The sequence below is a fragment of the Streptomyces griseoluteus genome (assembly GCF_004784465.1).
In the GTDB taxonomy this organism is placed as follows: Bacteria; Actinomycetota; Actinomycetes; order Streptomycetales; family Streptomycetaceae; genus Streptomyces; species Streptomyces griseoluteus.
In genome coordinates this window covers 115,344-167,610 of record NZ_SRRU01000012.1, presented here as the reverse complement: position 1 = coordinate 167,610, position 52,267 = coordinate 115,344, and the positions used below count along the sequence as shown (strand labels likewise).

The window sequence follows — 52,267 nt, the reverse complement described above, 5'->3', positions numbered from 1 at the left end:
TCGTCGGCCGGGGGTACCGGGTCCGCGACGAAGGTGCCCCGGCCGTGCACCGTCACGATGAGACCGCGCTCCCGGAGCACCTGAGCCGCACGCCGGACAGTGAGGTAGGCGACGCCGTACTCCTGGGCGAGGTCGCGCTCTGCGGGCAGGCGTGCGCCGGGCTGAAGCTCCCCAGTCCTGATCCGCGCCTCGATGTGGTCGGCGACGGCGACATAGACGAGCTGCGGCCCCTGGGGGTTGAACTCGGGCACATGGCTGCGATCACTCACACGGGCAACGTAAAGCGCTGCTGAGCTGCACGTATCTTTGGAGAGCTATACATAGCTCCACATGGCTTAGTACGTTGGGCCACGCAAGACCCCGGCGGCCTGGCAGGGCCCCGGGGCACGGCCGACGCTTCGAGGGAGCGACGACATGGCGAACTTAACCCCACCCCCGGCCAGGGCGGAACTGGAACCCCGGCTCACACTGCGGGTGTACCGGGTGATCGGCAACGGCCGGATCACCGACGACACCGGCACCCGACAGGTGCCGCCCTGTGACGAGCCCCTGGCGACCGGCACCTGGCCGCCGTGCCAGTGCCCCCGCCACCGGGAGGCGTCATGACCGCCCGGACGCACGTGTGCCGCTACTGCGACGAGCCGATCACCGAGCCGGGTGACGCGGTCCGGGTGGCCTACGAGGAGACCAACACCGGACCCGGCCGGGAGGTGTGGGCGCACCGTGACCACGCCGACCTCGTCCAGCCGGACCCCGTGGCAATGCGCATCCTGGCCCGGGTGCTGATCCACCGGGCCCTGAACACCCCCGACGAGTAACCCGAACAGCACTGAGCCCCCGCCGACCGGCGGGGGCTCAGTCGCGCCTGGAGGCCCGGTCAAGTTTTGTAACCCTGGGAATGCCTCTGAACAGGCAGGATGCGCCTCGGAGCCTTACAAAACTGTCGGCTTGCGTTCCCAGTTCCGGGCCGGTCTACTGCACCTCGGCACACCCCCAGACGGCGACCCCGAATGGGCGTGTGAGCGACGTCACTCGGGCGCTCGGCAGCCTGAGCAACACCCGAGCAACGCCGAGTCTCGCCGAGCAACGCCGAGAAACGCCCCAGTCAGCAAGCACCCCACTTGCAGTCGGCCGAATCGCGTTGCCGAACGGGATCCCTAGACTGCTCATCACATGCAAAGGAGTCCGGTCACCGCCCAGTTGGCCTAGGAAACCGAGGGCGGAAGCGGACTCCCTGCGTGTGCCCCTACCACCGGAAGAGGAAGGACACACATGCACCATAACCAGTCGAGGGCTGACCTGCACGGCTGGGCGGGGGCTCGTCGTGCAGCCGGGTGGCTGAAGCGCTACCGGCGGACCCTCGTCCTGCGTGCCCTGTACGGCGCGGCGTACGGCGCGAGCACCACGGGCGCCAGCCTGCTGGTGGTCTGGCTCAGCTCCCGTTTCTGAGCGGAGCATCCAGCCGGGGGCCCGTCACCTACTGGTGGGGGGCCCGCCGTGTCCGAGACCTCCGGACTGCCGGCCTCACGCTGCGCCGGGGTCATTTGAGCACCGCCCATTGTCGGTGGTGGGTGCGACAATCCGATCCATGAGTGATGAGCTGCCATCGCCTGACGTGTCCCGCACCCTCGACACCCCGGAGAACGCTCCCCTGGTGAGTGAGTGGCTGCTCGGCACGAGCGCCGTACTGGCGTATCACCTCGGGAAAACCGACACGGCACGGATGATCGCCGACGTGTCGTCGGCGGAGGTTCGGCTCTGGAACACCGAGTATGACCACGAGGGCTACCGGATCGTGCTGGTGGTGGAGCCGAGCCTGTACCCCACGTACACCGAGCCCGAGCTGGAGAGCATCGCTGATGTGATGCGAGACGTGATGTGGGGGTCGAGCAAATCCGTTGATGAGCTTGTCGCCCGGCCGTCGATCCCTCGCCTCGGCCCGGACTGGCGCAGGCAGGTCAAGAACGCCGACGGCCCCAAGCCCAGCAACCAGGGCCGCAAGGTGCAGCTCGAACCCGGTCACCCGGTCGAAGACCAGCTCCGCTTCACCAACGAGTGGGAGCTGGACGTGTACCGAGTGCTCAGGGAGCGGCAGAACACCCTGCCGGACAGCGAGACGATCGGCATCGTGCCCCTCGGGGGGATGCGGGTGCGCGGCTGGACCTTCGAGCCCGACCTGCTGATCACCTATCGCGGATACGCCGGGGTGATCGAGATCGACGGCCCGCATCACAAGGGCCGAGCCGCCGCCGACCGGAGCCGCGACCGGCTGTTCCTGAACGCCGGGGTGAGGTACGTCGACCGCCTGAACGTCGAGGAGGTCAGCAGCCGGGCCGAGGTCGAGAAGTTCGTGGACAACTTCCTGACCCGGCTCACGCGGTAGGCAGCAGCGAGCCCCCGCCAGCGTGACGGAGGCTCAGTCGTGCGCTCAGGGACCGGGAGCGGGGACCTGAGGGCGTTGGCCAGCCGGGCGCTGCGCGGCCGGGAGACGGCCGCTCAGCGGCTCAGGCGGCCTCGTCGGCGCGCACCCACCTCAGCCGCTCGGTGACCGGTGCTGCGTTGCGCTTGTTCGGCGAGGGCCTGACCCGCACCTGTCCGAGTACATCGGGCGCCAGCAGCAGGGCGGCGACGGCACGCCGCCGCTGCACGTCGGCTGTCCGCCACCACGTGATCAAGTCGGTCTCACCTCGGTCGGGGAGGAACTCGGCCAGAGGATCGGGCGTCACCATCGTGGACAACCTGACCTCCAGCAACGCGATCTCGTTCTCGACCTCCTCCATATCGGCGGTGCGCTGGATGCGGGCCCTAGCTGTCTTGGGGGACGGGGCGTCCTCCAACTCCTTCAGCTCGGCCCGCAGGTGGTTCAGCTCGGCGGTGACTGCGTTCGTGTCGGCGTCCGAGGACGGCTGCTGTCGCAGGGCGCTGACCCGGTGAGGCGCGGACAGGTACGCCAGGATCACCCCCAGTTCGGGCGCGGGTTCGCCGGTCTCCGGGTCGGTGGCGTCCAGGTCTCCGATCAGGACCCGGTCGGTCTCCTCCTTCGGGATCCACACGTGCCCCTTGGGCCCGCACTGGTAACCCACGGCGTCGGCCGTGCCCTTCTTCCGGCGGGTCATGACGACCATGCCCCCGCCGCAGACGTCGCACTTCAGCGTCATGGTCAGGACGTGCTTGATCGATTCGCCGGTGTAGGTCCGTCGTGTGGGGTCGGCCAACAGTCTCTGAGCCTGGTCGAACAGCTCGCGGGAGACGATCGGTGTCCACCCCTCCCAGGTCTCCGGCGTCAGGACCCCATTGTGCTCACGCAGTCCGGCGTTGCACGGGCGGAGGAGCATCGCACGGAGGCTCTGCGGGCTGAACGTCTTCCCGTTCTTGCCGACGACGCCTCGGGCCTCCCAGTCCTTGGCGATGGCGTACATCGGCTCCGGCAGGTCGCCGCCGACGCCCACCACGCGCTCGTACAGCTCCTTGACGAGGGGTCCGGTCTCCGGGTCCGGGACCTGTGCGACCGGCCGGGGACGGCCGTCAACGACCTCGTACTCGCGGACGTAGCCGAACGGCACCTGCCCCTGCGGACGGCCCTCACGGGCGGCCGAGTTGAGCCCTCGCAGAGTGCGGGCCGACAGGCGCCGGGCCTCCTTCTCGGCGTCCGCGATGCCCGTCACGAGGCTGTGCCGGTCGGCGTAGTTGCGCGGGTCGTACGTCCGCCCGGTCTCGCCTTCCGAGGTGACGTGGATCAGGTAACCGCGTTGCTCGCACGCGTCGATCAGCGAGACGCCCCGGCCGGTCTCACGGGCGAGACGGCTGATCTCCCACAGCACGAGCACCGTGCCGGGCTCCCCGAACGCCCCGGACCGCAAGTCCGTCAGCAGCCGCTCGAAGTCCTCCCGGGTCTTCTTCGCGTACTTGGACGCTGAACCGGTGTCCGTGTATGCCTCGCCCCACGTCCACGGCCCGTGCACGGCCTCGGAGGCCAGGTTGTCGGCGTGCTGGTCGGTGATGCTGCGGGCCGTCTTGCCCTTGCCCTTGGACACGCGCAGGTACTCACGCGCCGCCCGTGCCGCTGCCTCGCCGCTGGTCTGCTGGAGCGTCATGTCCGGTCCTTCTCCTAGCCGTTCACTTCCCTTTCATCACGCTACAATGAGTGAGGCCAAACCATGGTGGGCGACCCTAAGGACGTCCAGGTGATGCTGGCGTCGTTCGGGCCGTCGGGGGGCGCCAACGCATCCGCCTGCGGCCAGAGGACACGCCAGGTCAGGGGGCCGACTCGGCGCTCCTCGCCCGCTGCTGCCGTGGTGAGGGGGATGTGGTGGGTGGCGGCCTCTCGGCGTACGGACTCGGCCTGGTCGGGGGGTTCGGCGAAAGCCGTGGTCTCGATCGCGGCTACCGAGCGGCCTCGCAGTACTCCGGAGAGCCCTCCCACGTGGTCGGCGTGGAAGTGGGTCAGGACGACCAGGGGGATGCGGGTGATGCCCAGCTCGCGCAGGCAGCGGTCGACCGGTGCCGGGGCGGGTCCGGTGTCCACGACGACAGCGGTGCCGGGGCCGGCGGAGAGTACGGTGGCGTCGCCCTGGCCGACGTCTTCTCTGTCAAGTTCAGCGCGTTGAAGCTGGAGGCCGGGCGGGACCCTATGGGGATCACTGCTGGTCCCGTTCACTGATCTTGAGGATGCCAACGGTTGGCGCTGAAGCGCCAACCGTTGGACAGGTCGTCCTCCACCAGACCGGCTAGCGCCGGCAGCGTCACTCATCGTCGTGCACCGAGGTGACCGACAACGGCATGATGACAACGGGAGACCGGCAGCGACCGCGGCCGGCGGGAGAGGGGACTCGAAGAACATGCCTCTGGATCTGAGCAGGTTGGGCAAGGGCGACCGTGCACCTCTCATCCGACCACGCGACATCTTCAACGGACTGCCGAACCGGCCCTTCCCATACCTTCGTCAGGAGCAGGGCGAGGTACTCGAATCATGGTTCGATATCAGGGATAACCATGACGTCGTGATCAAGCAGAACACGGGGGGCGGCAAGACGGTCGTCGGCCTGCTGATTGCGCAGAGCACTTTGAACGAGGGCATTGGCAAGGCCGTCTATCTCACGCCCGACAACTACCTGGCGTCCCAGGCCCGAGCCGAGGCCCACCGGCTGGGACTAGCGACGGCCAGCGACCCGGACGACATGGAGTTCCGTGGCGAGCGGGCAATCCTGGTCACCACTTTCCACACCCTCATCAACGGCCTGTCCCGCTTCGGAGTGATCGGCGGATCACACCCTCCCATGGATCTGGGCGCCGTGATCGTCGACGACGCCCATGCCGCGCTGGCGGCCACCGAGGCTCAGTTCACGCTCAACATCGCCCGCGGGCACGACGCCTATCAGCCGCTCCTGGACATGTTCGAGGGCGACTTGCGCCGACAGTCTGCGAAGGCATGGGCAGACATCAGTACAGCGGAGTACACGGCGGCCATCCGTGTTCCGTTCTGGGCCTGGGCGGACCGGGCCCAGGACGTCATGGAGTTGTTGCACCCACACCGGGACAAGAGCGATAAGTTCCGGTTCGCGTGGCCCCTGATCGCGGACGTCCTCCCGCTGTGTTCCGCGACCGCGACCAGTCAAGGCTTCGAGATCCGTCCGCCATGCCCACCGATCCACATGATCCCGTCGTTCGCGAAGGCCCGCCGCCGCGTCTACCTCACTGCCACTCTCGCAGACGACAGTGTGCTCGTAACCTCGCTCGATGCCGACCCGGAACTCCTGGTCAAACCCGTCACTCCAGGAAGTGCGGCGGACCTCGGTGACCGGCTGATCCTTTCTCCGCTGGCGCTCAACCCGAACCTCGACGCCGGGGCCATCAGATGGCTTGCCCGGCAATTCGCCAACGGCGACCGGAACGGCGACGGTGCCCCCGACTCAGAGCCGATCAACGTCGTCGTCATCGTGCCCAGTGGGCCGGCAGCGGAGCCGTGGAAGCCATTCGCAGACGCCGTACTCAGAGTCAATGATCTTGCAGCCGGAGTGGAATCCCTCAAGTCCACACGCGGTCGGCTCGTGGTCTTGATCAACAAATACGACGGTGTCGACCTACCCGGCGACGCCTGTCGCCTCCTGATCCTCGACGGTGTCCCCACCCCGATGAGCGGCGCCGACCGCCGCGAAGCGGATGCCCTGACCGGCAGCCCGACCGTCACCGCACGTGAGATCCAGAGGATCGAGCAGGGCATGGGTCGAGGCGTGCGTGATCGGGATGACCACTGCGCAGTTCTCCTTCTCGGAGCCAACCTCGCCCGAGCCACGACGGAGCCTAACCGCCTATCGATGTTCTCCAATGCGACCCAGGCCCAGCTTGGGCTCAGCCAGGAACTGGCTCTCCAGATCAAAGGCGAGGGAATCAACTCGATTCGGGAGGCTCTCTCCGTCTTCCTCAGCCGGGAGCCGGCCTGGGTTGAGGAGAGCCGGCGTCGCACGGCCACGGTCCGCTATGCCGAGTACACGAGAATCCGCCCCGAGGCCATCGCGAGTCGGAAGGCATTCGACCTGGCCGTCGTCGGCCAGACCAGCAACGCGGCTGAACGTTTTGTGCAGGTGATCAACCAGACGGATGACGCAGCCTTGCGGGGATGGCTGATGGAGCAGCGGGCTGGATACGTTCACTTCACCAACTCGCACCAGGCTCAGCAGGTGCTCGTGAACGCTACGGGACTCAACCACGCGGTGTTGCGACCGACTTCCGGCATCGCCCCCGCCAAGGCCAAGGCCGGGGCCGTTCAAGCCCGAGAAGCAGCCGCATTCCTGGCCGCAACATACGACAATCCAACCCAGCTCGTCCTCGGGGTCAAGGCCATGCTGGAGGATGTCACCTGGGACGAGGAGCGCACGAACCAGGCCGAAGCCGCCTGGCAACAGCTGGGACGACACCTCGGGTTCGCCAGCAGCCGCCCCGACAAGGAGAGCGGCGGCGAAGGTCCAGACAACCTCTGGATTCTCAGTCCGATTCGACATGCCGTCACAGAACTCAAAACGGGCTGCACCACGAACACCATCTCGAAACACGATCTCAACCAGCTCGGCGGCAGCGTCCGATGGGATCGCAGCGAGTATCCGGAAGCCACTCCCTTGCCGGTCATGCTCCACCCCAGCAACGTTTGCGACTCGCTGGGCACCCCGGAGCCAGGCATGGTCGTCATCACGCCAGACAAGCTCGACGCCCTCAAAGCCGCCGTAACCAAGTACACGGTTGCCCTGGCCGACGGACTGGGTCTGTGGCGGGACGAGGGCAGCGTTGCCACCCATCTCGTGGCAAACCGCCTGAACGGAGATCAACTTTTCAATACCTACGCCATCCCGGCGCGCAAGCTCTGAGCCGATGTCGACTTGGGGCCACCGACCTCGGCCGGCGGCCCCAAGTTTCGAACTCTCTAGGCCACCCCATCCAGCAACAGTGCCACGCCCGCCTTCCTTACAATCTCAAAAAAGAAGAATTAACCGAGTTGTTCCCTTCTTGGGATATTGGTACGGGAAACCGAACCTGCGAATGAGGGTGGTTGCGCTTAACGCCCTCTGTAGATGCCTTCATCCGCTGCCGGTTCGTCTTCGATGTAGTCATGAGGGCGGGCATCCAAGAAGATGCCCCGGGGTAGGTCACTCAAGTGCAAGAGAAGCTTCGTGCCCACTTCAAGTTCGCACGCTGCGCAGTGAAACCCTTGGGGGCTGAGGAGAACCTCCTCCGGATCGACCGTCACCTGGCCGTCGACGTAGACGTGGATGGCCTCCACTTCACCAGCCATCCACCCCTGAGAGCCGCAGGCCGGGCACTCCACTGGTGCTTCTCGACCCATGGTGATCATGGGCTTACTGGTGATTGCAGCCAGAACCACGTCACGCTCTTTGGGTGACATGTGACCGAAGCGCTGCTCGAACAACGAACGTGCCTTCACCAACAGAGCTTCCGCCGCGACGCGCTCCTGTCGCACCTGTTCGTCGACGAGTTTGTCGTGCAGGACCAGGTATGGGCCCCAGTAGCTGTTCGGATCAACTTCCAGTTCCTCGAGAACCGGGTCAACCAAGCGCAGACAGGCGGTGAACATTACTTCAGATTGCGCCGAGTCGTGTATCGCGCTGTGCGCAACTCCGTTGCGGGCGTCTGCCAGGGGTTGGAGATCCCCTTTGCTGATCGGGATCTTCCCGGGCAGAAGCTTCACCACCCTCACGTAGGCCTCAACAAGGCCGATGGTCTTGACCTTGGTCAGCGGGCCTGCGTGGGAGCCCAGACCCGTGGCATGAAGCAACGAGTCGAAGTGTTGACCGTCGACGATCAGAGCTGGATGAATCCCGGCGAGGTACGCCTTGAGCAGGTGCTCCGTAGCGATTCCAGCATGGTGAACGGCGAAGTCATGACTCTCGGGACCCTCGACAAAGGCCGCCAGTGCGGCATTCATCCATCTGTGGGATGAACCCTTCAACTGCTCTGCATCCATGGCCGAAACGATATGACCGCTTGACGTCAAGCGCTCGGAGTTTCTCCAGTGTCCGCTGTGCGGCTCAGCTTGGGGGTGGGCGGGTCGTGGAGTTGTGCGGCGTATCGCGCACAGTTGCCTCCGGACTGGGGCCAGGCGGTGGCCGGTTCCGGACTGATTCCCAAGAGTTCTGCGAGAACCGCCGCCGGCAGCTGGAGGAGAGAGAGCTCCATCAGACCCGGAGCGGTTCAACCACCGCTCCAGTCCTAGCCGTCGAAGACTGCGAGGAGCGTGGATGGCTCGGTCTGCAAGCCGCGGGCAAGCTTGATCAAGGTGGTCAAGCTTGGGTTGCGACGTCTGTGCTCGATGTGACCAGTCCCCGGAAGCTCATACCACTTCTGCTGGCGAGCTCCTCAAGAGTGCGTCCACGAGCCTCACGCAACCGACGCACATGCATGCCGAAGGTGTGGAGTTGAGGGTCTGGCGGATCAAGGCGAGGCACGAACTTGACTTGACATCTGCGCTCATTTGACTGCATGAACAGTTGTGCATAATCAGCGCTGGGCGCTGTGCTTCGACCTTGTCGAGTCGAGAAGCGACCGCCGACGAAGCCAGGTTTCTTGGAGAGGACGTCGCTACGCCGGCCCCGAGGAAGTACCCGCCAGAATTGATTGAGCGGGCAGTCCGGATGGTCATTGAGATGAGGCCGACCAACCCCGGACGCTCCGGCCTCGTGCGACAGGTCGGGGAACTGCTGGAGGAACACCCAGAGGTTCTACGACACTGGGTTAAAAAAGCCGATGCGGAAGCTGGTCGAAATGCTGAAACTACCGCGGGCGCCACTGCCCCGAGTTCGTCAGCTTGAGAAAGATAACGCTGACCTGCGCCGCCTTAACGGAATCCTTAAGGCGGCTGCCGTCCTGTTCGCGGCGGATCTGGAACCAAGGCAATGAACGGCTGTGCCGCTGGCTCTTAACGCTGCACACGAGCCCCGATACACCGTCGGTTACCTGTCTCGCGTGTCAGAAGCCTAATAGCTGAGCCGCTAAAGAGACCTGACAACCCTGGAAAAATATCCTTACCGTATCCCGATGACCGTCAACCCATCTTTCAAATGGGCGCACCGTGAAAGGCCAGCCAGCCGGCTCGCACGCGACCTATCACTTGTGCCCGCATACGTTTGAGTTCTATTAGGGCACCAGATGCCTCGCTGCTGCAGCGCAGGCCCTGCAGAACACCGAATCGACGGCGTTCACGGGAGGAAGCCAGGGCGTCCGTCGGCGGCGGTGAAATTGTAGGTGGTGGCCTCGGAGAGGACGCCGAGGGGCGGATCGCCATTCTCGATGATCACAGCCTGGCCGGGGAAGGCGAGCATGTCTTCGTAGAAGCGGTCCACGACGGTGGATGTGATGCGCACGTCGGGCAGGTCGGGGTCCTGTGGGGTGTTCTTCACTGGCTGGCGGTAGGTGACCACCGGGGAGTCCAGGACGACGAAGCCGAGATGGGGGAGGTCTCGTTCGATGCAGAAGCGGGCCAGGGAGGTAGTGAAGGCTGAATGCAGCACGGATCGCACACCCTTGCCTCGACCGGCGCGCGGGCGGCCTCCGGCCCGGATCTCGGCATTGTACTGGTCGTACCCGGAGTTGTCGACTGCCGGTATTTCCCACCTGCTCAAGGTGCGTTGGAGGACCGAGTCGAAGTCGTTGACGATTCGGGCGGCGATGTACTGCGAAGGCCGGGCAGCGGGCACCGCTCCCTCCCCGTCGAGGCGAGAGCGCTTGTCCTCAAGTTCCGCGATCCGCGCATGCAGCTCCAGCTGCCGCTCCACCACAGATCGTGTGTCCAGCAGCTCTTGAAGGCCCTCCCGGAGCGGTGCGAGCTGGCCCTCGGCTTCGGCGATGAGTTCAGCCAGCGCCTCCAGGTCGGCCTTGACGGACTGCCAGGTCCGGGCGAGCTCTTCCTGTTCGCGGGCGAGGTCGGCGATGGTCGGCAGGAGGTCGGTGAGCAGTGCGGTCGTCTTCGCGGCCTCCGCCTGCACTGCAATGTGGAGTTGAGTGGCCTCCTGCTGACTGTGGCCAGGGTGCTGGTGCTCAGGATCCGCTCCGCAAAAGACGCAGGTTCCGACGCGGAAATAGCCGAGGATGCTGCCAGCCTCGTTGACCATGGCCAAACGCTCCAGATCGGAGCGGTACTGGTCCTCCAGCAGGCTAAACCGTCCAAGCAGATCGCTGACCTCGGCCAGCCGCTCGTCTAGCCCAGCAAGACGGCGGGCGTGCATCATGCGCTCGCGTACCGCTTCGCGGTGACCTTCGTCGGCCGCGCGCAGGGCGATGTTTTGCGCGTCGATCGCGGTTTTGACCCGCGCCAGGCGGTCCCTGAGGTCGCGCTCAGACTCGTCCGACTCAAGCTTCGCGTACAAGTCGATCACGAGCTGGTCCAAAAGGTTGATCTGTCCCCTGTTGACACGCCGCTGTCCCGCGTTGGGTCCGGTGTCGACGGAAGGGTCTCCCTCCCCGGTTAGGAGGAACCGCATGACCGATGTCTCCGCGGTGCGGGTGGTGGCGGTGCCGGTGCGTAGGACCGGGGAGGGCATGGCGATCATGCGGTCCTCTGTAACCACGGACAGGTGCACCAGATCGGTCAGGGTCACGGGGCGGGTGCCACCGGCTTCGTTCTTGCGGATGAGGACCTCGTCCAGACCCATAGCGCGCATCAGGTGAATCGAGAGGCTGTTCTTGCTGCGGGCGTTGTGCACTGAGTTCACGATGGCGTCCGCCGGCCGGTGAACCAGGTCACGGAGGTCCTCGCGATGCAGATGCGTGGAGTTGGTGCCGGGGCGCCGGACGAGAGTCAGCGGGCTGCCATCGGGCAGCAGCAGCCCAAGGAGGATCTGGGTGTATCCCTCGGCTTCGTCGACCATGTCCAGCTGGGCACCGCCGAGCATGTACTCGACAGACCTGACGATGAAGGTCTTCCCGGTGTCGGAGGCACCATAGATGGTGGTCAGCTCGGGGCCGAAAACGATTTGCGCTGATGGCCTGCCCGAGCCAGCGTAAGTGAGGTGGACCAGCTGGAGACTACCCACGGTGGCCCTCGAACGGGCGAGAGGTCACGGGGCCGGGGGGAGTCGTTAGCAGGGACTGGGTGGTGGCGCGTACATCGATGTCCGGGGCCCATTGGTGGACGGCCCACTCGGCGCGCTCGCGGAGCCGCAGAACGTATGGGGCTTCGAGAACGTCTACGAAGGCCGGGCCGCGTTCCGTGGCCCGGTAAACCAGGCCGGTCCCGTCAGCTTCGAGTTCGGCCAGGCCGGCGCGGATGAGAACCAGAAGTGCCTGTTCGAGGACCGTGCGTTTCAGGCCGAGCTCTCCCGAGCGAGCTGGCAGATCCGGGTGCAGGCTGGGCGGTCCGTCGAATTCGGCGCTGTGCAGCACGGCATGGTCTAAGAGGGCGAGCTGGGCCAGGTCCAGAGCATCGGGATGGCTCTCCGAGAGCAACACCAGTGCCCGCACGCCGATCTCCAGCGGGCTGTTCAGCGGTTTCATGTCCCTTCTCCCTCACACCACGTGAGCTCGTTCTCGTTCGCCAGGTGATGACATACCCCGGTACGGTCCAGAGGTCTCACGTGCTGAGCGAAAACCGTCTGCGTCAGCCCGGCACTGATCGCCTGCGAGGTGACGGCATGTAGGCGCTTCCACCCCGTGGGGTGGTCATCCCTCGCCACGTCGACCACTGCGTCGTATATGTCCTTGACAATGGCCTCGAAATGACCTTCAGGGTATGCCTCCTCGCCGAAGCGGCGCAGAGACTCGGCACTGAAGAACGCCTCACGCTGGTGGCGCAAGTGCGGGCCGGCCGTCGGGTGCTGTGCAATCTGGGTAACGGTGCTGGCCTCACTGGGCCAGCGCTCGGCGTAGACCTGGACGAGCTGCTGTACGTAGCGGGCCTCACGCGGCTCCGGCTTCTCGGGCGGTGCCATGACGGCCGGGCGGGGCGGCGACTCCGGCGGGAATCGTTTCACCCAGAAGTCAGTAGTCTTGTGCTGTTGGAGCATCTTCTTCATGTTGACGGTCTGAAAGATCTCGAACGGCGTATCTGCTGCCAACTCCTCGGCCTCGCGCCTCATCCGCGGGCCCAGGTCCGTGATGACCTTGTCCGTGGTTTCGCGCAGCGCCTCCACGAAGTCCTTGCGGGTACTGATCGGGCGTTGCAGGGCCTGCTGCAGGCTGGGGCCGATGGACGGGGCGACGAACGTGTACTGCTCCGGCACGATGAACTGACCGGTGACCACGCCCGCAAACATCTTCCGAATCTCACCCGCGGCGGTGCTCCAGGCCAGCGTTCCCTTGTAGCGCTTGCACTGGTAGTTGTGCCAGGGACCTTCCAGGCCCCGGCGGGTGAGGAATGCGGCCACGTCGATGCCGTGGTCGCCAGCCCCTCCCTGGCGCTCGACCCGCACGTACAGGCTGTCCAGCGCGGGCACCCACTCCTCGACGAACTTTTCGAACTCGTCGGGAGGGTAGGTGAAGACGATCTGCTCGGGCGACGGCATGGCCGGAAACTGCATGGCCGTTGGATAGTTGAGGATGAGCGACGCACCACTTGCCCGGCGTTCCGCCTCTGACGGGCCCTGAATCGGATCCAACATCTCCCCCTGAATGCCGCCGCCGCATCCCGCCGACGCATCCACTAGAGGTATCACTGGCAGGTCGTTGGCGAAAAGACCACAACCGAGCAAATAGGAGCCAGGGGCCGGTGTGCCCGGCGGGCAAACGCACGTGTCGGGTGTGAGCAGGTGATTCCTCGGCGGGCCGCTGCCGCGCCGGACGGTAACCCGTCGGGCAGTGATGTCGACGTCGTTGCGCGGGATGGTGGTCCCGACAAGTACGTGGTCGGCGAGCAGGATGACGATGAACCGCTCGAAGGAGTTGCTGGCGCCTGAGCCTGAAGGCCCCCCAGACGGCAGCGGGGGCCTTCCCTAACTCCTCTAGTCCTATTACCGAGCGGTCCTGCGGGCGGCAGGCCATCGGGGTCTGCCGAGAGTGGGGAGTCGCTTGGTGTCGAGCGGCCGCAGGACCGCTCCGATCCGACCTTCGATCGTGCGCACGAGGTCCTCCTCGGTGTCCGCTACCAGTGGGACCACCATCAGGCGCGTCCACTGTGCGGCGCGTCCAGACAGTACGTGTTCCTGGACGCGGTCACCGACCGATCCGTCGCGGATCGCGCTTCCGGTGTAGCGGATGACGTTCTCGAAGTCGGCGGCGATGTAGACGCCTGTCGAGAATTCGTTCCAAGCCCGGTCCTCTGTGATCTGCAGGATCGTCGAGGCGACGGGGAGGCGTCGCAGCAGCGCGGATCCGGCAAGGTCGCACGCGGTGTTGTAGTTCTCTGGGGTGAGCGTGCACGTGAAGGGGTTCATCGGGCGGTACCGCTCTCGTCCAGGTCGGCCCGCATCCGGTCGGCTCGGCGGCGTGCGCCTCGCCATTCCGAGACGAGGTCAGTGATCTCGACAAGCGTGTTCCGCACGTTGGAGTTGTCGTACCCCAACGTGTCCACCAGCGCCACGCCGTCCGTACCGGTCACGTCGCCGACCTCCTGGGCGGCGGCGTGCAGGTCGTCAAGGCGTCCCTGGAACTCCTTGAGCGCCGCCGCGAAACGGTCCTCGGGGCTGTCGTGCGTGATGCCTTCCTCGTCGGACAGGTCGATGAGCTCACGGAGCCGCGCGGGGGTGAGGGGTTCGGCGCCCGCGATTCGCTTGTCCTCCGGCATGGTGCCCTTGGCCAGCTCCTGCGGGTCCCGTCCAGCCCTGCCGTCAAGAACGATCTGACACAGCTGCCGCAGGCCGACGTCTGTCTTGGCCAGTTGCCGCATGATCTGCTGAGGCTCGGTGTTGCTGCCGCGGCCGCCGAACTCGGAACGGGTCAGCAGTTGAGTGCGGCCCCCGACCAAGTGGTAGCTAGCCAGCGCCGCGAGCTCGGCGGTGGCCGGGCCGGCGGTGTCTCCGGCTTGTACGAGTTCGCGGAGCGCTTCGGGCAGCAGGTCGAGCGGGTCGGTGCAGGTCAGCTCGACGCCGCGCAGGGCCGACCAGCGCCAGGCCCGGTCGAGCGATGAGCGCAGGGCAGTGAGTCGCTTATCCGCAGGAAAGCCCCGCAGGGCGACCTCAGCGGCCAGCTGAGTGCGCTCCTCCAGCTTGGGCTTGGCGCCGGTGAGGTCGACGATTGCCTCGTTAACCGCGCGGGCCTGGCGCTTGTTCGGATGAGGATTGAGTGCACCGCAGGCCAGGACGGCGACCTGGTCGGCGAGAAGGCCGTGCTCGCGGTCCGAGCCATCGAGAATGTCGCGCACCATTTCCGCGGTCATCCCACTGGGGACGGGGAGTAGACCTCGTTCGTAGAGGTTGTCCACCGCGGCGTTTGCCTTGGCGTTGAGCGTCGTAGCGGTGGAGAAGTTCATGGGGGGCGCCATGTGCAAGTGCGCCACGAAGCGCCGACGTGCCCGGTCGAACCCTCGCGGGGCCGAGAAGCCGATGATCACCCGGGCGTTGGGCATGATCGAGCAGCGGACCTTGCGAGCCTGCTCGTCGGTGACCATGTCGCTTCCAGCCCACTCAACAAGGTCTTTGAGCAAGTTGGTCGCTCGACGGCTGCGGGGACGCAGATTCCACGCAACGTCCTTGAACGTGATGCCGAGGCCTTTGTGGCTGGCCACGATACGGCCGAAGCCATCCGTGGACTCAAGCCTCGTAACGGCGCCTACGTCCGTAGTAACCCGGAGGGCGCTCAACCATCCCGGTGTTTCGATACCGCGGTCGAGGATGGAGCCGACGTGCGGGTTGTTGTCCACCATGTCGGTGATCCGGGGGGCCATCGCGTCGATCAGCTTCTCGGCCGAGTCCATCTCGAAGGTAAGCAACGCCTCACCCTCGACGGCCCCGAACCGAGGCATGCCGATCGTGCCACGAGCGTGCTCGTCCTCGAACCGGATGTTGTCCGGTGACGGCAGGACGCGCCAAGTCACGACATCGAACTCGATGTATGTGAACTCCTCGGAGCCGAAACGCTGCACCTTTGGCGCGCGCAGGGCGCGGCGAAGCTGCTGCTGGTCGGCAGCGGCGGCAGTCAGCGTCTCAGCTAGCTCAAGGCTCAACCCGGCCGAGATACACGCCGCGACGCTTTTGTCGATCACTGCCTGGGAGGCAGGTGGCCGCAGATGTGCGCCAATGCGTCGGTGATCAACGATGTCCGACTCGGTGAAGAGGGGGGCCTGCGGCTCGGCGGCCGACGCGGGTACGTGGGACACAGCGGTCTTCCTAGACTCTCGACCTGCTCACCGATTTGGTCAGCAGAGAGCGAGGGCTTGGACTTGACTCGACACCGTGCCCCCACCTGCCCTCCCGGCCGGGTGGCCGTCCAGGGTTGCGGCGCACACCGCCCAACTCACAGTTCCTTCAGGACACTCGCCGATCAATGACGGTGGAGCCTTGGTGCGACCGGGCACTTCGAGTGCAACGGCCGTACTGGATAAGTGGACTGACGGTAATGCAGCTAGCCGATAAGGTTAGCACACCGGTGCGTCAGGCCGAGCGGTACCGCCTCCTGCGGCAGATACACCGCCGCGCGGGCTCTGTGCTTCCCGTCCGGTTGCGGTCGCCCCCGGCGGCGTCATGGGCGGGCAGGCGACCGGGGTTGGTGCAGTGCACGAACGCGTGGGTCCGGTTCGGCGATCAGTTGGCGAAGCTGCCGGTTCTCCATCTGCTGCTGATGGAGTGCACGGACAAGGGCCTCGTTGGCAATCTTGAGTTCTTTGATCTCTTCCAAGTCAGCGGCATGCTGCTCTTTGAGCTTGACGATCCGTGCGCGGAGTCGTTTCTCACTGTCAGGAGTTTCTCCGCGGGCGCGAACCCGTTCGTAGAACTCGTGCTTGAGATCAAAGTGCCGCTGAGTCAGAGCATTGCGGGGAGCAGCGGCTTCGGTCGCCCCGGTTGTGGATAACTCCGTCACCCAGACGAGCCACGCCTGCCCCAGCCGAATGCCCCCCGCCGACCGCCCACGCCCCGCAGGCACCCCTCACCGAGGCGAAACCACAACCCCCAGCAACCCGGGCCCCGTATGCGCCCCGATCACCGCCCCCACCTCACTGACGTGCAACTCCGCCAGCCCGGACACCCGTTCACGCAGCCGGTCCGCCAAGACACCGGCCCGCTCGGGCGCGGACAGATGATGCACGGCGATGTCCACCTCCGCGCCAGCCGCCCGCTCCACCACGATCTCCTCCAGCCGGGCGATCGCCTTCGACGCCGTACGCACCTTCTCCAGCAGCTCGATCCGCCCGTTCTCCAGCCGGAGCAGCGGCTTCACGGCGAGGGCGGAGCCGAGGAGTGCCTGGGCGGTGCCGATGCGGCCGCCCCTGCGGAGGTAGTCGAGGGTGTCGACGTAGAAGTGGGCGGAGGTGTCCGCGGCGCGTTTCTCGGCGGCCGTGACCGCCTCGTCGACCGTGCCGTCGCCCTCCGCGGCCTCGGCGGCGGACAGGGCGCAGAAGCCGAGGGCCATGGCGACCATGCCGGTGTCGACGACCCGGACGGGTACCGGTGCCTCGCGGGCGGCCAGTACGGCGGCGTCGTAGGTGCCGGACAGCTCGGCGGACAGGTGCAGGGAGACGATGCCGTCGGCGCCCGTCTCCGCGACCTCGCGATAAGTGCGGGCGAACTCCTCGGGGCTGGGGCGGGAGGTGGTGACCGGGCGCCGCTTCTGGAGGGCCTGGGCCAGGGAGCGGGTGGAGATCTCGGTGCCCTCTTCGAGCGCCTGGTCGCCGAGGACGACGGTCAGCGGCACCGAGGTGATGCCGTGGCGCTCCATCAGCCCCGGCGGCAGGTAGGCCGTTGAATCGGTGACGATAGCGACATGGCGGGACATGAGCTGGAGGTTACCTGCCATGGCTCCGGCACGGCAGTCCAGCCCCGGAGGAGGGCGCCGGGGCGCCGGGGGTCAGGCGGTGCTCTCCGGGCGGGGCTTCTTCTGCCAGGGGTATGCGGGCCGGGCGGCGGGCGGGGTGATGGCCTGGGGTTCCTGCTCCCCGGGCCAGGTCTGGCGGCGGGCGGCGGCCTCGTCGGTGCCGGCTGGGGCCTCGGGCCAGGGGGCGGTGGCCGGGGCCGTCGCGTTGGTCCAGTGCCGCAGGGCGCCCGCCTCGATGTCGATCTGGGAGCTGAGGGCGTCCAGGTCGTCCTCGGCGAAGCGGCTCGCGCGGTCGCGGGCGGCCCAGCGCAGGGAGTCGGCGGACGCGGTGATGCGCTCGGTGCGGGTGCGCAGCTCGGGGAGGCGGGCCGTGAGGGTGGCCCGGTCGGGCTCCGACTCCAGGTGCTTGAGCACGACGTCCAGCTCGCGGCCGTGCACGCTGAGGCGTTCGAAGAGGCCGAGGGACTCCTTCAGCGAGGCGTCCTCGGCCGGGCCCGCGTGCAGGGCGTCCTGGGTGGCGCGCATGGAGGTGCGCAGGGTGAGCCGGAGCTGGGCGATCTCCCCGGCGGGGCCGGGGCGGGTGAGGGACTTGGCGCGCAGGGTGTGGTCCTCGACCGTGCGGCGGCCCTGGGCGATGGTGCGGTCCACGCTGCGCTTGGCGGCGGTGACCGCCTTCACCGTGGCGTAGGTGCCGAGGACGACGAGCAGCACGAAGAGCACGGCGAACACGGTGATCACTGCTTCCATGACGCGTTCCTCCTCAGGACGCGGCCGCGAGCCGCCTCGCTCCGCGCCGCCTCTTTCTCCACCGTCTCCACGGTAAACGCAGCGGGCAGGCCCCGGGTTCCACCGGAACCCGGAACCTGCCCGTAGGGGATCACCCCGACACTCACGCCGGCACCCGGAGCACCGGGCGCTCAGCGAGGCACGACCCCTCAGCCGGTGACGATGTTCACCAGCTTCGGCGCCCGCACGATCACCTTCCGGATCGGCGCGCCGCCCAGCGCGGCGACGACCTTCTCGTCACCCAGCGCGGCCTTCTCCAGCTCCTCGTCGGAGATGTTCGGCGGCACCTCCAGGCGGGCCTTGACCTTGCCCTTGATCTGCACGACGCAGGTCACGGTGTCGTCGACCAGGTAGCGCGGGTCCGCGACCGGGAAGTCCTGGTGGACGACGGAGTCGGTGTGGCCCAGCGTGTGCCACAGCTCCTCGGCGATGTGCGGGGCCAGCGGGGCGATCATCAGCACCAGCGGCTCGGCGACCGTGCGGGGCAGGGCGCCGCCGCTGCCGTACGCCTTGGTGAGGTGGTTGTTCAGCTCGGTGACCTTGGCGATGGCCGTGTTGAAGCGCAGCCCCTCCAGGTCCTGGCCGACGCCGTCGATCGCCTTGTTGAGGGCGCGCAGGGTGTCCTCGTCGGGCTCGGCGTCGGTGACGGTCGGGGCGCCGGTGTTCTCGTCGACGATGTTGCGCCACAGCCGCTGGAGCAGCCGGAACTGGCCGACGACCGCGCGGGTGTCCCAGGGGCGGGAGACGTCCAGCGGGCCCATCGCCATCTCGTACAGGCGCAGGGTGTCGGCGCCGTACTCGGCGGCGATCTCGTCCGGGGTGACGGCGTTCTTCAGGGACTTGCCCATCTTGCCGAGCAGCCGGGAGACCTTCTCGCCCTGGTACCAGAAGGCGCCGTCGCGCTCCTCGACCTCGGCGGCGGGGACGGCGATGCCGCGGCTGTCGCGGTAGACGTACGCCTGGATCATGCCCTGGTTGTAGAGCTTGTGGAACGGCTCGGCGGACGAGACGTGCCCCAGGTCGAAGAGGACCTTGGACCAGAAGCGGGCGTACAGCAGGTGCAGTACGGCGTGCTCGGCGCCGCCGACGTACAGGTCGACACCGCCGTGCGGCATGCCCTCGCGCGGGCCCATCCAGTACTGCTCGATGGCGGGGTCGACCAGCTCGCGGTCGTTGTGCGGGTCCAGGTAGCGGAACTCGTACCAGCAGGAACCGGCCCAGTTGGGCATGGTGTTGGTCTCGCGGCGGTACTTCTTGGGGCCGTCGCCCAGGTCCAGGGTGACGTGGACCCACTCGTCGTTGCGCGAGAGGGGGGTCTCGGGCTGGGTGTCGGCGTCGTCGGGCTCGAAGGTGCGCGGGCTGTAGTCCTCGACCTCGGGCAGCTCCAGCGGGAGCATCGACTCGGGCAGCGCGTGGGCGATGCCGTCCTCGTCGTAGACGATCGGGAAGGGCTCGCCCCAGTAGCGCTGGCGGCTGAACAGCCAGTCACGCAGCCGGAAGTTGACGGTGCCCTCGCCGAGGCCGGTCTCAGTCAGCCACTCGGTGATGCGGGCCTTGGCCTCGGGGACGGCCAGGCCGTCCAGGGTGACGGACTCGCCGGCGGAGTTGACCAGCTTGGCGTCGTAGGAGGCGAAGGCGTCGTCCCAGGTGGCGGTGTCGGTACCGCGGCCGTCGGTGGGCTCGACCACGCAGCGGATCGGCAGCTCGAAGGCGCGGGCGAACGCGAAGTCACGCGTGTCGTGGGCGGGGACGGCCATGATCGCGCCGGTGCCGTAGCCCATCAGGACGTAGTCGGCGATGAAGACCGGGACCTGCTCGCCGTTGACGGGGTTGACCGCGAACACACCGGTGAAGACGCCGGTCTTGTCCTTGGCCTCGGCCTGGCGCTCCACGTCGGACTTGGCGGCGGCCTGCGCGCGGTAGGCGGCGACGGCCTCGGCCGGGGTCGCGTGCCCGCCGGTCCACGCCTCGTGGGTGCCCTCGGGCCACGCCTCGGGGGTGAACTTCTCCACCAGCGGGTGCTCGGGGGCCAGCACCATGTAGGTGGCGCCGAACAGGGTGTCGGGGCGGGTGGTGAAGACGGTGATGCGCTCGCCGTCGACGGGGAAGTCGACGCGGGCGCCCTCGCTGCGGCCGATCCAGTTGCGCTGCTGGAGCTTGATGGCCTCGGGCCAGTCCAGCCCGTCCAGGTCCTCCAGCAGGCGGTCGGCGTAGGCGGTGATGCGCATGTTCCACTGGCGCAGCTTGGCCTTGAAGACCGGGAAGTTGCCGCGCTCGGAGCGGCCGTCGGCGGTGACCTCCTCGTTGGCCAGGACGGTGCCCAGGCCCGGGCACCAGTTGACCGGCGCGTCGGAGGCGTAGGCCAGCCGGAACTCGCCCAGGACGTCGGCGCGCTCGGCGGCGGTCAGCTCGCTCCACGCGCGCGTGTGGCCCGGTACGGGGCGCTCACCGGACTCGAAGAGGACGACCAGCTCGGAGATCGGGCGGGCCTTGCCGGCCTCGTCGTCGTACCAGGAGTTGAAGATCTGGACGAAGATCCACTGGGTCCACTTGTAGTACTCCGGGTCGATCGTGGCGAACGACCGGCGCTTGTCGTGGCCCAGGCCCAGCCGGCGGAGCTGGGCCTTCATGTTCTCCATGTTGGCCTCGGTGGACACGCGGGGGTGCGTGCCGGTCTGCACCGCGTACTGCTCGGCGGGCAGGCCGAAGGCGTCGAAGCCCAGGGTGTGCAGGACGTTGTGCCCGGTCATGCGCTGGAAGCGGGCGTAGACGTCGGTGGCGATGTACCCCAGCGGGTGGCCGACGTGCAGGCCCGCACCGGAGGGGTAGGGGAACATGTCCATGATGAACTTCTTGGGCTTCGCCGCCAGCTCGGCGTCGTCCGCCAGGTCGCCGGTGGGGTTCGGCGCGGCGTAGGTGCCGTCGACGTCCCAGAAGTCCTGCCAGCGTGCCTCGATCTCGGCCGCCAGGGCGGCCGTGTAGCGGTGCGGCGCGGCCTCCGCCGACGCGGCAGCGGTGGCGGCGGGGTTCGTCTCGCTCATGATCCTCAAAGCTCCATCGATCGTCTCTGCCCGCGGAAACGAAAAAGCCCCTCACACAGGAGGGGACGCCGCGCCGATGCCGACCGTCCGGTGCGACCGGTGGTCGGTACTGATCAGCGCGGCTCGCTAAGCAGAAGGCGTACAGCACGCATGGCGCTAGGGTACCGCAGCCCTTGAGCAAGCCGCGACGCGCGTGCGTATGCAGGTGAGACATGTCCGTACGGCCGCCAGATCTGAACCCGGGTCAAGGATTACTTCGCGTAACAGTCACTAAGGGACGACGCCGCAGGTGGTTCGTCCTTTGATAACAACGCAATAACTCAAACCTCGTACTGATCGGTATGGCTCCACCTAGAGTTCGGCAGCGGGACCGCCTTCCCGAAACTGCTCGGAGTTGCCCCCATGAACCCTCGTCGTAGTAACAGCTCGCTCCCCAAGCCCGGCCGGTCGGCCTATGGGGTGGCGTCCGCTGTCGTCCTGCTGCTCATACCGGTGGTCGTGCTGGTGGGAGGGAGTCAGTTCCAAGAGTTCCTGAACTTCGGCGCGGGCGTACTGTCCCTCGTCTCGCTGAGCTGCTCGGTCATCTGGGGCCTGGTCGCCCAGGACCGGGTGCTGCTCAACACCCGCCAGCGGATCATCGGCCAGGCGGTGCACCGGACGACGGCGGTCGGCTCGATCGCGTTCCTGCTGCTGCACATCACCACCAAGATCGCGCTGGACCACACCCAGCTGATCGCGGCCCTCATCCCCTTCTCCCTCGGCGTCACCGGCAGCGGCGGTCTGATCGGCCTCGGCTCCCTGGCCGGCCTGCTGATGGTCTTCGTCGGCGTCACCGGGGCCCTGCGCAGCAACTTCGCCACCCCCGCCCCCGTGGCCGCCCGCTGGCGCGCGATGCACATGCTCGCCTACCCGGCGTGGTGCGCGGCCCTGGTGCACGGTCTGTACGCGGGCCGCCAGGCCAAGCCGATCTTCGTGATCCTCTACGGCCTCTCCCTGCTCGGCGTGATGGCCGGCCTGGCGCTGCGCGCCGCCCCCCGCCCGGTCAAGCGACGGCTCGCCGACCGCCTGGTCGGCCTCTTCGGGGGCGCCGAAGCCTTTGACCTGGACCGTCTGGAGGCGAGCCGGAGCCGCCGGAACGAGCCGGGCTTCGACAACCGCCGCGAGCCCCGCCGCGCCCCCGAGACCCCCTCCGGCCCGCTGTACCAGTCCCCCGCGGCCCCCGCCCCTGACCCCGGCTTCGCCGCCGCCTACCGCACCGCCGACGGACCGGGTACCGGCCGGCAGGCGACGACCACCACCGGCCCCGCCTCCAGCTGGCCGGTGCCGTCCCCGCCCCCGGTCGGCGAGGCCCCGCCCTCCTCCTACGACCCGCTCCAGGACACCGGATACAACATCCCCGCCTATGGCAATCCGGGCACCCCCGGATACGGCGGAAGTGATGTGTACAACACCGGTGAGACGAACGCCCGCTACGGGACGTACAACTCCTCCGAAACGTTCAACAGCGGTCCCGCCTCTGAAGCGACCCCCGGCGCCGGATACGACGCGCCGGGTTCGGGCGAGCCCTGGAACACGCCTTCCGGAGGCCATAGGTGAACGAGGCCCTTCCCGACGTCCCCGAGGTCCGCGTGGTCGGACTTCCCCAGCTCACGTCGGGTTTCGACCTTGTGGAGCGGCTCGACCTGCCCATGCACCTCAAGGTGCACGGGCCGCTCGAGCCGCTCGGCGGTGAGCAGCTCGCGCAGCTCGCCGAGAAGATCCATCTCAAGGGGCGCGGCGGTGCGGGCTTCCCCTTCCACAAGAAACTCCGCTCGGTCGCCGAGTCGGCGATCAAGAAGGGCGTACGGCCCGTCGTCGTCGTCAACGGCAGCGAGGACGAGCCGGCCTGCCGCAAGGACACGGTGCTGATCAACCGTGCCCCGCACCTCATCCTGGACGGCGCGCTGCTGTGCGCCGAGGCGATGGGCGCGCGCACGCTGGTGATCGGCGTGACCCGCGAGTCCACCCAGCGCTCGATGGAGGCGGCCCTCGCCGAGCGCGGCCTGAGCAACTCGCGCCGCTCGGCCCTGCGCGCCTGGGTGCAGCGCAACCCGGTCCGCATGGTCACCGGTGCCGCCGCCTCCCTGATCCGCTCGGTGGACGGCGGCCCGGCGATCCCGCCCGGCCGCAAGATCAGCGCCTCGCAGAGCGGCGTCGGCGGGGTCCCCACCCTGCTCTCCAACGCGGAGACCTTCGCCCAGTTGGCCATCGCCGCCCGCATCGGCCCCGAGCGCTACGGCAACACCGGTCTGTACGACGAGCCGGGCACGGTGATGCTGACGGTTTCCGGCGCGGTCGCCCGCCCGATGGTGATCGAGGCGCCCACGGGTGTGCCGCTGCGCTACATCCTCCAGTTGGCCGGTGCCCCGCCGGTGCCGCAGGGCGTGCTGACCGGCGGCTACCACGGCAAGTGGATCGACGCGGCGACGGTGAACGAGGCGGTCGTCTCCCGCAACTCGCTGGACGCGGTGGGCGGCGCGCTCGGCGCGGGCGCGATCCTGCCGATCAGTCAGGAGACGTGCCCGCTGGGCGAGTCGCTGCGGGTGGCGCAGTGGCTGGCCGACGAGAGCGCCGGGCAGTGCGGCCCCTGCTACCTCGGACTGCCCGCCGCCGCGCGGGGCATGGAGGACATCATCAACGGCGGCGGCCCGGCCGCGCTGGAGGCGCTGAAGCAGGTCGCCAAGAACGTGAAGCGGCGCGGGGCGTGTTCGCACCCGGACGGCTCGGCGATGTTCCTGGAGTCGACCATCAAGGCGTTCACGGACGACCTGGCCGCCCATGTCCTCGGCAACGGCTGCGGACGCCCCGTGGAGGGCGTGCTGCCGCTGTTCGAGGACGGCAGGCTCCCCGCCGGCATCACGGGCGGCGCGGCGCCGGAGGAGTCCGGGGGCAGCCGCCAGAAGATCTACGTCGACTGGACGCTGTGCCGGGGCCACGGGCTCTGCGCGGACATCCTGCCCGAGGTGTTCGAGCTGGGCGCGGACGGCTTCCCGACGGTCGCCCAGGCCCAGGTCCCGCGCTACGCGGAGGCGAAGGCGCTGCGCGCGGTACGCCGCTGCCCGGCGCTCGCCCTGCGGATCGAGGAGGACACCCGCGGCCAGGCGCCCGCCCGGAACCTCCCGGTGGTCTCCCAGGGCCGGGGACGGCGCGCACTGGGCCGCTGACGCAGCTGGGCGGGCCGCCCGAGGAGGGACGGCCCGCCCGGCCACGGACAGCCAACTGCCAACACGACGAAGGCGGACCGTCTTTAAGACGGTCCGCCTTCGTTTTCTGTGGAGCTAAGGAGAATTGAACTCCTGACCTCCTGCATGCCATGCAGGCGCTCTACCAACTGAGCTATAGCCCCTTGTTGCTGTCCGCCCGGTTTCCCCGGCGGCGATGCCAACATTACACGGACCCCGGGGTGGAACACCAAATCGGTTCCGTAATGTCCGTTATGCCGTGACGAAGGAGTAGAACCGCTTGAGCGTGCAGTGCTCCTCCAGCAGCCGGCCGTAGATCGGCTCCCCCTCGAGTTCGCGGTACGTCTCGATGGGGTCGCCTTTTATGATCAGCGCCCGGGCGCATTCCTCGCACCAGTACTGGTAGTCGGGGTTGATCGGCTCCATGTCGCGGACGATCGGGGTGCCGCTTCCGCACCAGTCGCACTTCCGCCTGTGTGCACCCATCGCTCAGCTCCAGCTGTGGCCGCAGGCCACGTGCGCGGAACCTCCAAGGATGCTCGCAGGCATCGCCACTCCCTCCCGTCGGGCCGAGCCCCCTTCCGGCCGTCTGATTCTGCCACGGCCGGGCCTGCACGGTCAGCGACGCCTCAGTACCGGTCCGGACACGGTCGCCCCCGTGCGAAGACCGTTCGCCGAGGTATACGACCATGGAACGCGAACGACTCAAGTGAACGGCCCGAGCGGGGGACAAGCAGAAGATCCCGCCCCTCGAAGGGACGGGATCTTCATCACCGATCTCTGATCACTCACCAGGAGTGTCGATCTGTGGAGCTAAGGAGAATTGAACTCCTGACCTCCTGCATGCCATGCAGGCGCTCTACCAACTGAGCTATAGCCCCTCGTGTTCTTCCCGCTCCGCGGGCCGAACAAGAAGAACTTTAGCCTGTGCCCTGCCGGAAAGTGAAATCCGGGTCCCGAGGCCCCGACCAGGGGCTTCGGCGCGGTTCAGTCGTCGTCGCCGAGGACCGGCTCGGGCAGGGTGCCGGCGTTGTGCTCCAGCAGCCGCCAGCCGCGGGCGCCTTCGCCGAGCACCGACCAGCAGCAGTTGGTCAGGCCGCCGAGGCTCTCCCAGTGGTGCGACTCCAGGCCGAGCAGCCGGCCGATGGTCGTACGGATGGTGCCGCCGTGGCTGACCACCACGAGGGTGCCGTCCTCGGGCAGCTTCTCCGTGTGCCGCAGCACGACCGGGGCGGCCCGGTCGGCGACCTCGGTCTCCAGCTCGCCACCGCCGCGCCGCACCGGCTCGCCGCGCTTCCAGGCGGCGTAGTCGTCACCGAACCTGGCGATGATCTCCTCGTGCGTCAGGCCCTGCCAGACGCCCGCGTAGGTCTCCCGCAGGGCCTCGTCGCGGACGACGTCGAGGCCGGTCAGCGCGGCCAGCTCGTCGGCCGTGTCGGAGGCGCGCCTGAGGTCCGAGGCGATGATCGCGTCCGGGCGCAGCGAGGCGAGCTGCCGGGCGGCCCGGCGGGCCTGGGCGATGCCGGTCGCGGTCAGCTCGACGTCCGTGGTGCCCTGGAAGCGGCGTTCGACGTTCCACGCGGTCTGGCCGTGCCGCCACAGGATGATGCGGCGGCCCCGTCCCGTGCGGTCGGTCACCTCACCGGTGGCGCTCATCAGCGCTCCTGGCCGAGCTCGTCACCGGCCTCGTCCGCGTGCAGCTTGGCGTGCTCCTCGGCCTTGCCGCGGGTGGCGCGGGCCTCCTCGGGCAGCTCCAGCTCGGGGCAGTCCTTCCACAGGCGCTCCAGCGCGTAGAAGACGCGCTCCTCGCTGTGCTGGACGTGGACGACGATGTCGACGTAGTCGAGCAGGATCCAGCGGGACTCGCGGTCGCCCTCGCGGCGGACGGGCTTGGCGCCGCGCTCCTTCAGCAGGCGCTCCTCGATCTCGTCGACGATCGCCCGGACCTGGCGGTCGTTCGGCGCGGAGGCCAGCAGGAACGCGTCCGTGATCGACAGCACGTCGCTGACGTCGTAGGCGATGACGTCGTGGGCGAGCTTGTCGGCGGCCGCCTGGGCGGCGGTGTTGATGAGGTCGAGAGAACGGTCGGTGGCGGTCACTGTGCGGCTTTCGTTCGAGGACGGGGTGCGGTTTGCGAAGACTCGGGGCGGGCCGACCGGGCGCGGGGCGCTGTCCGGAGGCACCAGGACTCCAAGGGTCTCACGCGCGGCCGGGCCCACCCCACGTGTTCCGGTGCTCACGTGGGGTGTGCCACGCCGGTCAGGAGGCGGCGGGCCGGTAGTCCTGGCCGAGGACGACGAGGACGTCGGCGCCGGAGGAGACCGCGCCCTTGGTCACCGAGCCGGCGGGCAGCCCCAGGGTCTTGGCGACCTCGGCGGCGTTCTGCTTGTCGGCGGGGGCGGAGTAGACCACCTTTGAGGCGGACTGGGCGCCGGAGGCGGTGCCGCCCTCGATGAACCCGAAGCCGCCGCCCAGCAGGGTCACGCGGGCCTTCTCGGTGTCGTCCTTGGAGCCGGTGGCGTTCTGCACGGCGACCCGGACCGCGGAGCCGGCGTCGGGGCTCTTGGCGGTGCCGCCCAGGATGTTCTTGACCACGCTGTCGCTGGTCCCGGCGGTCAGCGTGCCGTCGCTCTGCACCGGCAGGGGAACCGTCCGGTACTTCCCGTCCTTGGCGAGGTCGGCCAGCTTGGCGAGGAAGGTGCCCAGGTCCTTGTCGGTCAGCGGCGGGTCGAGGATCTGCGCCAGGGTCTGCACGGTGGTCGTCGCGGCCGACGGGTCGGACGACAGCTTGCGCAGCGCGCCCTGCATGACCTCCCCGAACCGCTTGAGCTGGGCGTTCTCGGTCTCACCGGGGCCCCGGTAGGTGGCGTAGGCGACGGCCATCTTGCCGCTGAGGGTCTGCGCCTGGCCCCGGTGCACCAGCGGGGCGGCGCCCTTCTTCTTGGTGTCCGGGTCGGGCACGTCGGTGTCGGTGTCGATCTCGATGTTGCCGACCAGCTCGACGAGGTTCTGGAGGTAGGGCGTGTCCAGCCGCCAGGTGCCCTGGATGTCGGTGCCGAGGACGGTGTCGAGCTGGTCGCGGGTGCCGGAGGAGCCGTCGTCGTCCACCGACTTGGCGAGCGTGGTGGTGGTGCCCGAATCGTCGGTCAGCGCCAGGGAGTTGGGCAGCAGGACGGTGGTGCCGCGCTTGGTGGTGGTGTTGTCGACCAGCAGCACGGTGGAGGTGTCGCGCTTGCCGGTGTTGTGCAGGTGGACCACGATCACGTCGCGCTTCTGGGCGCCCGCGGCGACGGTGGTGCCCTTCGCGGTGCCGGGCGAGGAGACGCCGGGCAGCTTCCCGGCGTACCAGAGGTAGCCGACGCCGCCCGCCACGACCAGGGCGAGGACCACGCCGAGCGCGATGACGCGGCCGCGGGCGCGGCGGCGGGCCTCCTCGCGGCGCTCGGTGCGGTTCTCGGTGAACTTCAGCCAGTCGATGACGTCCTCGGACTCGCCGTCCGGCTCCTCGACGAACGCGAACTCCCCGTCTTCGCCCGCCTTTTGACCCTCGGTCGGGGGTGCCTCGGTCTTGGCCTCCTCGTCGGGCCGCGCCTGCTGTGGGATGTACGCCGTCTGCTCGGTGACCCTGGGCTGCTGCCCGCTGGTCGCGGCCTGCCCGTACGGGTCGTAGCCGGGGGCGGGTGCCTGGGCGCCGGTGCCGTACGGGTCGTAGGGGGCGTTCTGCGTCCCGTAGGGGTCGTAGCCGGGCGGTATGGGCTGTTGCTGCCCGGTGTCGTGACCGCCCTGGGCGTAGCCCTGTTGCTGCCCGTAGGGGTCGTAGGTCCGCTGTTGCGGCTGCTGTCGGTGGGACGGGACCTGCTGGTACACCGGGCGGCCGTAGTCGTCGTAGCCGACGATCTCGTACTGGTCCCCTCCGTACTGGTCGTCGCCGTACCCAGCTTCGTATCGGTCGTTCACCGGTGCCCCTCTCGGCTCACTCGCCGCGGTACAGCTCGCGCTTGTCGATGTAGCGGACGACCCCGTCCGGGACCATGTACCAGATGGGGTCCCCCTTGGCGACTCTCGCCCGGCACTCGGTGGACGAGATGGCCAGCGCGGGCACCTCGACCAGGGAGACACCGCCCGCGGGCAGGCCGGCGTCGGTCAACTGGTGGCCGGGGCGGGTGACGCCGACGAAGTGGGCGAGGGAGAAGAGCTCCTCGGAGTCCCGCCAGGTGAGCAACTGGGCGAGGGCGTCGGCACCGGTGATGAAGAACAGGTCGGTGTCGGGGTTGAGGGCGCGCAGGTCGCGCAGCGTGTCCACGGTGTAGGTGGGACCGCCGCGGTCGATGTCGATGCGGCTGACGGAGAACTGCGGGTTCTCGGCGGTGGCGATGACCGTCATCAGATAGCGGTCCTCGGCCGGAGAGACGTTTCGGTGCGACTTCTGCCAGGGCTGGCCGGTGGGCACGAACACCACCTCGTCCAGCCGGAACCGGGCGGCGACCTCGCTGGCCGCCACGAGGTGCCCGTGGTGGATCGGGTCGAAGGTGCCGCCCATGACGCCGAGCCTGCGGCGGCCCGTGCGGGCGGGGCCGTGGTCCGCCGAGTCCCGTGCCGGATCTTCCACGGTGCCGTCCGCCGGACCGGTAGGCATGTCCTGCTCTCCCATGCGTGCAGACCCTACCGGCCCGGCCTGCGGCTTCTCGCCGGGGACCGGCCGGGTTTCAGCGGTCGCGGTTGAAGCGGGTGGTGATCCACAGCAGGAGCAGCAGGATGAACAGGGCGCCGCCGCCGGTGATCGCGGGGTTGAGGCTGTTGTGGTTGCCGCCGTGCTCTGCGCCCTCGGCGGCGAGAGTGACCAACTGGGCAGCGGTGCTGTGGAGGCTCATCTTCAGCGTGACCTATCGCGTGTGGGCGGGATAAAGACGTCTGCCCATCGTAAGCGGGCACCCCCTCGGCGATCACGCCGACTCCGGCAAAGGGGCGTGCGGGGCCCGCGGGAACCCCGGGGAGGCGTCAGTCGTCCTTCTGCTTGTAACCGCGCAGGAGGAACCAGCCGGTCAGCGCACAGCCCACGACCATCACGATCAGCACGATCCGGAGCAGGTTGCCCGGCCCCTGCTGCTGGACGGCGCTCGACGCGGCCTCGGTCAGCCAGGCGGCTGCGGGGTGGTGCTCCATGACATGGACTCCTTAGGGGTGCTGCCCGTCCACGGTATATCCGCCTAGGCTGGGCCCGGTCCGGGGGGCGCAGCGGGTTTCCGAGACGCAGGGGGAAGACATGTCCGACGACCGCCACGAGCAGGCCGGCCACGAGCGTGTGCCGGGCCGGCACCGCAGCCGCTTTCCGGGTATCTCCTCGCGCGCGTACGAGCATCCGGCCGACCGCTCCGCCCTGGTGGCGTTGCGCAAACTGACCGGATTCGACACGGTGTTCAAGGCGCTGAGCGGGCTGCTGCCCGAGCGGAGCCTGAGGCTTCTGTTCCTGTCCGACTCGGTGCGGGTCTCCGACCGCCAGTTCGCGCACCTCAGCGACATGCTGCGGGACGCCTGCTACATCCTCGACCTGGACAGGGTCCCGGCGATGTACGTCACGCAGGACCCGAAGCCGAACGCGATGTGCATCGGCCTGGACGAGCCGGTCATCGTGGTGACCACCGGTCTGGTGGAGCTGCTGGACGAGGAGGAGATGCGGGCGGTCGTCGGCCACGAGGTGGGCCACGCGCTGTCCGGCCACTCCGTGTACCGCACGGTGCTGCTGTTCCTTACCTCGCTGGCGCTGAAGGTGGCGTGGATTCCGCTGGGCAACGTGGCGATCATGGCGATCGTGACGGCGCTGCGGGAGTGGTTCCGCAAGTCCGAGCTGTCGGCCGACCGGGCCGGGCTGCTGGTGGGCCAGGACCTCAGGGCGTCGATGCGCGGCCTGATGAAGATCGCGGGCGGCAACCACCTGCACGAGATGAACGTGGACGCGTTCCTTGAGCAGGCCGAGGAGTACGAGGCCGGGGGCGACCTGAGGGACTCGGTGCTGAAGATCCTGAACGTGCTGCCCCGCTCGCACCCCTTCACCACGATCCGGGCGGCCGAGCTGAAGAAGTGGGCCGACTCCCGCGACTTCCAGCGGATCATGGACGGTCACTACCCGCGCCGCGAGGAGGACAAGGACGCCCGCGTCGGCGAGTCCTTCCGCCAGTCCGCCGCGAGCTATGCCGACGAGGTGCGCACCAGCAAGGACCCGCTGATGAAGCTGGTCTCCGACCTCGCGGACGGCGCGGGCGGCCTGGGCGGCCGGGTGAAGCGGGGATTCAACGGCTTCACCGGGCAGCCCCCGAAGGACGGTCCCGCGAAGGACGCTCCCACAGGCGGCTGAGCACCCGCGCTCACCCGCGCGGCTGGGCGGTGTCGGCGAGCGTGCCGCACAGGGCGGGGGCGCCGGTCCCGTAGGGGTCGGTGCCCGGCGGTCCGCCCGCCTTGGCACGCTCGCCGGCCAGCAGCGGCCGCAGATAGGCGCCTGTGTCCACGGCGCAGGAGAGCGGGCCCGCCTCGGTGCTGGAGACGGTCAGCCGGGTCTGGCCGACGCGCAGGGCGTCGCGGTCGAAGCGGAAGGTCACCTCGCGGCGCACGGTGAACAGCGACACCGGGGTCTTCCCCTCGGTGCCGGCCGCGCGCACGGCGTAGACGAAGGTGCCGTCGGCCACGACCTGGAGGGTGGCCGCGTCGGTCTCGGTCACCCTCAGGGCGCCGCGGGTGCGGATGTCGTCGTCGGCGAGGGCGGTGCGGGCGGGGTCGAAGCGGACCATCCAGCCGGTGGGCGCGTGCCTGCCGTCGGCCGCCGGGGCGTCCATGCTGCGGTCGAACTGGTCGAGCTGGTCGGCGGCGATCAGGGCCCGTACGGGGCGGACCTGGCGGCCGGTGAGCACGTCGGGGTCGAGCGCGGAGTGCAGGACGTACTTGCGGGCGGTGTCGAGGGCGGCGAGGACCTGGCTGTCGGAGAAGTGCGCGGTGGGCTGGGAGGGGGGCAGCGGAATCCCGGCGAGGCCCACCGCGAACCGGGCCGCGGGACTGCGGGCGTACAGCGTCCGGGTGTCGGGGGCGCCGGGCACCGGGCCGCGCGGGGCGAGGGGGACGACGCTCATGCGCAGCGGCTCGGTGGACCTCTTCACGGGTGCTGCGCCGTAAGGGTGGCGCAAGCCCATGAAGACGGCGGTGCCGAAGGCCACGGCGAGCAGCAGCAGGAGCACCATGGCCTGCCGGGGGATGCCCCGGCGCAGGGGCGGGCGGCGGCGTACGGCGGGGGCGTGGTCGCTGACGCGTTCGCGGGCGGAGGATTCCTGGAGCCGGGCAGCACGGACGAACGACTCGTCGAACACGACGGATCGGTACTCGTCCTCGGCACCGCCGGGGGCGCCCTCGGGTGTGCCCTCCGGTGGGTCTCCAGGCCCGCCCATACCTTCAGGGTAGGTCGCGGCGGGCTCGGGTAAACGCGCTGGTACGCGACAACTTCTGACAGGTTCCCACCAAAAACGCCGGGCCGGCGTCAGGGGGCGGGCGGGATCGCGGAGACGGCCGGCCGGGACTGCTCGGCGGTGAGGGAGGGCACGGCCGCGCCGTCCCGGCCGAGGCCGGTGGAGGCGGGCGCGGGTACCTGGTCCCGGCTGCCCGAGGAGGCGCCCCGGTAGACGGCGGCGAAGGCAAGCGCGACCATGCCGACGCCCATCACCACGGCGAGCAGCCAGGCCACGGGCCGGTGCCAGCGCAGGCCCGCCAGGGGGCCCTCGTGGCCGTCGTGGGCGTAACGGCCGTCGAGATCGTCGTCGTCCAGGTCGTGGCCGAAACCGCTGCCCTCGGGGCCGTAACCCTCGTCGTAGGGGTCGGCGGGGGCGTGGGTGCGGCGGGCGTCGGTCTCGGACGCCTCGGCTCTTGCCTCGGCGGCGGCGAGGAGGCGCTCCACGGCGGTGGGCTCGTGGACGGTGGCGGCGGCGACGAAGGCCGCGTCGAACACCACGGAGGCGAACTCTTCGTCCGACATTCCGCGGTCGTGGTCGTCGTCGGGCTCCCAGCCGTCAGGGAACGGCGTGCCCCCCACGTCCTCCGGCACGGGTCCAGAGTAGACCTGGGGGGTCAATTTGGGCAGACGGTATGGAAATTCGTCCGTCGTCCCGTGGCCTTCCGGTGAAGGTGCTCAGGGGCGTACGTGGCCGTCGCCGGTGACGATGTACTTGGTGCTGGTCAGCTCCGGAAGGCCCATGGGGCCACGGGCGTGCAGCTTCTGGGTGGAGATGCCGATCTCCGCGCCGAAGCCGAACTGGCCGCCGTCGGTGAAGCGGGTGGAGGCGTTCACGGCGACCGTGGTGGAGTCCACCAGTCGGGTGAAGCGCCGGGCCGCCTGCTGACTGGTGGTGACGATCGCCTCGGTGTGGCCGGAGCTCCACAGCCGGATGTGCTCGACGGCCTTGTCGAGGGAGTCGACCACGGCGGCGGCGATGTCGTACGAGAGGTACTCGGTCTCCCAGTCCTCCGGCACGGCCTCCACCACGGTCGCCCTGGTGCCCTCGGCGTGGGCCAGGACGCGCGGGTCGGCGTGCACGGTGACCCCGGCCTCGGCGAGCGCGTCCAGGGCGCGGGGCAGGAAGGCGGCGGCGATGTCCTGGTGGACCAGGAGGGTCTCGGCGGCGTTGCAGACGCTGACCCGCTGGGCCTTGGAGTTGACCAGGATGTCGATCGCCATGTCGATGTCGGCGTGGGCGTCCACGTAGACGTGGCAGTTGCCGGTGCCGGTCTCGATGACGGGGACGGTGGACTCGCTGACCACGGTCTGGATCAGGGAGGCGCCGCCGCGCGGGATGAGCACGTCGACCAGGCCGCGGGCGCGCATCAGCTCGTGCACGCTCTCCCGGCTCTCCCCCGGCACGAGCTGGACGGCGTCGGCGGGCAGCCCGGCGCCGCCCACGGCGTCCCGGATCACCCCGACCAGGGCGGTGTTGGACTCGTAGGCGGAGGCGGAGCCGCGCAGCAGGACGGCGTTGCCGGACTTCAGGCAGAGCGCGGCGGCGTCGACGGTGACGTTGGGCCTGGCCTCGTAGATGATGCCGACGACGCCCAGCGGGACGCGCACCTGGCGCAGGTCGATGCCGTTGGGCAGGGTGTTGCCCCGGACGATCTCGCCGACCGGGTCGGGCAGCTTGGCCACGGCGCGCACGTCGGCGGCGATGGCCCGGACCCGCTCCGGGGTGAGGGTGAGCCGGTCCACGACGGACTCGCTGGTGCCGTTCTCCCGCGCCCTGGCCACGTCACGGGCGTTGGCGGCCACGATCTCGGCGGTCCGGACCTCCAGCGCGTCCGCGACGGCGAGCAGCGCGTCGTCCTTGTCGGCGCGCGGCAGCGGCGCGAGGTCGGCGGCGGCCGCCTTGGCCCGGTAGGCGGCCCGGGTGACCGGCGAGAGGGAGTCGTACGGGGAGAGCGTGGTCATGGGGGAAGGGTAGTGCGCGGCCTTCGGCCCTCAGGGGCCGTCCCGTACCGCGAGACGGGGCGGAAGGAGCCCGTCAGAACGGGTGGACCCCTACGGGGGTGGCCGGTGCGGGCCCGTAGCCCTCGGCGATGCGCTGGTGGTAGGTCTCGCGGTCGACGACCTCCAGACCGACGATCTCCCAGGGCGGCAGCCCGGCGGTCTGCCGGTGCTCGCCCCACAGCCGCAGCGCGACGGCGGCCGCGTCGTGCAGGTCGCGCGCCTCCTCCCAGTACCGGATCTCCGCGTGGTCACCGGCGTATCTGCTGGTCAGGAGGAAGGGGTGGTCGTGCGCGAGCTGCTCCAGGGCCCGCCGCAGGTCCTGTACGGGGACTCGCTCCCCGGAGACGCTGAGGGTGACGTGCCACAGGCGGGGCAGGTCCTTGGGCTCCTCGTAGGTGTCCCCGGCCGCGACGCTCGTCAGAGCACCGCGGGACGCCGCCCCGGGACGGACTCGTCTCACGACGGCCTCCTTCACGCATGGCCCCTTGACGGAACGTGTCCCTTCAACACGCCCCCGCATCAAAGTTGAGCAGGCCGCTGGGCTCCGCGTGGCGGTTTTACGGAACGTCCCCCACCGGGGTCGTCAGGTGTGCCGGGCTTTTCCGGCGCCGGGCCGGCGGTCAGGGGTGCAGGAGTACCAGGTCGTCCCGGTGGACGACCTCGCGTTCGTAGGCCGGGCCCAGCTCGCGTGCCAGCTCGCGGGTCGAACGCCCGAGCAGCTGGGGCAGTTCCCTGGCGTCGAAGTTCACCAGCCCCCGCGCCACCGCGTGCCCCGCCCGGTCCCGCAGCTCCACCGGGTCCCCGGCGCTGAACTCGCCGGTGACGGCGGCGATCCCGGCCGGCAGCAGGGAGCTGTGCCGCTCGACCACCGCACGCACCGCGCCGTCGTCCAGGGTGAGGGAGCCCTGCGGGGTGGAGGCGTGCTGGAGCCAGAGCAGCCGGCCCGCCGAGCGCTTGCCGGTGGGGTGGAAGCAGGTGCCGGTGTCGCCGCCCGCGAGGGCGTCGGCGGCGTGCACGGCGTTGGTGAGCACCACGGGGATGCCCGCGGCGGCCGCGATCCGGGCGGCCTCGACCTTGGTGACCATGCCCCCGGTGCCGACGCCCGCCTTGCCCGCGCTGCCGATCTCGACCCCGTCGAGGTCGGCCGGGCCGCGCACCTCGGCGATGCGGGAGGTGCCGGGGCGGGCGGGGTCGCCGTCGTAGACGCCGTCGATGTCGGAGAGGAGGACCAGCAGGTCGGCGTGGACGAGGTGGGCGACGAGGGCGGCGAGGCGGTCGTTGTCACCGAAGCGGATCTCGTCGGTGGCGACGGTGTCGTTCTCGTTGACGACCGGGAAGGCGCCCATCGCCAGCAGCTTGTCCAGGGTGCGGGAGGCGTTGCGGTGGTGGGCGCGACGGCTCATGTCGTCGCTGGTGAGCAGGACTTGGCCGACGCGGACGCCGTAGCGGGCGAAGGAGGCGGTGTACCGGGCGACCAGCAGGCCCTGGCCGACGCTGGCGGCGGCCTGCTGGCGGGCGAGGTCCTTGGGGCGGCGGTCCAGGCCGAGCGGGGCGAGTCCGGCGGCGATGGCGCCGGAGGAGACCAGCACGATCTCCTTCTGCCCGCCGCCGCGCGCCTTCGCCAGTACGTCCACCAGCGCGTCCACGCGGTCCGCGTCGAGTCCGCCGGCGGCGGTGGTCAGCGAGGAGGACCCCACCTTGACGACGATCCGCCGGGCGTCGCCCACGGTCTGCCTTGCGCTTGCCACCTTGCCCGCTGTCCTCTCACCCCGGTCCGTGTGCCCGCAATCTACGGGAATGCCGGTGGCCGGTGCATACGGGTTTCAGCAGGCGGACGGCGGGTGCGGTGAAGGTACGGGGTGCGGACGGGGCACGTTCTGCGACCATGGAGCCCATGCGAAAAGGCGGTGCGGTGCGAGCGGTTGCGGCTGCGGTGGGCGGGGTGTTGCTCGTCCTCGGGGCGACGGGGTGCGGGGGTGCGGAGAAGAAGGACTCGGCTTCCGCGCGGGCCCAGGGCGACAGAAAGGCCCCGGAGGCCGATCTGAAGCGGGTGCCCGGCGTCGGTGACCGGCTGTGGAAGCGCGTGCCCGGGGAGTCCCGGCAGGTGCTGGTCGTCTCCGGCGAGGGGCGGAACTCGGCCGACTCGCACGCGGCGCTGTACACGAAGCAGGGGTCGACCTGGACGCGGGAGCGCGCCTGGGCCACCCACAACGGCCGCAAGGGCTGGACGACCGACCACCACGAGGGCGATCTGCGCAGCCCGGTCGGGGTGTTCACCCTCAGCGACGCCGGCGGGGTGCTGGCCCAGCCCAAGGCCAGGCTGCCCTACACCGAGTCGGCCGCCTTCCAGGCGCCGCGCTACTGGAAGAAGTCGTACTGGCACGACTTCGACCTCGTCATCGCCATCGACTACAACCGCGTCAAGGGCACCCCGCCCAACGACCAGACGCGCCCGCAGGGGCAGTCCAAGGGCGGCGGCATCTGGCTGCACATGGACCACGGCAGCGGTACGTCGGCGTGCGTGAGTCAGTCGAAGGCCGACATGGAGTACCTGCTGCGCACACTGGACCCGAAGTGGCATCCGGTCGTGGTGATGGGCGACGCGGCGGATCTGAAGGTGTGAATCCGCAGGTGGGAAAACGGTGAAGCGCCGGTGCGTGGGTCCGCGCCGGCGCTTCTCGCTGTCCGGGATCAGCCGTGGCGGTGGCGCCAGCCCTGCCAGGCGGAGTCGATCATCTCGTCCAGGCCGTGCCGGGCCGTCCAGCCCAGCTCGGCGTGGATGCGGTCGGCGGCGGCCACCACACGGGCGGGGTCGCCGGCGCGGCGCTCGGTGACCTCGGGCGTGACGTCCTCGTTGCCGGTGGTCTTGAGGATGCGGTCCACCATCTCGCGGACCGAACTGCCCTCGCCCCGGCCGATGTTGAGAACCAGCGAGGTGCCCTCGGCGGCCTCGCGCAGCCGGACGGCGGCGGCCTGGTGGGCGGAGGCGATGTCCTGGACGTGGATGTAGTCCCGTACGCAGGTGCCGTCCTCGGTGGCGTAGTCGTCGCCGAAGATGCGGGGGGCCTCGGACGCCTCCAGGCGCTCGAAGACCATGGGGATGAGGTTGAACACACCCTCGTCGGAGAGTTCGGGGGCGGCCGCTCCGGCGACGTTGAAGTAGCGCAGGCTGACGGCGCGCAGGCCGTGGGCGCGGGCGGCGGCCGCGATGAGCCACTCACCGACGAGCTTGGTCTCCCCGTAGGGGCTCATCGGGGCGCACGGGGTGTCCTCGGTCACGAGGTCGACGTCGGGCATGCCGTAGACCGCGGCGGAGGAGGAGAAGACGATCCGCTCCACCCCGGTGGCCGTCATGGCGGCGAGCAGGGTCTGCAGGCCCGTCACGTTCTCGCGGTAGTAGTGGAGCGGACGCTCGACCGACTCCCCCACCTGCTTCTTGGCGGCGATGTGCACCACGCCGGTCACGCCGTGCTCGCGCAGGGTGTTCTCGAGCAGTTCCTGGTCCAGCACGCTGCCCACGACCAGCGGAACCCCGGCGGGGACCCGGTCGGCACTGCCCGTCGACAGGTCGTCGTACACGACGACGCTCTCGCCGCCCGCCGTCATCGCGCGCACCACGTGCGAGCCGATGTACCCGGCGCCTCCCGTGATCAGCCAGCTCATTCCAGGGCCTCCTCGAAGTTCCTTACCGGCAGCAGACTCCTTGATGGTCCGGGGAAAATCGAATCCGACATCCCGTGACGGACATTCCAAAAAGGGACGTCAGCGGAGATATGAGATGGACCACTTCGCGCGGCGGAAAGGAGCGATTCGCGCTGCGGGAGCGTCCTTGTACTCTGTGGCGGCGGCACGATTGGGCCCGTCGGCGGACAGAGTTCACTCAGAGTTCACTCCGGTCCCGGCCCACACTCACGTGATCGGTTCTCGGAACAGGTTGTAAAGGATGCCCAAACTCTCTCTCGTCGTCCCTGCGTACAAGGTGCAGGCGTACCTCGCGGAGTGCCTCGACTCGATCCTCGAACAGGATTTTCCGGACTTCGAGGTCATCGCCGTCGACGACTGTTCCCCGGATGCCTCGGGCGCCATTCTCGATGAGTACGCCGAGCGTGACCCCCGTATTCACGTGATTCACCTCACGGAGAACGTGGGCCTCGGCCGGGCGCGCAACGCGGGCATGGAAAAGGCGACGGGCGAGTACCTCCTGTTCCTCGACAGCGACGACACCCTCACCGAGGGCGCGCTGCGGGCGATAGCCGGGCGGCTCGAGGCCGCCGGTGACCCGGAGATACTCGTCTACGACTACGCGCGCAGCTACTGGGACGGCCAGGTCCGCCCGAACATGCGCGCCGCCCTGCTCCGCCCCGACGGCCCGGAGTCCTTCCCGCTGTCCGAGCGTCCGCAGTTGCTGGATCTGCTCCAGATCGTCTGGAACAAGGCGTACCGCCGCGACTTCGTCCTCCGCATGGGCCTGAGCTTCCCGCCCGGCTACTACGAGGACGCCCCCTGGACGTTCTGCTCGATGATCAGCGCCGAGCACATCGCCCTGCTGGACCGGGTCTGCGTGATGTACCGCCAGCGCCGCGAGGGCGGCAACATCCTGAAGACGGTCAGCCGCAAGCACTTCGACGTCTTCGACCAGTACGGGCGCATCTTCGGCTTCCTGGACGCGCACCCCGAACTCGACCAGTGGCGCGGGCCGTTGTTCCGCAAGATGGTCGACCACTACCTGACCGTCCTCACCAAGCCCGGCCGGCTGCCGCAGAACGCGCGGGCCGAGTTCTTCCGCCGCGCCTCCGCCGACTACCGCGCGCGCCTGCCCGAGGGCTTCGTCCGGCCCGGCGGCAACCTCGGCCACAAGTACGCGATGCTGGAGCGGGGTTCGTACCTCACGATGGCGAGCGCGCTGGGCGCGGTGAGGCTCCGCCAGGCGGTCCGCCGACGGGCCCGCACCACCCTGAACCAGTCCAAGCGCAACGCGATGGGCGTGTTCTACCAGTCGCAGCTCAAGCTGCCGCTGGACGAGAACCTGGCGCTGTTCTCCGCCTACTGGAGCCGCAGCGTCTCCTGCAACCCCGCCGCCATCGACGCCGAACTCGGCCGGCTGGCACCGCATGTGCGCCGGGTGTGGGCGGTCCAGGCGGACGCGGTGGACCGGGTGCCGGCCGGACACGAGTTCGTGCGGGTCGGCTCGCGCGAGTACTGGTCGGTGCTGGCCCGCGCCAAGTACCTCGTGAACAACGTGAACTTCGCGGACAGCGTGGTCAAGCGCGAGGGCCAGATCCACCTCCAGACCCACCACGGCACCCCGCTGAAGACCATGGGCCTGGACCAGCGCAAGTACCCGGCGTCCACCAACATGAGCTTCGACAAGCTCCTGGAGCGCTGCGACCGCTGGGACTTCAGCCTCAGCTCCAACCGGTTCTCCACCACGGTGTGGGAGCGGGTCTACCCCTGCTCGTACGTCTCGCTGGAGACCGGCTACCCGCGCAACGACATCCTCGTCAACGCCACCGCCGAGGACGTCCGCCGGGCCCGCGCCTCCCTCGAACTCGCCGACGGCACGAGGGCGTTCCTCTACATGCCGACCCACCGCGAGTACCAGGCCGGCTTCACCCCCAGCCTCGACCTGGTCCGGCTCGCCGACGAACTCGGCCCGGACGTCACGCTGATGGTGCGCGGCCACTACTTCTACGGCAACTCCCCGCACGTGGAGGAGCTGCGCCGCAGCGGCCGTATCGTCGACGTCTCGGGGCACCCGCGCGTGGAGGAGCTGTACCTCGCCGCGGACGCCCTGATCACGGACTACTCCTCCGCGATGTTCGACTACGCGGTGCTGGACCGGCCGGTCATCATCTACGCCTCCGACTGGGACATCTACTCGGCGGTGCGCGGCACCTACTTCAACCTGATGGAGGAGCCGCCCGGCGCGGTGGCCACCTCGCAGGCGGAGCTGATCAGGCTCCTCGAATCGGGCGAGTACGACGGGCCGGAGGCGGCCCGCTACCGTGACCGGTTCCGCAGGCGCTACTGCGAATTCGACGACGGCCACGCGGCCGAGCGGGTGGTGCGCCGGGTCTTCCTCGGCGAGGAGGACATGCTGCCCCTCGTCCCGTTCGCCGACCGTCACCACGCACCGACTCCCGCGCAGGCGCTCGAACCGCTCGAGCGGGCCTGACCACTCATGAGGAGAGACAACCCGACCATGGCCCCTCGGCTCAGTGTGATCGTTCCCATCTACAACGTGGAGCGCTACCTGCCCGCCTGCCTCGACTCGCTGGCGGCGCAGACCTTCCAGGACCTCGAGGTCCTGATGGTCGACGACGGTTCGCCCGACGACTCGGCCGCGATAGCCGCCGAGTACGCGGCCCGCGACGAGCGGTTCCACCTCATCCGCAAGGAGAACGCCGGTCTCGGCGCGGCCCGCAACACGGGCATCGCGCACATGTCCGCCGACGCGGAGTACCTGACCTTCGTCGACAGTGACGACGTCATCCCGCCGGACGCCTACCGGCTGATGGTGAGCAGCCTGGACGAGACCGGCTCGGACTTCGCCACCGGCAACGTCTTCCACCTCAAGGGCGAGCGCTCCTGGCAGGTGCCGCTGCTGAGGATGCTGGCCGGCGAGGCCCGCAAGCGCACCCACATCTCGAAGATCCCGAAGCTGGTCGCCGACCGCATCGCCTGCAACAAGGTCTTCCGCCGGACCTTCTGGGAGGGCCAGGGCTTCTCCTTCCCCGAGGGCATCCTGCACGAGGACATCCCGGTGGTGCTCCCGGCGCACTACAAGGCCGAGGCGATCGACATCATCGGCGAGCCGACCTACTACTGGCGGCTGCGCGAGGGCGAGTCGGCCCCGTCGATCACCCAGCGCCGCCGGGAGCCGCAGGCCATCCGCGACCGGGTCACCGCGGTCAGCATGGTCAGCGACTACCTGGCCCAGCAGCCCGGCGCCGAGTTCGCCGAGTACAAGCGCCAGTACGACGACCGCGTGCTCCGCGACGACCTGCGCCTGTTCCTGCGGGTCGTGCCGGACGCGACCGCCGAGTTCCACGAGGCGTTCCTGGAGGCGACCAACCGCTTCCTCGACACCATCGACCCGAAGATCGTCATGGCGCTGCCGACGGACCTGCGCGTCCAGTGGCTGCTGGTGCGCAAGCACGCCATGCCCGAGCTGATCGCCCTGCTGGCCTCCCAGCGCCGCAAGGACCCGGTCGAGGTCTCCGGCACCTTCCGCAAGTACGCCAGCTTCCGCACGCTGGAGGAGAGCGGCTTCGAGCTGCCCAAGGCGGCGCTGCGCATCGACGGCGACCTCGGTCTGCGCGCCCCGCTGCGCGCGGCGACCTGGCGCAACGGCAAGCTGCTGCTGTCCGGCGACGCCTACATCGACAAGATCGACATGTCGGCGAAGCGGAGCAGCCTGAAGGTCCTCCAGCTCAAGCGGTCCGGTTCGCGCCAGCGCATGTTCCTCCCCGCCAAGAACGTCTACCGCCCGGAGACCACCACCGACTCCGGCCAGAAGCGCTACAACTACGACTGGGCCGGCTGGGAGCTGGAGCTGGACCCGGCCAAGCTGCGCAAGGGCGGCGCCTGGCGCGAGGGCCTGTGGCACGTCGGCATCAATGTCTACGCCTCCGGCCTGGTGCGCCGCAGCGCGGTGTGGGCGCGCGGCGGCTCGGCGGCCAACTTCGCGCCGTACCAGTGGCTCGACGACGACTTCCGGATGCTGCCGGTCGTGGAGCGCGGCGCGCTCAAGCTGCGCGTGGAGAAGGTACGCGCGCTGATCACCGACCGCCGGCTCACCGCGGACTCGGTCGAGATCGACGGCGAGCTGCGCACCGACCTGAAGTCCGGCGAGACGCTGTCGCTGCGGCTGACCAACGCCAAGAGCGGCGAGGTCCGCTGGTACCCGATCGACGTCGGCCGGGCGGGGACGCGCACCACGTTCCAGAGCCGGGTGCCGCTGGCCGACGTGGTGCTGCTGGCCAGCGAGGACGTCGACGACCACGCCCAGCCCGAGCGCCGGCTGTGGAGTGTCGCGCTGCTGGCCAAGTCCCCGGACGGGACGCAGCGCCAGTTCGGCAGTGTCATGAGCGAGGGCCTCGCGGACCTCTCCGCCGACGTGCCCGAGTCCTTCGGCGCGGCCGGTGCCAACCGCGAGGTCGCCCTGATCTCCGGCAACAACGGCTATCTGAAGATCGTCGGCCGGGTGCGCCGGGCCGTGCTGACCTCGGTCGCCGTCCGGGAAGGCAGGATCGCCGTCGGCGGCCGCGCCTCGCGCGAGCTGATCGGCTCCGAGCTGGTACTCAAGGCCAGCAACCGCTTCGACGAGCGCAAGGCGTCGGTGGACTGGGCGGACGACGGCACCTTCACCGTCTCCTTCGACCCGTCCGTGATGGGCGGCTCCGGCGGGGTCCCGCTGAAGGCCGGCCGCTGGAACCTGCTGCTGCGCAGCGAGAACGAGAGCGTGCCGGACGCCGAGTTCGTCATCGACCGGCTCGCCTCCGCGCAGTTCCCGCTCCACACCGAACTGGGCGGCCGCCGCTACTGGTTCGAGAGCCGCTGGGGCGACTTCCCGCAGCTCAACTGCCGCTCGGAGCTGACCGACCTGGAGCGCGGCCCGTACCGCATGCTCCAGTTGCGCCGCGAGGTGTACGAGCCCGGCCGCGAACAGCCGCTGCGCGACCAGGTGTTCTTCCTCAGCTACAACGGCAAGCAGTACTCGGACAGCCCGCGTGCCATGCACGAGGAACTGCTGCGCCGGGGCAGCGACATGAAGTTCCTGTGGGCCGTGCGCGACGGCCAGGTGGTCCTGCCGCCCACCGCCGAGAAGGTACGCATGTGGGGCCGGGAGTGGTTCGAGGCGCTGGCCACCTCGCGCTACATCGTCACCAACGGGCACCTGCCCGAGTGGGTGGAGCGCCGCCCCGGCCAGGTCATCGTGCAGACCTGGCACGGCACCATGCTGAAGAAGATCGGTCACGACATCGAGACCCTCTACTTCGACCGCGAGTACCAGAACCGGCTGGCACTGGAGGCGAAGAACTGGAGCCTGCTGGTCTCCTCCAACCGCTTCTCCACGCCGATCCTCAAGCGCGCCTTCTCCTACGACGGTGAGATCCAGGAGGCGGGTTACCCCCGCAACGACTACCTGTACTCCCCGGACAAGGACAAGATCGCGGCCAAGGTCCGGGAGTCGCTGGGCATCCCGAAGGACAAGAAGGTCGTGCTGTACGCGCCGACCTGGCGCGACGACCAGTCGCACAGCGCCGGCCAGTACCTCTTCGACCTGCGGATCGACCTGGAGGACGCGCGCCGCCGCCTCGGTGACGACCACGTGTTGCTGATCCGCCGCCACTCCAACGTGGTCGACGCGGTGCCCGGCGCGGGCAACGGCTTCGTCTTCGACGCCTCGGAGTACCCGGACATCGCCGACCTGTACCTGGCGGCGGACATCATGATCACCGACTACTCGTCCGTGATGTTCGACTACGCCCACCTCAAGCGGCCGATGCTCTTCTTCACGTACGACCTGGAGCACTACCGCGACAAGCTGCGCGGGTTCTACTTCGACTTCGAGAAGGACTCGCCCGGCCCGCTGATCGACAACTCCGAGGACCTGGTGAGCGCGATCCGCGACATCGACACGGTGTCCGCGGAGTACCAGGAGCGGTTCGACCGCTTCCACCACCTGTTCTGCGACCTGGACGACGGCCACGCCTCGGCGCGGGTCGTGGACCGGATGCTGGAGCAGGCCAAGGAGCTCTGAGCCGGAGCGCGGGAAGGGGCCGGGCCCGGAGGGAATGTCCTCGGGGCCCGGCCCCTTTGCCTTGTCGTCCCGCTGTGCCTTGTCGTCCCGGTGGGCTCAGAGGCGGACGGTCTTCACCGCGAACTGGCCGGTCAGGGTGAAGTAGGGCCGCAGTTCGGTCTCCCGGCGGCGGACCTCCGGCTTCGGTCGCGGGGCCGGCTTCAGCACCCGCCTGGCCTCCCGGAGGGCACGCTCGCCCAGAGAGAAGGAGCGCTCCTGGAGGGCGCCGGCCACGGCCTCCTCGGTGACGAGCACCGGCCTGGGCAGCACGAACACGTCGATCGGGCTGAGCACGTCGGTGGCCAGCTTCGCCAGCGCCACCCGCTCGGCACCGGCCGCCGGGCGCACCCAGAAGTCCCAGACGATCTCCGAGCCCGCCCCGCCGGTGTGCTCCTCCGCCAGGGCCGCGCAGTCCACCACGGCGGTGACGGTGCCGTCCCCCGCTCCCTGGAGCGGGAAGGCCAGCACACGCTTCTTGTCGCGCCGGTGCACCGCCTCCAGCACCGCGCCCTCTCCGGCCTCCACGCCCCACAGGCCCGCCCGCAGCCGCAGGGTCCGCTCGTCGACCTCGACGATCCCGGCCTCGGCGTGCGTCGCGCGCAGCACGCTGCGCACCCGCAGCCGGCCCTCCTGGTCCCGGTGGGGCAGCAGCAGCGCGAGCGACGGGCCCTCGGTGCGGGGCAGTCCGACCGCGAGGAGGTCCCGCGTGTCGCAGCCGTAGCCGTCGGCGAACAGCGGCACCTCGGCGCCCGCCGGGGTGGCGAGGGCCAACTGCCAGGTGCCCTGCGGGAGTCCGCCGTCCCAGGGCACGAGCGCGTCGCCGCCGGGGGTCAGCGCGAACCGGCGCTCCTCGGGGGCCTTGCCCTCCTTGCGCAGCACCAGCTCGGCGCCCTCGGCGCTCGCGGGCAGCGGGCCCACGGCGATGTGCAGGCTCCCCCGCTCGTCGGCCCGTACGGTGGCGTCACGGGGCAGTTCCTTGCGGGCGTACGCCTGCGCGAGGATCTCCTCGAACCGCTCCCGGCTCGCCGTCTCCTGGAACCGCTCGGCACCGGTCACCGCGGCCTCGGCCATCTTCAGCCGCAGCTCGTCGTCCCGCACCAGCCGCAGTACGGCCTGCGCCATGGCGTCCACGTCGCCGCACGGCACGATCAGTCCGTCCTCGCCGTCGGTGAGGATGTTGCGCGGGCCGTGATCGGCGTCCGTGCTGACGACGGGCAGCCCCGCGGCCATGGCCTCCACGATGACGTTGCCGAACGCCTCCCGCTTGGAAGGGAGCACGAAGATCGACCCCTTGCCGAACTCGGGCGTCACCGGCGCGGCCGGGCCCATCAGCAACACATGGTTGGACAGACCGAGTTCATGGACACGGGCACGCAGGCGCGCCTTCTCGGCACCGCTGCCGTAGATCCGCAGCGTCCAGTCCGGGGCCTCGGCGTGCACCTGCGCGAACGCCTCGACGAGCAGCGCGTGGTTCTTGTTGTCGGTGAGATGGCCGGCGGAGATGACGACCTTGTTGGTGCCGCGCGAGCGGACCGGCGCGGCCGGCACACAGTTGGGCATCACCGCGAGCCGGTCGCGGACGCCGGGCACCTGCCCGGCGATGCTGTCGGCCTCCTCGGGGGTGAGCGCGGTCAGCGCGTCCAGGCGGAGGTAGGCGGGGAAGAGCTTCTTCTTCACGTCGTCGGCGTATATGAGCGGCATCGAATGCTCCTGGGCGACCCGCAGGAAGCCCCCCTGGGCGTGCGCCAGCAGCACGGTGATGCGCGGGTTGGAGCTGACCACCACATCCGCGTCGGTGGTGGCGAGGTACTCCAGCAGCCGCCGTTCGGCCAGCCGGCTCACCACCGGCTTCTTCACCCCGGCGTTGGGCGGGTAGACCAGCGTGAACCGGTCGGCCAGCGGATCGTCCACGTCCGAGACGGGCGAGTACGGGCGCAGGTCGGTCAGTGCCCGTACCGTCACCCGCGGGTCCAGCGGGAAGTACGACTCGTCACGGACCTTGCGCAGCGCGACGATCTCGACCTCGTGCCTCTCGGCGAGCGCCCCGGCGAGGTTCTGGGTCGCGCTCACCACCCCGCCCATGTGGCACAGGTCGCGGACCAGGAATGCGATCTTCACTGTGTGCTCTTCCCCCATGGCGCGTGAGCGCCTCCCGTGTTCCGGCTCAGGTGACTAGACGGGAAGAAGCGGTAAAAGGTTACTCGCCAAGAGGTCATATATCGGTCACGCTCCCCGCACCACGGGTAACGCGAAGGCCGGGGGCGGCGCCGGAAACCCTGTTCACAGGGGGTCTCCCGCGCCGCCGTCCCGGCCCGAGTGCCTGACTTCCGCGCCTCAGAAGGGCTCGAAGTCGTCGAACTCCTTCTGTGCCTCGTCGCGTTCGGCCTGGCGGTCCCTGCGGCGCTGGGCCGCCGGGCGCTCCTCCTCGAAGCGGTGGTCCTCGCCTCGGCGGCCGAGCATCTCGGCACCCGCGGTGACGGTGGGCTCCCAGTCGAAGACGACCGCGTTCTCCTCCGGGCCGATGGCGACGCCGTCGCCCGCGCGGGCACCCGCCTTCGTCAGCCGGTCCTCGACGCCGAGGCGGTTGAGGCGGTCGGCGAGGTAGCCGACGGCCTCGTCGTTGTTGAAGTCGGTCTGGCGCACCCAGCGCTCCGGCTTCTCGCCGCGCACCCGGTACAGCGGCTCGCCGTCCAGCTCCTCGCGGGTGACGGTGAAGCCCGCGTCGTCCACGGCCTTGGGCCGGATGACGATGCGCGTCGCCTCCTCCTGCGGCTTGGCGGCACGCGCCTGGCCGACCAGGTCACCGAGGGCGTAGGTCAGCTCGCGCAGACCGGTGTGGGCCACCGCGGAGACCTCGAAGACACGGTAGCCGCGCGCCTCCAGGTCGGGACGGACCATCTCGGCGAGGTCCTTGCCGTCGGGTACGTCGATCTTGTTGAGGACGACGATGCGGGGCCGGTCCTCCAGACCGCCGTAACTGCGCAGCTCCTCCTCGATGATGTCGAGGTCGGAGAGCGGGTCGCGGTCGGACTCCAGCGTGGCGGTGTCCAGCACGTGCACCAGCACCGAGCAGCGCTCCACGTGGCGCAGGAACTCAAGTCCCAGGCCCTTGCCCTGACTGGCGCCGGGGATGAGACCGGGCACGTCGGCGATGGTGTAGACGGTCGAACCGGCGGTCACCACACCGAGGTTGGGGACCAGGGTGGTGAAGGGGTAGTCCGCGATCTTCGGCTTGGCGGCGCTGAGCACCGAGATCAGCGAGGACTTGCCCGCGCTCGGGTAGCCGACCAGGGCCACGTCGGCGACGGTCTTCAGCTCCAGGACCACGTCCTGGAGGTCACCGGGCTCGCCGAGCAGCGCGAAGCCGGGGGCCTTGCGGCGGGCGCTGGCGAGCGCCGCGTTGCCGAGGCCGCCCCGGCCGCCCTGCGCGGCGACGTAGGAGGTGCCGTGACCGATGAGGTCGGCCAGCACGTTGCCGGCCTTGTCCAGGACGACCGTGCCGTCGGGGACGGGGAGGACCAGGTCCTGGCCGTCCTTGCCGGAGCGGTGGCCGCCCTCGCCGGGCTTGCCGTTGGTGGCCTTGCGGTGCGGGGAGTGGTGGTAGTCGAGCAGCGTGGTCACGGACTGGTCGACGGTCAGGATGACGTCGCCGCCCCGCCCGCCGTTGCCGCCGTCGGGACCGCCCAGCGGCTTGAACTTCTCACGGTGGACGGAGGCACAGCCGTGGCCTCCGTTACCCGCGGCGACATGCAGTTCGACGCGGTCCACGAAGGTGGTCATGGTTCGGTGCCTCCAGAAAAGTACGGGTAATACCTATGTCAACACGCGAAAGGCGGACCCGCCTTCCCGACCGGGAAGTGAGGTCCGCCTCGCGCAGCTTTTACGCTCGCGGCCGTGAATCAGGGATTCAGGCGACCGGAACGATGTTCACGACCTTGCGGCCGCGGTGGGTGCCGAACTCCACCGCACCGGGCTGGAGGGCGAACAGCGTGTCGTCGCCGCCACGGCCGACGCCGGCGCCGGGGTGGAAGTGGGTGCCGCGCTGGCGGATGAGGATCTCACCAGCGCTGACGACCTGACCGCCGAAGCGCTTCACGCCGAGCCGCTGGGCATTGGAGTCGCGACCGTTCCGGGTGGACGATGCGCCCTTCTTGTGTGCCATGTCTTCTCAGTCCCTTACTTCGCAGCCGCGGGGATCTCAGTGACCTTGATCGCCGTGTACTGCTGGCGGTGGCCCTGACGACGGCGGTAGCCGGTCTTGTTCTTGTAGCGCAGAATGTCGATCTTCTGGCCCTTGTGGTGGTCCACGACCTCGGCCTGGACCTTGATGCCGGCCAGCACCCACGGGTCGCTGGTCACGGAGTCACCGTCGACAACGAGCAGGGTCGAGAGCTCGACCGTGTCGCCGACATTGGCCGTGGAAATCTTGTCAACCTCAACGATGTCGCCGACAGCAACCTTGTGCTGGCGACCACCGCTGCGCACGATGGCGTACACGCGGATCTCACTTTCGCTCGAAGGACGGCACCCCCGCAGGCCAGCCGGACCGGCAGAACACCATGAACGACCTCTCCCGACCGCACCCAGGCGACCGGGAGGAGAAGGTTTACGGGGATGTGGCGTGTTCAAATGACACGCCGACGGTCAAGAGTACGGGGGGCGTCCCACACGGGTCAAACCGGGCTCTGATCAGCGCTCCAGCGAGGCCGTGTAGTCGGCGTACGCCTGCCTGATCCGGTCCGGGGACAGGTCCAGGTGCTCCAGGATCGTGTACCGGCCGGGCCGGGTCTCCGGCGCGAACTCCACGGCCCGGACGAACTCGTCCACGGTGAACCCGATCTCCTCGGCCAGCACCGGCAGCCCGTGCCTGCGCAGCGAGGCGGCCATGAGGAACGAGCCCTCGTGGTCGCCGCGCAGATGCATGGCGAAGGCGGCGCCGAGGCCGACCTGCTCGCCGTGGCTGGCGGCCCGCTTGGGGAAGAGCAGGTCGAGCGCGTGGCTGATCTCGTGGCAGGCACCGGAGGACGGCCGGGTGTGGCCGGCGATCGACATGGCGATGCCGGACAGCACGAGACCCTCGGCGAGCACCGCGAGGAACGCGTCGTCGCCGCAGCCGCCGGGGTGCCGGAGCACCGCCTCGCCGGCCTGGCGGGCCATGGCCGCGGCGAGACCGTCGATCTTCTCGCCGTTGACCCGGTTGGCCAGCTCCCAGTCCGCGACGGCCGAGATGTTCGACACCGCGTCCCCGATGCCCGAGCGCACGAAGCGCACCGGGGTCTCGCGGATGATGTCGGTGTCGATCAGCAGCGCGATGGGCGTGGGCACACCGTACGAGCCGCGGCCCGCGTCGTTGTCCAGGATGGACACCGGCGAGCAGATGCCGTCGTGGGACAGGTTGGTGGCGACCGCGACCAGCGGCAGGCCGATGCGGGCCGCCGCGTACTTGGCGCAGTCGATGACCTTCCCGCCGCCGAGCCCGACCACGGCGTCGTAGCGGCCGGACTTCATCTCGTCGGCCAGCCGTACGGCGTCGTCCAGCGTGCCGCCGCCGACCTCGTACCAGGTCGCGCCCGGCAGTTGGGGCGCGACCCGCTCGCGCAGCCGGGCGCCGGAGCCGCCGCTGACGGCGACGGCCAGGCGGCCGGAGTGCGAGATGCGCTGGTCGGCGAGGATGCTCGCCAGGTCGGCGAGGGCACCTGGGCGGATGTCGACGACGACCGGCGAGGGGATGAGCCTCGTCAGTATCGGCACGCGATCTTCCGTCCCTTGGCGAGGTCGTCGTGGTTGTCGATCTCGACCCAGGAGACGTCACCGATGGGCTGGACGTCGATCCGGAAGCCGCGGTCGACCAGCTCCTGGTAACCGTCCTCGTAGTAGAGCTGCGGGTCGCGCTCGAAGGTGGCCCGCAGCGCGTCGGCCAGCTCCTCGGCCGCGTCGCCCTCGATGAGGGTCACACCGATGTACTCGCCCGTGGCCTCGGCGGGGTCCATCAGCTTGGTGATCCTCCGGACGCCCTTGGCGGGGTCCACGACGACCTTCATCTCCTCGTCCGCCAGGGACTTCACCGTGTCCAGCGCGAGGATGATCTTCTTGCCGTCACCACGGGCCGCGAGCAGCGTCTTCTCGACCGAGACCGGGTGCACGGTGTCGCCGTTGGCGAGGATCACGCCGTCCTTCAGCGCGTCCCGGCCGCACCACAGGGAGTAGGCGTTGTTCCACTCCTCGGCCTTGTCGTTGTCGATCAGCGTGATCTTCAGGCCGTACTTGGCCTCCAGCGCGGCCTTGCGGTCGTAGACGGCCTCCTTGCGGTAGCCGACGATGACACCGACCTCGGTCAGGCCGACCTCCGCGAAGTTCCCCAGCGTCAGGTCCAGCACCGTCAGCGACTCCTCGTCGCCCTCCGGGCCCACCGGCACCAGGGCCTTGGGCAGGGTGTCGGTGTAGGGGCGCAGACGCCGTCCGGCGCCGGCCGCCAGCACAAGACCTATCATCGCGGGTTCTCCTTAACTTCCCCGTGCACGGGGTGATTTCCCCGGTTCGCGGGGTGGGGGGCAAAGCCGTGTGGCCCTGTCGCGAACGACAGGACCACACGAGGGGTGTCAGGTTCAGCTCTCGTCGTCCGGCGCGGGGACCGTGGCGGTCTTCTTCGCCGTCGACTTGGCGGCCGTCTTGGCGGTCTTGGCCGCCTTCTTGGCCGTCGTCTTCTTCGCCGTCGTCGTCTTGGCGGCGGTCTTCTTCGCGGCCGTCGTCTTCTTGGCGGCCGTGGTCTTCTTCGCGGCCGTCTTCTTCGCTGCCGTCTTCTTCGCCGGGGCCTTCTTGGCCGCCTTGCGGGCGGTCTTCTTGGCGGGCGCGGCCTCCTCGGGCTCCGCCTCGGCGGCGGGCTCCTCAGCGGCCGGTTCCTCGGCGGCCGGTTCCTCGGCGGCCGGCTCCGGCGCGGCCGACGGGACGACCACGACGGCCGTCTCCTCCGACGCGGTCGGCGCGGTGGCCTTGCGCACCGCGCGGCGGCGCGGACGGGCCGGGGCGGCGCTCTCCTCGGCCGCCGGGGCGGCCTCCGGCTGCGGCTCCGGCTCCGGCTCGGCCACCGGTGCGGGCTCGGCGACGGTCACCACGGCGGCCTCGGCCCCGGCCGGCGAACCGGCGGGCGCGGACACCTTGCGGGTGACCCGGCGACGGGCGCGGCCCTTGGGCGCGGCCTCCTCGGCGGCGGGCTCCGGCGCGACCACCGGGTCCTCGGCGGCCATCGGCTCGGCATGCGCCTCGGCGGCCGGCTCCGGCAGCACGGAGGTGGCGGCGGCCTCCTCGGCGGTGACCGACGCGGCGGTCGGCGCCTCCTCGGCGGCCCGCTCGAACCGCTCGGCCCGCTCGGCGGAGCGGCGGCTGCCCTCCTTCGGCGCACCGGCCGGGGCCGAGGCCCTGCGGCCGGCCTTGCGGCGCGAACGGCCCCGTCCGGCGGCGGCCTCCGCCTCGGCGACGGAGCTGTACAGCTCCTCGTCCGGGGTGAAGTCCGGCGCGGGCAGCGCGAGCGGCTCGGCGGCCTCGGCGGCCACCTCGGCGACCGTCTCGGTCTCCACCGGCGCGGCGGTCTCGTGCTCGTGCTCGTGCACCTGGCCGTCGCCGCGGCCGCGCTTCTTGCGCTTGCCGCCACCACCGCCACCGACGGAGGTGGGCTGCTCCATGTGCACGATGACACCGCGGCCGTTGCAGTGGACGCAGGTCTCGGAGAAGGACTCCAGCAGGCCCTGGCCGACCCGCTTGCGGGTCATCTGCACCAGGCCCAGCGAGGTCACCTCGGCCACCTGGTGCTTGGTCCGGTCCCGGCCCAGGCACTCCAGCAGGCGGCGCAGCACCAGGTCCCGGTTGGACTCCAGCACCATGTCGATGAAGTCGATCACGATGATGCCGCCGAGGTCGCGCAGCCGGAGCTGGCGCACGATCTCCTCGGCCGCCTCCAGGTTGTTCCTGGTGACCGTCTCCTCCAGGTTGCCGCCCTGGCCGGTGAACTTGCCGGTGTTGACGTCGACCACGACCATCGCCTCGGTCCGGTCGATCACCAGCGAACCGCCGCTGGGCAGCCAGACCTTGCGGTCCAGCGCCTTGGCGAGCTGCTCGTCGATCCGGTAGGTGGCGAAGACGTCGACCTCGCCGGTCCACTTCTGGAGCCGGTCGGTGAGGTCGGGGGCGACGTGGGAGACGTAGCCGTGGATGGTCGACCACGCCTCGTCACCGCTGACGATGACCTTGGAGAAGTCCTCGTTGAAGATGTCGCGGACGACGCGGACGGTCATGTCCGGCTCGCCGTACAGCAGTGCCGGGGCATTGCCCGTCTTCGCCTTCTTCTTGATCTCCTCCCACTGCGCCTGGAGCCGCTCGACGTCACGGCGCAGCTCGTCCTCGCTCGCGCCCTCGGCGGCGGTGCGCACGATGACGCCCGCGTCCTCGGGGACGATCTTCTTGAGGATGGTCTTCAGCCGGGCCCGCTCGGTGTCGGGCAGCTTGCGGCTGATGCCGGTCATCGAGC

At 69.4% G+C, this 52,267-nt stretch carries 43 protein-coding genes, 2 tRNA genes and 1 pseudogene (1 of these 46 running past the window's edge); 11 read left to right on the top strand and 35 right to left on the bottom strand.

What is annotated here, in order from left to right:
• On the bottom strand, positions 1-269 hold a 269-nt coding region (locus tag E5082_RS28670), incomplete at its 3' end, for a GntR family transcriptional regulator (RefSeq protein WP_135794144.1).
• Positions 270-414: 145 nt separating this feature from the next.
• On the opposite strand from E5082_RS28670, the gene E5082_RS28665 reads away from it, so the two are divergent.
• The 4 genes from E5082_RS28665 to E5082_RS28655 all read left to right on the top strand — a co-directional run bounded on the left by E5082_RS28665 (position 415) and on the right by E5082_RS28655 (position 2,383).
• On the top strand, positions 415-606 hold the full coding sequence (locus tag E5082_RS28665; RefSeq protein WP_135794143.1) for a hypothetical protein: 192 nt from the start codon (positions 415-417) through the stop codon (positions 604-606).
• Entirely contained in the window at positions 603-818 is a 216-nt protein-coding gene (locus E5082_RS28660) for a hypothetical protein (protein ID WP_135794142.1), read from the top strand. Before E5082_RS28665 ends, E5082_RS28660 begins: the two co-directional genes overlap by 4 nt.
• 454 nt (positions 819-1,272) lie before the next feature.
• Complete coding sequence (locus E5082_RS32515) at positions 1,273-1,449, top strand: hypothetical protein (RefSeq protein ID WP_167514163.1); 177 nt, start codon at positions 1,273-1,275, stop codon at positions 1,447-1,449.
• Positions 1,450-1,588: 139 nt separating this feature from the next.
• Entirely contained in the window at positions 1,589-2,383 is a 795-nt protein-coding gene (locus E5082_RS28655) for a hypothetical protein (protein ID WP_135794141.1), read from the top strand.
• A 121-nt stretch (positions 2,384-2,504) separates the two neighbouring features.
• Here the strand turns inward: E5082_RS28655 and E5082_RS28650 are convergent, their stop codons facing one another.
• Together E5082_RS28650 and E5082_RS28645 are read right to left on the bottom strand one after the other, a co-directional pair.
• A complete protein-coding gene (locus E5082_RS28650; protein ID WP_135794140.1) occupies positions 2,505-4,094 on the bottom strand; it encodes a recombinase family protein in 1,590 nt (529 codons plus the stop codon).
• A 92-nt stretch (positions 4,095-4,186) separates the two neighbouring features.
• Positions 4,187-4,582 (bottom strand): annotated as a pseudogene (locus E5082_RS28645) (ComEC/Rec2 family competence protein); the annotation flags it as partial.
• Positions 4,583-4,838: 256 nt separating this feature from the next.
• On the opposite strand from E5082_RS28645, the gene E5082_RS28640 reads away from it, so the two are divergent.
• A complete protein-coding gene (locus tag E5082_RS28640) occupies positions 4,839-7,358 on the top strand; it encodes a DEAD/DEAH box helicase family protein (protein WP_135794139.1) in 2,520 nt (839 codons plus the stop codon).
• A 188-nt stretch (positions 7,359-7,546) separates the two neighbouring features.
• Here E5082_RS28640 and E5082_RS28635 read toward each other — a convergent pair whose 3' ends face one another.
• The 10 genes from E5082_RS28635 to leuS all read right to left on the bottom strand — a co-directional run bounded on the left by E5082_RS28635 (position 7,547) and on the right by leuS (position 21,230).
• Positions 7,547-8,473 carry a hypothetical protein gene (locus tag E5082_RS28635; RefSeq protein WP_229918686.1) on the bottom strand — a complete coding sequence of 309 codons (927 nt, stop codon included), beginning with the start codon at positions 8,471-8,473 and terminating at the stop codon, positions 7,547-7,549.
• A gap of 1,231 nt (positions 8,474-9,704) precedes the next feature.
• Positions 9,705-11,537, bottom strand: coding sequence for a coiled-coil domain-containing protein (locus tag E5082_RS28630; RefSeq protein ID WP_135794138.1), 1,833 nt, complete (start codon positions 11,535-11,537; stop codon positions 9,705-9,707).
• The gene (locus tag E5082_RS28625) at positions 11,530-11,997 is read right to left on the bottom strand and encodes an ABC-three component system middle component 2 (protein ID WP_135794137.1); all 468 of its coding nucleotides are present in this window, start codon (positions 11,995-11,997) and stop codon (positions 11,530-11,532) included. The genes E5082_RS28630 and E5082_RS28625 overlap by 8 nt, the downstream gene beginning before the upstream one ends.
• A complete protein-coding gene (locus tag E5082_RS28620) occupies positions 11,994-13,019 on the bottom strand; it encodes an ABC-three component system protein (RefSeq protein WP_135794136.1) in 1,026 nt (341 codons plus the stop codon). Before E5082_RS28620 ends, E5082_RS28625 begins: the two co-directional genes overlap by 4 nt.
• Before the next feature lie 429 nt (positions 13,020-13,448).
• Positions 13,449-13,871 (bottom strand): hypothetical protein, encoded by a 423-nt coding sequence (locus E5082_RS28615; RefSeq protein ID WP_135794135.1) that lies wholly within the window; start codon positions 13,869-13,871, stop codon positions 13,449-13,451.
• Positions 13,868-15,751, bottom strand: a complete 1,884-nt coding sequence (locus E5082_RS28610) for a hypothetical protein (protein WP_135794134.1) — start codon at positions 15,749-15,751, stop codon at positions 13,868-13,870. The genes E5082_RS28615 and E5082_RS28610 overlap by 4 nt, the downstream gene beginning before the upstream one ends.
• A 362-nt stretch (positions 15,752-16,113) precedes the next feature.
• Positions 16,114-16,452 (bottom strand): hypothetical protein, encoded by a 339-nt coding sequence (locus E5082_RS28605; RefSeq protein ID WP_135794133.1) that lies wholly within the window; start codon positions 16,450-16,452, stop codon positions 16,114-16,116.
• A 66-nt stretch (positions 16,453-16,518) separates the two neighbouring features.
• Complete coding sequence (locus E5082_RS28600) at positions 16,519-17,364, bottom strand: DegV family protein (protein ID WP_135794161.1); 846 nt, start codon at positions 17,362-17,364, stop codon at positions 16,519-16,521.
• 72 nt (positions 17,365-17,436) lie between these two features.
• Positions 17,437-18,150: a hypothetical protein gene (locus tag E5082_RS28595; protein ID WP_135794132.1), complete on the bottom strand. Its 714-nt coding sequence runs from the start codon at positions 18,148-18,150 to the stop codon at positions 17,437-17,439.
• A gap of 188 nt (positions 18,151-18,338) precedes the next feature.
• Positions 18,339-21,230, bottom strand: coding sequence for a leucine--tRNA ligase (gene leuS, locus E5082_RS28590; protein WP_135794131.1), 2,892 nt, complete (start codon positions 21,228-21,230; stop codon positions 18,339-18,341).
• Positions 21,231-21,632: 402 nt separating this feature from the next.
• Between leuS and E5082_RS28580 the strand changes: the two genes are divergently transcribed.
• Both E5082_RS28580 and E5082_RS28575 read left to right on the top strand, forming a co-directional pair.
• Positions 21,633-22,826: a chromosomal replication initiator protein DnaA gene (locus tag E5082_RS28580; RefSeq protein ID WP_190045190.1), complete on the top strand. Its 1,194-nt coding sequence runs from the start codon at positions 21,633-21,635 to the stop codon at positions 22,824-22,826.
• Positions 22,823-24,433 (top strand): NADH-quinone oxidoreductase subunit NuoF family protein, encoded by a 1,611-nt coding sequence (locus tag E5082_RS28575; RefSeq protein WP_135794130.1) that lies wholly within the window; start codon positions 22,823-22,825, stop codon positions 24,431-24,433. Before E5082_RS28580 ends, E5082_RS28575 begins: the two co-directional genes overlap by 4 nt.
• A gap of 109 nt (positions 24,434-24,542) precedes the next feature.
• On the opposite strand, the gene E5082_RS28570 is transcribed toward E5082_RS28575, so the two are convergent.
• From E5082_RS28570 to E5082_RS28535, 9 genes are all read right to left on the bottom strand, one after another.
• A tRNA-Ala gene (locus E5082_RS28570) sits at positions 24,543-24,615 on the bottom strand.
• 88 nt (positions 24,616-24,703) lie between these two features.
• Positions 24,704-24,937, bottom strand: a complete 234-nt coding sequence (locus E5082_RS28565) for a hypothetical protein (protein ID WP_006136074.1) — start codon at positions 24,935-24,937, stop codon at positions 24,704-24,706.
• 322 nt (positions 24,938-25,259) lie between these two features.
• Positions 25,260-25,332, bottom strand: a tRNA-Ala gene (locus E5082_RS28560).
• Positions 25,333-25,438: 106 nt separating this feature from the next.
• Positions 25,439-26,107, bottom strand: coding sequence for a histidine phosphatase family protein (locus tag E5082_RS28555; protein WP_086693658.1), 669 nt, complete (start codon positions 26,105-26,107; stop codon positions 25,439-25,441).
• Positions 26,107-26,550: a ribosome silencing factor gene (gene rsfS, locus E5082_RS28550; protein ID WP_135794129.1), complete on the bottom strand. Its 444-nt coding sequence runs from the start codon at positions 26,548-26,550 to the stop codon at positions 26,107-26,109. The genes E5082_RS28555 and rsfS overlap by 1 nt, the downstream gene beginning before the upstream one ends.
• Before the next feature lie 160 nt (positions 26,551-26,710).
• Positions 26,711-28,408 carry a LytR C-terminal domain-containing protein gene (locus E5082_RS28545; protein WP_135794128.1) on the bottom strand — a complete coding sequence of 566 codons (1,698 nt, stop codon included), beginning with the start codon at positions 28,406-28,408 and terminating at the stop codon, positions 26,711-26,713.
• 16 nt (positions 28,409-28,424) lie between these two features.
• Positions 28,425-29,102 carry a nicotinate-nucleotide adenylyltransferase gene (nadD, locus tag E5082_RS28540; protein ID WP_190045191.1) on the bottom strand — a complete coding sequence of 226 codons (678 nt, stop codon included), beginning with the start codon at positions 29,100-29,102 and terminating at the stop codon, positions 28,425-28,427.
• Between the two features lie 55 nt (positions 29,103-29,157).
• Complete coding sequence (locus E5082_RS32510) at positions 29,158-29,322, bottom strand: hypothetical protein (RefSeq protein ID WP_030814997.1); 165 nt, start codon at positions 29,320-29,322, stop codon at positions 29,158-29,160.
• A gap of 127 nt (positions 29,323-29,449) precedes the next feature.
• Complete coding sequence (locus E5082_RS28535) at positions 29,450-29,614, bottom strand: hypothetical protein (protein ID WP_031183650.1); 165 nt, start codon at positions 29,612-29,614, stop codon at positions 29,450-29,452.
• 100 nt (positions 29,615-29,714) lie between these two features.
• Between E5082_RS28535 and E5082_RS28530 the strand changes: the two genes are divergently transcribed.
• Positions 29,715-30,803, top strand: coding sequence for a M48 family metallopeptidase (locus tag E5082_RS28530; protein WP_135794126.1), 1,089 nt, complete (start codon positions 29,715-29,717; stop codon positions 30,801-30,803).
• A 10-nt stretch (positions 30,804-30,813) separates the two neighbouring features.
• Here the strand turns inward: E5082_RS28530 and E5082_RS28525 are convergent, their stop codons facing one another.
• The 5 genes from E5082_RS28525 to proB all read right to left on the bottom strand — a co-directional run bounded on the left by E5082_RS28525 (position 30,814) and on the right by proB (position 35,668).
• A complete protein-coding gene (locus E5082_RS28525) occupies positions 30,814-31,881 on the bottom strand; it encodes an SCO2583 family membrane protein (protein ID WP_135794125.1) in 1,068 nt (355 codons plus the stop codon).
• An 89-nt stretch (positions 31,882-31,970) separates the two neighbouring features.
• A complete protein-coding gene (locus E5082_RS28520) occupies positions 31,971-32,531 on the bottom strand; it encodes an SCO2584 family spore wall biosynthesis protein (RefSeq protein WP_167514162.1) in 561 nt (186 codons plus the stop codon).
• Positions 32,532-32,615: 84 nt separating this feature from the next.
• Entirely contained in the window at positions 32,616-33,902 is a 1,287-nt protein-coding gene (locus E5082_RS28515; protein ID WP_135794123.1) for a glutamate-5-semialdehyde dehydrogenase, read from the bottom strand.
• 73 nt (positions 33,903-33,975) lie between these two features.
• The gene (locus tag E5082_RS28510) at positions 33,976-34,401 is read right to left on the bottom strand and encodes a hypothetical protein (RefSeq protein WP_135794122.1); all 426 of its coding nucleotides are present in this window, start codon (positions 34,399-34,401) and stop codon (positions 33,976-33,978) included.
• A 160-nt stretch (positions 34,402-34,561) separates the two neighbouring features.
• Entirely contained in the window at positions 34,562-35,668 is a 1,107-nt protein-coding gene (gene proB / locus E5082_RS28505; RefSeq protein WP_135794159.1) for a glutamate 5-kinase, read from the bottom strand.
• Positions 35,669-35,853: 185 nt separating this feature from the next.
• Between proB and E5082_RS28500 the strand changes: the two genes are divergently transcribed.
• Entirely contained in the window at positions 35,854-36,564 is a 711-nt protein-coding gene (locus E5082_RS28500; RefSeq protein WP_373309989.1) for a L,D-transpeptidase family protein, read from the top strand.
• Between the two features lie 68 nt (positions 36,565-36,632).
• On the opposite strand, the gene galE is transcribed toward E5082_RS28500, so the two are convergent.
• Positions 36,633-37,604, bottom strand: a complete 972-nt coding sequence (galE, locus tag E5082_RS28495) for a UDP-glucose 4-epimerase GalE (RefSeq protein ID WP_135794120.1) — start codon at positions 37,602-37,604, stop codon at positions 36,633-36,635.
• A 280-nt stretch (positions 37,605-37,884) separates the two neighbouring features.
• Here galE and E5082_RS28490 point away from each other — a divergent pair, with 280 nt between their 5' ends.
• Together E5082_RS28490 and E5082_RS28485 are read left to right on the top strand one after the other, a co-directional pair.
• Complete coding sequence (locus E5082_RS28490; protein ID WP_135794119.1) at positions 37,885-40,116, top strand: bifunctional glycosyltransferase/CDP-glycerol:glycerophosphate glycerophosphotransferase; 2,232 nt, start codon at positions 37,885-37,887, stop codon at positions 40,114-40,116.
• Positions 40,117-40,143: 27 nt separating this feature from the next.
• Positions 40,144-43,707 (top strand): bifunctional glycosyltransferase/CDP-glycerol:glycerophosphate glycerophosphotransferase, encoded by a 3,564-nt coding sequence (locus E5082_RS28485; protein WP_135794118.1) that lies wholly within the window; start codon positions 40,144-40,146, stop codon positions 43,705-43,707.
• Positions 43,708-43,803: 96 nt separating this feature from the next.
• Here the strand turns inward: E5082_RS28485 and E5082_RS28480 are convergent, their stop codons facing one another.
• The 7 genes from E5082_RS28480 to E5082_RS28450 form a co-directional block, all read right to left on the bottom strand.
• Positions 43,804-45,864, bottom strand: a complete 2,061-nt coding sequence (locus E5082_RS28480; protein WP_229918687.1) for a glycosyltransferase family 4 protein — start codon at positions 45,862-45,864, stop codon at positions 43,804-43,806.
• 216 nt (positions 45,865-46,080) lie between these two features.
• On the bottom strand, positions 46,081-47,526 hold the full coding sequence (obgE, locus tag E5082_RS28475) for a GTPase ObgE (RefSeq protein WP_135794117.1): 1,446 nt from the start codon (positions 47,524-47,526) through the stop codon (positions 46,081-46,083).
• A gap of 127 nt (positions 47,527-47,653) precedes the next feature.
• On the bottom strand, positions 47,654-47,908 hold the full coding sequence (gene rpmA / locus E5082_RS28470) for a 50S ribosomal protein L27 (RefSeq protein WP_030815036.1): 255 nt from the start codon (positions 47,906-47,908) through the stop codon (positions 47,654-47,656).
• 14 nt (positions 47,909-47,922) lie between these two features.
• Positions 47,923-48,243 (bottom strand): 50S ribosomal protein L21, encoded by a 321-nt coding sequence (rplU, locus tag E5082_RS28465; RefSeq protein WP_030815038.1) that lies wholly within the window; start codon positions 48,241-48,243, stop codon positions 47,923-47,925.
• A 192-nt stretch (positions 48,244-48,435) separates the two neighbouring features.
• On the bottom strand, positions 48,436-49,497 hold the full coding sequence (locus E5082_RS28460; RefSeq protein ID WP_086692317.1) for an iron-containing alcohol dehydrogenase family protein: 1,062 nt from the start codon (positions 49,495-49,497) through the stop codon (positions 48,436-48,438).
• A complete protein-coding gene (locus E5082_RS28455) occupies positions 49,485-50,237 on the bottom strand; it encodes a phosphocholine cytidylyltransferase family protein (RefSeq protein ID WP_135794116.1) in 753 nt (250 codons plus the stop codon). The genes E5082_RS28460 and E5082_RS28455 overlap by 13 nt, the downstream gene beginning before the upstream one ends.
• Positions 50,238-50,351: 114 nt before the next feature.
• Positions 50,352-52,267 carry the 3' portion of an Rne/Rng family ribonuclease gene (locus E5082_RS28450; RefSeq protein WP_190045192.1) on the bottom strand. 2,386 nt of this gene lie beyond the right edge of the window, so the window shows 1,916 of its 4,302 coding nt (coding positions 2,387-4,302); its start codon lies off the right edge, out of view — the gene reads right to left on this strand; the stop codon is at positions 50,352-50,354.

Coding starts and splice junctions, on each gene's coding strand:
- E5082_RS28665 (WP_135794143.1), top strand. CDS start 415: ATGGCGAACTTAACCCCACCCCCGGCCAGGGCGGAACTGGAACCCCGG.
- E5082_RS28660 (WP_135794142.1), top strand. CDS start 603: ATGACCGCCCGGACGCACGTGTGCCGCTACTGCGACGAGCCGATCACC.
- E5082_RS32515 (WP_167514163.1), top strand. CDS start 1,273: ATGCACCATAACCAGTCGAGGGCTGACCTGCACGGCTGGGCGGGGGCT.
- E5082_RS28655 (WP_135794141.1), top strand. CDS start 1,589: ATGAGTGATGAGCTGCCATCGCCTGACGTGTCCCGCACCCTCGACACC.
- E5082_RS28650 (WP_135794140.1), bottom strand. CDS start 4,094: ATGACGCTCCAGCAGACCAGCGGCGAGGCAGCGGCACGGGCGGCGCGT.
- E5082_RS28640 (WP_135794139.1), top strand. CDS start 4,839: ATGCCTCTGGATCTGAGCAGGTTGGGCAAGGGCGACCGTGCACCTCTC.
- E5082_RS28635 (WP_229918686.1), bottom strand. CDS start 8,473: ATGGATGCAGAGCAGTTGAAGGGTTCATCCCACAGATGGATGAATGCC.
- E5082_RS28625 (WP_135794137.1), bottom strand. CDS start 11,997: ATGAAACCGCTGAACAGCCCGCTGGAGATCGGCGTGCGGGCACTGGTG.
- E5082_RS28620 (WP_135794136.1), bottom strand. CDS start 13,019: ATGCAGTTTCCGGCCATGCCGTCGCCCGAGCAGATCGTCTTCACCTAC.
- E5082_RS28615 (WP_135794135.1), bottom strand. CDS start 13,871: ATGAACCCCTTCACGTGCACGCTCACCCCAGAGAACTACAACACCGCG.
- E5082_RS28600 (WP_135794161.1), bottom strand. CDS start 17,364: ATGTCCCGCCATGTCGCTATCGTCACCGATTCAACGGCCTACCTGCCG.
- E5082_RS28595 (WP_135794132.1), bottom strand. CDS start 18,150: ATGGAAGCAGTGATCACCGTGTTCGCCGTGCTCTTCGTGCTGCTCGTC.
- leuS (WP_135794131.1), bottom strand. CDS start 21,230: ATGAGCGAGACGAACCCCGCCGCCACCGCTGCCGCGTCGGCGGAGGCC.
- E5082_RS28580 (WP_190045190.1), top strand. CDS start 21,633: ATGAACCCTCGTCGTAGTAACAGCTCGCTCCCCAAGCCCGGCCGGTCG.
- E5082_RS28565 (WP_006136074.1), bottom strand. CDS start 24,937: ATGGGTGCACACAGGCGGAAGTGCGACTGGTGCGGAAGCGGCACCCCG.
- E5082_RS28555 (WP_086693658.1), bottom strand. CDS start 26,107: ATGAGCGCCACCGGTGAGGTGACCGACCGCACGGGACGGGGCCGCCGC.
- nadD (WP_190045191.1), bottom strand. CDS start 29,102: ATGGGAGAGCAGGACATGCCTACCGGTCCGGCGGACGGCACCGTGGAA.
- E5082_RS32510 (WP_030814997.1), bottom strand. CDS start 29,322: ATGAGCCTCCACAGCACCGCTGCCCAGTTGGTCACTCTCGCCGCCGAG.
- E5082_RS28535 (WP_031183650.1), bottom strand. CDS start 29,614: ATGGAGCACCACCCCGCAGCCGCCTGGCTGACCGAGGCCGCGTCGAGC.
- E5082_RS28530 (WP_135794126.1), top strand. CDS start 29,715: ATGTCCGACGACCGCCACGAGCAGGCCGGCCACGAGCGTGTGCCGGGC.
- E5082_RS28525 (WP_135794125.1), bottom strand. CDS start 31,881: ATGGGCGGGCCTGGAGACCCACCGGAGGGCACACCCGAGGGCGCCCCC.
- E5082_RS28515 (WP_135794123.1), bottom strand. CDS start 33,902: ATGACCACGCTCTCCCCGTACGACTCCCTCTCGCCGGTCACCCGGGCC.
- galE (WP_135794120.1), bottom strand. CDS start 37,604: ATGAGCTGGCTGATCACGGGAGGCGCCGGGTACATCGGCTCGCACGTG.
- E5082_RS28490 (WP_135794119.1), top strand. CDS start 37,885: ATGCCCAAACTCTCTCTCGTCGTCCCTGCGTACAAGGTGCAGGCGTAC.
- E5082_RS28485 (WP_135794118.1), top strand. CDS start 40,144: ATGGCCCCTCGGCTCAGTGTGATCGTTCCCATCTACAACGTGGAGCGC.
- obgE (WP_135794117.1), bottom strand. CDS start 47,526: ATGACCACCTTCGTGGACCGCGTCGAACTGCATGTCGCCGCGGGTAAC.
- rpmA (WP_030815036.1), bottom strand. CDS start 47,908: ATGGCACACAAGAAGGGCGCATCGTCCACCCGGAACGGTCGCGACTCC.
- E5082_RS28455 (WP_135794116.1), bottom strand. CDS start 50,237: ATGATAGGTCTTGTGCTGGCGGCCGGCGCCGGACGGCGTCTGCGCCCC.